The 57,671-nt window shown below is 48.3% G+C and carries 41 protein-coding genes; 26 read left to right on the top strand and 15 right to left on the bottom strand.

Annotated elements, in window-relative coordinates:
* Nucleotides 1–522 precede the first annotated feature (522 nt).
* Complete coding sequence (locus tag E7588_09510; protein MBE6689488.1) at nt 523–2,271, top strand: hypothetical protein; 1,749 nt, start codon at nt 523–525, stop codon at nt 2,269–2,271.
* A 74-nt stretch (nt 2,272–2,345) separates the two neighbouring features.
* On the opposite strand, the gene E7588_09505 is transcribed toward E7588_09510, so the two are convergent.
* The 8 genes from E7588_09505 to argC form a co-directional block, all read right to left on the bottom strand.
* Entirely contained in the window at nt 2,346–3,281 is a 936-nt protein-coding gene (locus E7588_09505; protein ID MBE6689487.1) for a DMT family transporter, read from the bottom strand.
* Nucleotides 3,282–3,344: 63 nt separating this feature from the next.
* Nucleotides 3,345–7,382, bottom strand: coding sequence for a carbamoyl-phosphate synthase large subunit (gene carB / locus E7588_09500; protein MBE6689486.1), 4,038 nt, complete (start codon nt 7,380–7,382; stop codon nt 3,345–3,347).
* Nucleotides 7,373–8,416 (bottom strand): glutamine-hydrolyzing carbamoyl-phosphate synthase small subunit, encoded by a 1,044-nt coding sequence (gene carA / locus E7588_09495; protein ID MBE6689485.1) that lies wholly within the window; start codon nt 8,414–8,416, stop codon nt 7,373–7,375. The genes carB and carA overlap by 10 nt, the downstream gene beginning before the upstream one ends.
* A 78-nt stretch (nt 8,417–8,494) precedes the next feature.
* Complete coding sequence (argF, locus tag E7588_09490) at nt 8,495–9,394, bottom strand: ornithine carbamoyltransferase (GenBank protein MBE6689484.1); 900 nt, start codon at nt 9,392–9,394, stop codon at nt 8,495–8,497.
* A 19-nt stretch (nt 9,395–9,413) separates the two neighbouring features.
* The gene (locus tag E7588_09485) at nt 9,414–10,577 is read right to left on the bottom strand and encodes an aspartate aminotransferase family protein (GenBank protein ID MBE6689483.1); all 1,164 of its coding nucleotides are present in this window, start codon (nt 10,575–10,577) and stop codon (nt 9,414–9,416) included.
* A gap of 24 nt (nt 10,578–10,601) precedes the next feature.
* Nucleotides 10,602–11,453, bottom strand: coding sequence for an acetylglutamate kinase (gene argB, locus E7588_09480; GenBank protein MBE6689482.1), 852 nt, complete (start codon nt 11,451–11,453; stop codon nt 10,602–10,604).
* Between the two features lie 287 nt (nt 11,454–11,740).
* The gene (gene argJ, locus E7588_09475; GenBank protein MBE6689481.1) at nt 11,741–12,955 is read right to left on the bottom strand and encodes a bifunctional glutamate N-acetyltransferase/amino-acid acetyltransferase ArgJ; all 1,215 of its coding nucleotides are present in this window, start codon (nt 12,953–12,955) and stop codon (nt 11,741–11,743) included.
* A 132-nt stretch (nt 12,956–13,087) separates the two neighbouring features.
* On the bottom strand, nt 13,088–14,029 hold the full coding sequence (gene argC, locus E7588_09470; protein ID MBE6689480.1) for an N-acetyl-gamma-glutamyl-phosphate reductase: 942 nt from the start codon (nt 14,027–14,029) through the stop codon (nt 13,088–13,090).
* Between the two features lie 311 nt (nt 14,030–14,340).
* Between argC and E7588_09465 the strand changes: the two genes are divergently transcribed.
* The 18 genes from E7588_09465 to E7588_09380 all read left to right on the top strand — a co-directional run bounded on the left by E7588_09465 (nt 14,341) and on the right by E7588_09380 (nt 35,051).
* Nucleotides 14,341–15,462: a cysteine desulfurase gene (locus tag E7588_09465; GenBank protein MBE6689479.1), complete on the top strand. Its 1,122-nt coding sequence runs from the start codon at nt 14,341–14,343 to the stop codon at nt 15,460–15,462.
* A gap of 38 nt (nt 15,463–15,500) precedes the next feature.
* Nucleotides 15,501–16,682, top strand: a complete 1,182-nt coding sequence (thiI, locus tag E7588_09460; protein MBE6689478.1) for a tRNA 4-thiouridine(8) synthase ThiI — start codon at nt 15,501–15,503, stop codon at nt 16,680–16,682.
* Between the two features lie 4 nt (nt 16,683–16,686).
* Nucleotides 16,687–17,655, top strand: coding sequence for a hypothetical protein (locus E7588_09455; protein MBE6689477.1), 969 nt, complete (start codon nt 16,687–16,689; stop codon nt 17,653–17,655).
* Nucleotides 17,656–17,843: 188 nt separating this feature from the next.
* Nucleotides 17,844–18,185 (top strand): 50S ribosomal protein L19, encoded by a 342-nt coding sequence (gene rplS, locus E7588_09450; GenBank protein ID MBE6689476.1) that lies wholly within the window; start codon nt 17,844–17,846, stop codon nt 18,183–18,185.
* Nucleotides 18,186–18,229: 44 nt separating this feature from the next.
* A complete protein-coding gene (gene lepB / locus E7588_09445) occupies nt 18,230–18,820 on the top strand; it encodes a signal peptidase I (protein MBE6689475.1) in 591 nt (196 codons plus the stop codon).
* A gap of 7 nt (nt 18,821–18,827) precedes the next feature.
* The gene (ylqF, locus tag E7588_09440; GenBank protein MBE6689474.1) at nt 18,828–19,679 is read left to right on the top strand and encodes a ribosome biogenesis GTPase YlqF; all 852 of its coding nucleotides are present in this window, start codon (nt 18,828–18,830) and stop codon (nt 19,677–19,679) included.
* 260 nt (nt 19,680–19,939) lie between these two features.
* Complete coding sequence (locus E7588_09435) at nt 19,940–20,545, top strand: ribonuclease HII (protein ID MBE6689473.1); 606 nt, start codon at nt 19,940–19,942, stop codon at nt 20,543–20,545.
* Nucleotides 20,538–20,921 carry a YraN family protein gene (locus E7588_09430; GenBank protein MBE6689472.1) on the top strand — a complete coding sequence of 128 codons (384 nt, stop codon included), beginning with the start codon at nt 20,538–20,540 and terminating at the stop codon, nt 20,919–20,921. Before E7588_09435 ends, E7588_09430 begins: the two co-directional genes overlap by 8 nt.
* A gap of 16 nt (nt 20,922–20,937) precedes the next feature.
* Complete coding sequence (locus E7588_09425) at nt 20,938–22,407, top strand: threonine synthase (GenBank protein MBE6689471.1); 1,470 nt, start codon at nt 20,938–20,940, stop codon at nt 22,405–22,407.
* 64 nt (nt 22,408–22,471) lie between these two features.
* Entirely contained in the window at nt 22,472–23,125 is a 654-nt protein-coding gene (locus tag E7588_09420) for a serine/threonine protein phosphatase (GenBank protein MBE6689470.1), read from the top strand.
* 98 nt (nt 23,126–23,223) lie between these two features.
* Complete coding sequence (locus E7588_09415) at nt 23,224–24,699, top strand: trigger factor (GenBank protein MBE6689469.1); 1,476 nt, start codon at nt 23,224–23,226, stop codon at nt 24,697–24,699.
* 88 nt (nt 24,700–24,787) lie between these two features.
* On the top strand, nt 24,788–25,372 hold the full coding sequence (clpP, locus tag E7588_09410; GenBank protein MBE6689468.1) for an ATP-dependent Clp endopeptidase proteolytic subunit ClpP: 585 nt from the start codon (nt 24,788–24,790) through the stop codon (nt 25,370–25,372).
* A gap of 23 nt (nt 25,373–25,395) precedes the next feature.
* A complete protein-coding gene (gene clpX / locus E7588_09405; protein ID MBE6689467.1) occupies nt 25,396–26,640 on the top strand; it encodes an ATP-dependent Clp protease ATP-binding subunit ClpX in 1,245 nt (414 codons plus the stop codon).
* 415 nt (nt 26,641–27,055) lie between these two features.
* The gene (gene uvrB, locus E7588_09400; protein MBE6689466.1) at nt 27,056–29,029 is read left to right on the top strand and encodes an excinuclease ABC subunit UvrB; all 1,974 of its coding nucleotides are present in this window, start codon (nt 27,056–27,058) and stop codon (nt 29,027–29,029) included.
* Nucleotides 29,030–29,180: 151 nt separating this feature from the next.
* Complete coding sequence (gene uvrA / locus E7588_09395; GenBank protein ID MBE6689465.1) at nt 29,181–31,997, top strand: excinuclease ABC subunit UvrA; 2,817 nt, start codon at nt 29,181–29,183, stop codon at nt 31,995–31,997.
* 252 nt (nt 31,998–32,249) lie between these two features.
* The gene (locus E7588_09390; protein ID MBE6689464.1) at nt 32,250–33,449 is read left to right on the top strand and encodes a 4Fe-4S dicluster domain-containing protein; all 1,200 of its coding nucleotides are present in this window, start codon (nt 32,250–32,252) and stop codon (nt 33,447–33,449) included.
* A gap of 10 nt (nt 33,450–33,459) precedes the next feature.
* The gene (locus E7588_09385; GenBank protein MBE6689463.1) at nt 33,460–34,428 is read left to right on the top strand and encodes an RnfABCDGE type electron transport complex subunit D; all 969 of its coding nucleotides are present in this window, start codon (nt 33,460–33,462) and stop codon (nt 34,426–34,428) included.
* A gap of 20 nt (nt 34,429–34,448) precedes the next feature.
* Nucleotides 34,449–35,051, top strand: coding sequence for a hypothetical protein (locus E7588_09380; GenBank protein MBE6689462.1), 603 nt, complete (start codon nt 34,449–34,451; stop codon nt 35,049–35,051).
* A gap of 98 nt (nt 35,052–35,149) precedes the next feature.
* Here E7588_09380 and E7588_09375 read toward each other — a convergent pair whose 3' ends face one another.
* Nucleotides 35,150–36,421: an amidohydrolase gene (locus E7588_09375; protein ID MBE6689461.1), complete on the bottom strand. Its 1,272-nt coding sequence runs from the start codon at nt 36,419–36,421 to the stop codon at nt 35,150–35,152.
* Between the two features lie 196 nt (nt 36,422–36,617).
* On the opposite strand from E7588_09375, the gene E7588_09370 reads away from it, so the two are divergent.
* Both E7588_09370 and E7588_09365 read left to right on the top strand, forming a co-directional pair.
* A complete protein-coding gene (locus E7588_09370; GenBank protein MBE6689460.1) occupies nt 36,618–37,970 on the top strand; it encodes an MATE family efflux transporter in 1,353 nt (450 codons plus the stop codon).
* 12 nt (nt 37,971–37,982) lie between these two features.
* Nucleotides 37,983–38,453 (top strand): hypothetical protein, encoded by a 471-nt coding sequence (locus E7588_09365; protein MBE6689459.1) that lies wholly within the window; start codon nt 37,983–37,985, stop codon nt 38,451–38,453.
* Between the two features lie 64 nt (nt 38,454–38,517).
* Here E7588_09365 and E7588_09360 read toward each other — a convergent pair whose 3' ends face one another.
* The 3 genes from E7588_09360 to E7588_09350 all read right to left on the bottom strand — a co-directional run bounded on the left by E7588_09360 (nt 38,518) and on the right by E7588_09350 (nt 42,166).
* The gene (locus E7588_09360) at nt 38,518–39,030 is read right to left on the bottom strand and encodes a ferritin (protein MBE6689458.1); all 513 of its coding nucleotides are present in this window, start codon (nt 39,028–39,030) and stop codon (nt 38,518–38,520) included.
* 75 nt (nt 39,031–39,105) lie between these two features.
* Entirely contained in the window at nt 39,106–41,517 is a 2,412-nt protein-coding gene (locus E7588_09355) for a homocysteine methyltransferase (protein MBE6689457.1), read from the bottom strand.
* Nucleotides 41,504–42,166, bottom strand: a complete 663-nt coding sequence (locus tag E7588_09350; GenBank protein MBE6689456.1) for a Vitamin B12 dependent methionine synthase activation subunit — start codon at nt 42,164–42,166, stop codon at nt 41,504–41,506. Before E7588_09350 ends, E7588_09355 begins: the two co-directional genes overlap by 14 nt.
* Nucleotides 42,167–42,291: 125 nt before the next feature.
* Here E7588_09350 and E7588_09345 point away from each other — a divergent pair, with 125 nt between their 5' ends.
* The 3 genes from E7588_09345 to E7588_09335 are packed head-to-tail and all read left to right on the top strand — an operon-like array spanning nt 42,292 to nt 46,295.
* On the top strand, nt 42,292–43,566 hold the full coding sequence (locus tag E7588_09345) for a hypothetical protein (protein ID MBE6689455.1): 1,275 nt from the start codon (nt 42,292–42,294) through the stop codon (nt 43,564–43,566).
* Nucleotides 43,563–44,273: a glycosyltransferase family 2 protein gene (locus E7588_09340; GenBank protein ID MBE6689454.1), complete on the top strand. Its 711-nt coding sequence runs from the start codon at nt 43,563–43,565 to the stop codon at nt 44,271–44,273. The genes E7588_09345 and E7588_09340 overlap by 4 nt, the downstream gene beginning before the upstream one ends.
* 33 nt (nt 44,274–44,306) lie before the next feature.
* Nucleotides 44,307–46,295, top strand: a complete 1,989-nt coding sequence (locus E7588_09335; GenBank protein MBE6689453.1) for a hypothetical protein — start codon at nt 44,307–44,309, stop codon at nt 46,293–46,295.
* Nucleotides 46,296–46,360: 65 nt separating this feature from the next.
* Here E7588_09335 and E7588_09330 read toward each other — a convergent pair whose 3' ends face one another.
* A complete protein-coding gene (locus E7588_09330) occupies nt 46,361–48,940 on the bottom strand; it encodes a GTP-binding protein (protein ID MBE6689452.1) in 2,580 nt (859 codons plus the stop codon).
* 430 nt (nt 48,941–49,370) lie between these two features.
* On the opposite strand from E7588_09330, the gene trpB reads away from it, so the two are divergent.
* Together trpB and E7588_09320 are read left to right on the top strand one after the other, a co-directional pair.
* A complete protein-coding gene (trpB, locus tag E7588_09325) occupies nt 49,371–50,606 on the top strand; it encodes a tryptophan synthase subunit beta (GenBank protein ID MBE6689451.1) in 1,236 nt (411 codons plus the stop codon).
* A gap of 202 nt (nt 50,607–50,808) precedes the next feature.
* Nucleotides 50,809–54,543 (top strand): S-layer homology domain-containing protein, encoded by a 3,735-nt coding sequence (locus E7588_09320; protein MBE6689450.1) that lies wholly within the window; start codon nt 50,809–50,811, stop codon nt 54,541–54,543.
* Between the two features lie 290 nt (nt 54,544–54,833).
* Here the strand turns inward: E7588_09320 and E7588_09315 are convergent, their stop codons facing one another.
* Both E7588_09315 and E7588_09310 read right to left on the bottom strand, forming a co-directional pair.
* Complete coding sequence (locus E7588_09315) at nt 54,834–56,456, bottom strand: hypothetical protein (protein ID MBE6689449.1); 1,623 nt, start codon at nt 56,454–56,456, stop codon at nt 54,834–54,836.
* A gap of 99 nt (nt 56,457–56,555) precedes the next feature.
* Nucleotides 56,556–57,518: a hypothetical protein gene (locus E7588_09310; GenBank protein ID MBE6689448.1), complete on the bottom strand. Its 963-nt coding sequence runs from the start codon at nt 57,516–57,518 to the stop codon at nt 56,556–56,558.
* Nucleotides 57,519–57,671 lie beyond the last annotated feature (153 nt).

The following is a 57,671-nucleotide window of genomic DNA, read 5'->3' as shown; positions in this document are numbered from 1 at the left end:
CCCGCTACATACAATAATTAAAACCTGAAACGATTTCGTTTCAGGTTTTTTCCATAATTGCACATTGCTGATTGCTTTTGCCCTGCCGTCGGGTTTCTCCGACGATTTTTACTTTTTCGTCGGAGTTTGGCACATTGTGATTACGGCGGACTTATAGTATAATATCACCATCGTCGGCGGCGTAAGCGCCGAGCCGATCCGCACACCGACAACGTGGGATATTAAAGTATAATTGTCCTGCGAGGAGAGTTCGCGGATTATGTGTCGCATGGTGGCGGCGTAAGCGCCGAGCCGATCCGCGCACTGACAACGCGGGTATTTAAACTATGGTTGACACGCGAAGAACAATCGCGGATTATGTGTCGCATAGTGACGGCGTAAGCGCCGAGCCGATCCGCGCATCGACAACGCGGGATATTAAAGTGTAATTGTCCTGCGAGGAACGTTCGCGGAGTATATGCCAAATAGTGACGGCGTAAGCGCCGAGCCGATCCGCGCACCGACAACGCGGGTATTTAAACTATGGTTGACACGCGAAGAACAATCGCGGAGTATATGCTAAATAGTGGCGGCGTAAGCGCTTCGCACTGCAATGTGCAATTGAGGAAAATTTTGCTTCTCAAAATTCCCGTTACGTCATTCAAGATACCCGGCGAGCAGACCATACACATTCACCATAAACCATTTATATATTACAGGAGTAATGATATGAAACATTCATTCACTAACCCCATCACCAGAATTCTTATTTGTACCGCTCTTGTTGCGCTGATGTGCACGGTGTTCGCATGTGCGTACACTGTTGTGCGTCCCAATGAGGGAAACTACTTCATATGCGCCTCGGATAACACGGGCTATTGCCTGGACGTAACCTCGGGAAGCACACAGACAGGCGCGTATATCCAGCTTTGGCAGAGAACAAGCGGTAACGCCGCACAGATATTCAAAATCCAGCGCTACTCGGGCAACTGGTACCGCATAGTCAATGCCAATACAGGACACGTCCTCAATGTCCCCGGCGCTAACTACGTCAACGGCCAACAGCTGTGGATGTGGGATAACAGCGACTACACCAATGCTTCGCTCTGGCGTTTTCTGGACGCAGGAAACGGAAAATACCTTATACAGAACAAGCTGGGTAAAACCATTGACCTGGATAACAACCTTATCTTCTCGGGAAGCCGGGTTCACCTCTGGGACCAGCACGGGGGCGCATCCTGCCGTTGGAAGCTGGTATCCGCTTCAAGCTCGAATAGCAGCTCTTCCCTGCGCGATTTTTCCTCCGTTCGTTCCAATATCTCAGAGGGCACATATAAAATTACCCTGCACGACAACACCTCTCTTTGCCTCAACGTAATCTACAAATCCACCGCTTCCCTTAAGGCTACTGTGGGAGTAGACCACTACAACGGAGAGTCAAACGAACGGTTTGTTGTAAAGAACCGCGGTAACGGCTATTACTCGATTCACCCCGTGCATGCAAGCTATATGTGCCTTAATGCCAAGAATGCCAACAAGAACCCCGGTGACGCACTTACTCTGTATGAGTATGAAAACGGCGACGCGGCAAGTCTTTGGAGCTTCCACAAGTACAACGGCGAAGGCTCTTATGCTATAATGAATAAAGCCACGGGCTTGGTTTGTGATATCACAAACGGCGACTACTCCATAGGCAACCTTGCAATCCACTGGACAGCCAACAACTATAAGCGTGCCCAGGCATACTACCTTACCAGACTTTCAAGTGATACGACCATTAAGCCAAAAGCTTCCTGGACAGCTCCCATGACCGGCTACACCACCACCCAGTCCTTCGGTAATAAGGGTCATCTGGGTATAGACATCAAGGCATCCAACCGCACTGTATACGCCGCTTACGACGGTGTTGTGTACAAGACAGGCTGTAACGGTACCTGGATGGATGCATATGACCTCAAGCCCGAAGACCGCTCGGGCAACGGCTACTACGTTGTTATCAAGCACAACGTAGACGGAAAGACGGTGTATACCATGTACGGTCACCTGAAAAGACACAGCACACTGGTCAGCGAGGGTCAGACCGTCAAGTCGGGTCAGCCTATTGCAACCATGGGTAACACAGGCAACAGCACCGCTCCTCACCTGCACTTTGCAATCGTGAATAACCCCAGCAACGGTGCATACTACGGCTACACCGCTTCGCGCAAGACCTTCTCCGCCAATATACAGAGTCGCGGCAACTACACCTACTACAACCCTGCTTATGTACTTAAGTACAATAAGCTTCCGTAACAATAATTAACCCCTCCAATTCTCTGAAACAGACCGCCCCGAAAGCTACGCCAAGGCTTTCGGGGCGGTCTGTATTATTTTGCACGCAGTGATTTTATTTTTTCTGTTATTATTTCGGAGCATTCGGAGACGATTATCGCAATAAACATTATTACGCATCCAATAAGCTCACGCGCCGTTGGGATGTCTGCCAGAATAAGTGCACTGCATAAAACGGCAAAAACCGACTCGGTGCACATAATTATGGATGCAACCGTTGCTTCGGTGTACTTCTGTCCGATAATCTGAAAGGTGTAGGCAATACCGCAGCTCATGACACCCGAGTAAAGTATTGGCAGAGCGGCAGATTTTATTGCGCTTATCTGTGGGTCTTCAAAAACGAACATCAGCACGGTTGTGATAACGCCCGACACGAAAAACTGAACAAAGCTCAGCTTTACGCCGTCCACCTCTTTTGCAAATTTTTCAACAGCAAGTATGTGTACGGCAAAGAATATACTGCATATAAAAGTCAGAATATCGCCCATGCTCACCGAAGAAATATCTCCCGGCATTACGCACAGAAGATACAGCCCGATAAAGCCCAGTGCCACACAAACCCAGGTGATAACCGACACTTTTTTTCTGAGGAAAATAAGCCCCAAAAGCGGAACCAGGAACATGTACACGGCGGTAATGAAAGCTATTTTTCCCGGGGATGCGTCGGGAAAGGTGAAAGCAAACTGCTGAAAGTTTGTGGCGAGGCAGAAAATCAGACCCAGTATAATGCCGTATTTCAGCGTTTTAATGTTGGTTGCTCTTTTAATTTCGGCACTTTCTTTTGGTGCAAAGCTGTCGCGCACGAGAATAAAGGGGATCAGCACCAAAGCACCAAGAAGTGTACGTATTCCGCCGAAGGTGAAGCTCTGCACGCTTTCCATACCCACACTTTGCGCCACAAAGGCGGAGCCCCATATTATGGCGGTCAGACACAGCATGAAAACGCCCTTGAATTGTGTTTTCTGTTTCATAAAAACCCTTTTAATCTTTAAATAATGGGTGGATTTCTCCACCCATTATTTTGTATTTCAGCATCAGTATTGGATTACACCCTCATAGATGAGTGCCGTGCTTCCCGTGAGAAGAACAGCTTCGTCGGTGTAGTTGACAATAAGGTCGCCGCCCTTTAATTTGACGGTGATGTCTTCGCCCTTACTGCACAGACCGTTTTCCACAGCCGCGATAACTGCCGCGCAAGCGCCTGTACCGCAAGCGGCGGTTTCGCCGTTGCCACGCTCCCATACGCGCATTTTAAGGGTGTTTTTGTTGACAATACGGACAAACTCGGTGTTCACGCCCTCGGGGAATATGCCCGCGCTTTCAAACATGGGACCTAATTTTGCAACGTCCACGTTATCCACTCTGTCGCAGAAGATTACGCAGTGAGGATTTCCTACCGAAACGCAGTTGATGTTGTAGTCACCGCCCATGATGTTGACGTGACGGCTGAGAACGCTGTCGCCCTCCAGCTTTACGGGTACATCTTTAGGGTTGAGGCTTGCTTTGCCCATGTTGACCTCAACCGAGCTTACGGCGGAGTTCATGATGTAAAGCTTTAATTCTCTTATTCCGCCGGGGGTTTCGATAGTCATGGTTTCCTTGGGAACAATGCCGTTGTCATACAGATACTTACCCACACAGCGGATTGCATTGCCTGCCATTTTGCCCTCACTGCCGTCGATGTTGAACATACGCATCTTAGCATCTGCAAGGTTGCTGCGCTCGATGAGGATGAGTCCGTCGGCGCCTATGCTGTAATGGCGGTTGGTGAAGGTAACCGCAAGGGATTCGGGGCAGGAAATATCGTCATCCATATTATTGAGCACGATATAGTCGTTTCCTGTACCCTGCATTTTGGAGAAATTGAGCTTCTTTCTCGCGGTACGTAGGTTGTTGATGTTGACAAGCTCGGTGTTGTTCTGGGTAAATCTGCCAAGCAGAATATCAGCCAGCGCGTTTGCCGTATCCAGAGAGGTGATGCAGGCAACCGACAGCTGTAAAGCACGGCGGTGCAGACGGATGTAGTCGTCGATAGAGGACTTTTTCTTTGCACCGGTGTAGATGGTGTAAATAATCTTTCCGCTTTCCAGAAGGTCAATCATGGCGTCGCTGTGGCTTAACTTATCCACAATTTCAACGTCGATATCCAGCGCGGAGATGGCTTGCGCCGTACCCTCGGTGGCATAAATCTTAAGACCTAAATCGTCAAGCTTCTTTGCAAGCTTTACGATTTCAAGCTGGTCCTGCTTGCTTACGCTTATAAGCACGCCGCGGCGGTTGGGGTCCTGAGTGTGGGAAACGGTGAAGCCTGCCGAAACAAGACCCTTGAACAGAGCCTCCTCCAGCGTTTTACCGATACCCAGAACTTCGCCTGTGGACTTCATTTCCGGACCGAGTGCGGAGTTTACGTCGTTGAGCTTTTCAAATGAGAATACAGGCACCTTAACCGAGAAGTAAGGCGGTGTTTTGTAAAGACCCGTGCCGTAGCCCAAAGATTTAAGCGACTGACCTACCATTATTTTGGTCGCCAGGTCTACCATGGGAACGCCCGTAACCTTACTGATGTAAGGAATGGTACGGGAGGCTCTGGGGTTAACCTCGATTACGTAAAGCTCGTTTTCGTATATAAGGTACTGGATGTTTACAAGACCCTTTGTACCCATGGCAAGCGCCAGCTTTTCGGAGGACTCGATAACCTGGCTGGTCAGCTTGTCGTTGATGCTGTAAGGGGGATAAACGGCGATGGAGTCGCCGCTGTGAACGCCGGCGCGTTCAACGTGCTGCATGATACCCGGGATAAGCACGTCCTTGCCGTCCGAGATAACGTCTACCTCTAATTCACAGCCCATCATGTACTTGTCGACAAGTACGGGGTTTTCTATTTTCTGGGACAGAATGATTTCCATGTACTGCTCAACGTCGCCGTCGTTGTAGGCGATAGTCATGTTCTGACCGCCGATAACGTAGGAGGGACGCAGAAGTACGGGGTAGCCCAGCTTGTTAGCTGCCTCTTTTGCCTGCCCCATGGTCATGACACCCAGACCCTTGGGACGCTTGATGTTGAACTGCTCAAGCAGTGCGTCAAAGCGCTCGCGGTCCTCGGCAATGTCAATGCCCTCGGCAGAGGTGCCCAGAATGGTGATGTTGTTTTCGTCTAAGAATTTGGTAAGCTTTATAGCTGTCTGTCCGCCGAATGCTACAACAACGCCGATAGGCTTTTCGATGCGTATGATGTTCATAACATCCTCGGGGGTAAGAGGCTCAAAGTACAGACGGTCGGCAGTGTCAAAGTCGGTGGAAACGGTTTCGGGGTTGTTGTTTATGATAATAACCTCGTAGCCCAGCTTTTTCAGCGCCCATACGCAGTGAACGGAGGAATAGTCGAACTCGATACCCTGACCGATACGTATGGGACCCGAGCCCAGAACGATAATGCGTTCCTTTGTGCCTGTAAGGTGGTCAAGCGCCTCGTTACGGCTGTCGTAGGAGGAGTAGAAATAGGGTGTCATCGCCTTGTACTCGCCCGCACAGGTGTCAACCGTTTTGTAAGAAGCGTAAAGGGGATTTTTGATGTCACAGCCCGACAGACGCTTTATAGCCGCGTCGGTGTAGCCCATTTTCTTGCCCTTCATGTAGAGGGCGTCGTCCAGCTTACCCTCTTTAAGAGCGTTTTCGTAGTCAACAAGGTTCTTTATCTTGCGGATAAACCACTTGTCGATGCAGGTGATGCTGTTTATGGTGTCCACCGAAACTCCGCGCTGAAGCGCTTTGTAAACAGTGAAGATTCTTACGTCGTCCACATCGTGAAGCTTCTTTTCGATGTCCTCAACCTCGTCCAGAGCCTTCATGTTGAGGGTGTCAAGAGAAATTTCCGCACCGCGTACGGCTTTCATGAGTGCCGCCTCGAAGCTCTGTCCGATGGACATTACCTCGCCCGTCGCTTTCATCTGAGTGCCCAGCTTTCTGGAGGCATTTACGAATTTGTCAAAGGGCCATTTGGGGAATTTTATAACGGTATAGTCCACGGTAGGCTCAAAGCAAGCCCAGGTGGTGCCGGTGATGTCGTTCTTTATTTCGTCCAGGGTGTAGCCCAGAGCGATTTTGGTGGTTACCTTTGCAATGGGGTAGCCCGTAGCCTTGGAAGCCAGTGCCGATGAACGGGAAACACGGGGGTTAACCTCAATAACGGCATATTCAAAGCTGTCGGGGTTGAGCGCAAACTGACAGTTACATCCGCCCTCAATGCCCAATTCGTTTATAATGTCGAGAGATGCGTTTCTCAGCATCTGATATTCCTTAAGCGCCAGTGTCATGGCGGGTGCAACAACTATACTGTCACCTGTGTGAACGCCGACGGGGTCAACGTTTTCCATGGAGCACACCGCGATGGAGTTGCCTGCCGCGTCGCGCATTACCTCAAACTCTATTTCTTTCCAGCCGTAGATGTATCTTTCAACCAGTACCTGGGTAATAGGAGAAAGCATCAGACCGTTGGAGGCAACGGTAATGAGCTCGTCCTTGGTGTAAGCCACACCGCCGCCCGCACCGCCCAGAGTGAAAGCGGGTCGGATGATTACGGGATAGCCGATTCTGTCGGCAATTTCAACTGCGGTTTCCACGTCGTTGGCGATGTCCGAGGGAATGCAGGGCTGATTGATTTTCTGCATGGTGTCGCGGAACATCTGACGGTCCTCAGCCTTGTCAATAGCCTCTGCGTTGGTACCCAGAAGCTTTACGCCCATGCGGTCCAGAAAACCGCATTTTGAAAGCTGCATGGCAAGCGTAAGACCTGTCTGACCGCCCAGAGAGGCAAGAAGACTGTCGGGGCGTTCCTTTATGATAATTCTCTTGATGGTTTCTTCGGTGAGGGGCTCCAGATAAATTTCATCTGCCAGCGCCTTGTCTGTCATAATGGTGGCAGGGTTGGAGTTTACCAGAACAACATTGAGTCCTGCCTGCTTGAGGACACGGCACGCCTGTGCGCCCGCGTAGTCAAATTCAGCCGCCTGACCGATGACAATAGGACCCGAACCGATTACAAGAACTTTTTTGATATTAGTATTCAGTGGCATGCTTTTTCCTCCATCATTTTGCAGAATTTATCCGATGCGTCCATGTTGAATTGCAGTGTGAACGCGCCAAGAGCGGGATATTTCACACCCTCGACAGTGGCATCGTTTACGTTGAAGTGGGTGACGACAGCGTCCTTGGGAAGCGTGTCGTTTACCACAGTGTAGCCGTGATTCTGGGAGGTTATGAGCACCTTGCCGCACTCAATACATTTTACGGGCTGACTTGCGCCGTGATGGCCGAAAAGCATTTTTTCGGTTTTTGCGCCCATGGCAAGGGCGAAAATCTGGTGACCCAGACCGATACCGAAAATGGGCTTTTTGCCTGCCAGTGCCTTGACGGTTTCTATACAAGCGGCGTTTTCGGCAGGGTCGCCTGCACCCTGGGAGAGAATTATACCGTCGGGATTAAGCGCCAGCACCTCGTCTGCCGACGCGGTGTAGGGCAGAGCCGTTATTTTGCAGCCCTTGGAGGTGAACTGCTTTATTGTGCTTTTAAGCGCGCCGTAATCTATCATTACAACGTTGAATTTTTCCTCGCCCTCAGCAGGGTACACCGTCTTTTTTGCGGCGGTGCTTTCAAGAGCCTTGACAATGGAAAAATCGTTGAGCGTCTGCATGGTTTGGTTTGTCACTTCATCTGTGATGCAGGCGTTCATAACACCGCTGTCACGTATGATTTCGGTAAGCTCGCGGGTATCTATACCGCTTATTCCGGGGATTTTGTTCTTTTTGAGGAATTCATCCACCGTCATTTCACTGCGGAAGTTGGATGGCTCATCGCAGTACTCGCGCACTACGTAACCGAAAAGTCGGGGTGATTCACTTTCAAAATCCTCGGTATTCATGCCCGAGTTGCCGATAAGGGGGAAGGTCTGAATGAGAATCTGTCCGTAATAAGAGGGGTCGGTGAGCGCCTCGGTGTAGCCCACTGCGGCGGTGTTAAATACTATCTCGCCGCAAGCCTCGCCGTCATATCCGAAGCTTACGCCCTCAAAAATTTTGCCGTTTGCCAAAACCAGATATTTTTTCTTCATATAATTTATACTCCGCACTTTCCGACAGAGTCGGAAATTAAATTTTTACTGTTTTTTGTTTATTGTCCTTTTTGCGGTTTATTTCATCAGCTTAACCAGCACGGCTTTCTGCGCATGCAGTCTGTTTTCCGCTTCGTCAAATATCTCGGGATGAGCCTCCAGCACCTCGGCGGTGATTTCCTCGCCTCTGTGCGCGGGCAGACAGTGAAGCACCATTGCGTCCGCCTTGGCATAGCTCATAACGGTGTCGTTAATCTGATAGCCTGCAAAGTCCTTTTTACGCTTTTCAGCCTCGCCCTCCTGACCCATGGATGCCCATACATCAGTGTACAGCACGTCGGCGTTTTCGCTCGCGGTCTTTATGCACTCGGTGCAGATGAATTTGCCGTTTTCGCTCGCCCATTTCATAATGTCGGCATCGGGCTTGTACTCTGCGGGGCAAGCGATGGCGACTTCCATACCTGCTTTTATACCGCCCACGATAAGGGAATTTGCCATGTTGTTGCCGTCGCCGATAAAGCACATTTTAAGACCCTTAAGCTCTTTTTTGTACTCACGTATGGTCATAAGGTCGGCAAGCACCTGACAGGGATGAGCGTAGTCGGTCAGACCGTTTATAATCGGGATAGAACCGTACTCGGCAAGCTCCTCAACGTCGCTCTGCTTGTAGGTTCGTATCATAATTCCGTCCAGATAACGTGAAAGCACACGGGCGGTGTCCTTTATAGGCTCGCCTCTGCCAATCTGCAGGTCGTTGGAGCTTAAGAACAGCGCCGAACCGCCCAGCTGATACATACCCGCTTCAAAGGAAACACGGGTACGGGTGGAGGATTTCTGGAATATCATGCCTAAGGTTTTGCCCTTGAGAATGGGGTGCTCAATTCCTGCCTTGCGTTCTGCCTTTAATTTATCGGCAAGGTCGAGAATTTCAAATATCTCTTCGGACGTAAGGTCCGAAAGCTTTAAAAGATGGTTCATTTATATCAAGTCCTTTCGGTTATTCTTCGATTACTTGTTTTAAAACGGTAATTGCTTCGGTGAGAAGCTCGTCGGGAATGTTGAGTGCAGGCAGAAGTCTGACCTTGTTTTTGGCGGTCAGCGGAACAACGCCTCTTTCAATGCATTTTACAACAACGTCCTTTGCGGGCTTTTCGGTTTCAACACCCAGCATAAAGCCCAGACCCGTGATGCTCTTTACACCCTTTGCGCCCGAGAGTGCGTTTATGATATATTCACTCTTGCGCTTGACGTCCGCCATCAGCTTATCGTCAATACGGCTGATGATACTGCACGCACCTGCCGCACAAACGGGGTTTCCGCCGAATGTGGAGCCGTGAGAGCCTGCGGTAATGGTGTCCTTTGTTTTTTCGCCCATCATGGTTGCGCCCATGGGGAGCCCGCCCGCAAGTCCCTTTGCGGTGGAAACAATGTCGGGGGAGATGCCGTAGTTCATGTAGCAGTACAGCGCACCTGTACGACCGTTGCCCGTCTGTACCTCGTCGATTATCAGCATAATGTCCTTTTCACGGCACAGCGCTTCAAGCTGTTTGACGTAGTCGGGCTTTAACACATTCACTCCGCCTTCGCCCTGGATAAGCTCTATCATGATTCCGCACACCTTGTCGTCGACAAGAGCTTTCATGTCCTCTATGTCATTCGGCTCGGCATAACGGAAGCCATCGGTGAAAGGACCAAACGTAGTGTGGAAGGTGTCCTGACCGGTGGCGGAGAGAGTGGTTATAGTTCTTCCGTGGAAGCTTTGTTTTAAGGTAATAATAACATTTCTTCCCTCGCCGTATTTGTCGAAGGAATACTTTCTTGCACATTTAATGGCGCACTCGTTTGCCTCTGCGCCGGAATTGGAGAAAAATACCTTTTTCATACCTGTCTTTTCACACAGCATTTGTGCAAGCTGAGCCATGGGAGAGGTATAGTAAAGGTTAGATACGTGCTGAAGCTTTGAGGCTTGTTCGCTTACCGCGGATTGCCACACCTTGTCGCACAGACCGAAGGTATTAACGGCAATACCGCTTCCAAGGTCGATGTACCGCTTGCCGTTTTCGTCAAACAGCAATGAGCCCTCGCCCTTTTCAAAAAGCACGTCAAACCGTCCGTAGGAGGCGGCGATATATTCTTTGTCCAGATTTTTTGTAGTGTTCATAGTGACCTCTTGATTATGTCTTAATTATATAAACATTGTTCCGATACCCTCGTTTGTAAGGGTTTCGATAAGTATTGCGTGGGGAATGCGTCCGTCGATAATAAATACCTTTTTTACACCGCCCTCTATGGCACTGACACAGCACTGTGCCTTGGGTATCATACCGCCCGAGATAACTCCGCTTTCGATAAGAGCGGGTACTTCTTCCGCTTTAATCTGTGAAATGAGAGTGGAGGGGTCGTCCTTGTCGCGCATTATACCGCTTATGTCGGTCATGGAGATAAGGCTTTCCGCGTCCAGCGCCGCCGCTATACGCGCCGCCGCAGTGTCGGCGTTTATGTTGTAGATATTGCCCTCTTTGTCAAAGCCCACGGTGGAGATTATCGGAATGTAACCCTTTTGCAAAAGGTCATTTATGGGCTCGGGGTTGATGTTCTTTATTTCGCCCACATAGCCCAGCTCGGGATTGAGCATTTCGGCTTCGATCATCTGTCCGTCCATACCGCACAGACCGATTGCCTTTCCGCCGATATTGCCCATCAGCGTTACAAGACTCTTGTTGATTTTACCCGCCAGAACCATCTGCACAATCTGAGCGGTTTCGGCATCGGTAACGCGCAGTCCGTTCTTAAACTCGCTCTTTTTGCCCACCTTTTCCATCATTTCGGTGATTTCGGGTCCGCCGCCGTGTACCAGTACAACCTTGACACCTATCAGTGACAGCAGTACCAGATCGCCCATAACGGCATTCTTGAGTTCCTCGTTTATCATAGCGTTTCCGCCGTATTTTACCACCACTACCTTATCGGTGTAGGACTGTATGTAGGGCAGTGCGTGTATGAGCACCTGGGCTCTTTGTGCATTGGTTAATTCCATGTTGATTCCTCTTTGATGTATTATTGATGTTGATATAAAATAATAACTTACAAACCTTCTTAAAATCGAAAAATGCTGCGTTACGCACATCCTCGAACTTGGTCGAGTACGTTTAGTACACTCCCTCGTTCTCGTCAGTGCAAGCCTTGCCTTTTCCGATTTTACTCGGTTTGGCTTGTTTTGTAGTTTGTAGTTGGTTTGACCGCGTGACACTGTGTTAACGCAATGTCGTTGCGCGGATTAATAATTAGTTTTGCACAGCAAAATTTTCCTTAATTAATTGCGAATCAGGTACGATAATCTCCGTTTATCTTAACGTAATCATACGTCAGGTCGCAACCGCGCGCAACGGCAAATGCGTCACCGCTGTTGAGAGAGATGTTTATGTAAATTTCGTTTTCGCTCAGAACCTTTTTGGCAACCTCTTCCGAAAACTCGATGCCTGCTCCGTTTCTGCAAACCTCAACCTTGCCTGCCGATGAAACAAAGTCTACGTCCACCTTGTGAATATCGATGTCCGCACCGCTGTAACCTACCGCGCACAGCACACGTCCCCAGTTGGCGTCCGCACCGAACATCGCCGCCTTGAGAAGGCTGGAGCATACAACCGATTTCGCAACCGTTCTTGCGGTGGCTTTATCCTTTGCACCGCTGACCTTGCATTCCAGCATTTTTGTTGCACCCTCGCCGTCCTTTGCAATCATTTTGCAAAGATACTGGGTGACCTCGCTCAAAGCTTGCCTGAATGCATTAAAGCTTGCGCCCTCGGCTGTTATTTCATTGTTGCCCGCCATGCCGTTTGCCATGATGGAAACCATGTCATTGGTGGAGGTGTCGCCGTCGATGGATACCATGTTGAAGCTGTCGGTAATGTCCTCGGACAACGCTTTCTGAAGCATATCGGGAGCTATCGCCGCGTCGGTGGTGATGAACACCAGCATGGTGGCAAGATTGGGATGAATCATACCGCTTCCCTTTGCTATACCGCCCATACGGCATACCTTGCCGTCAATTTCAAACTCCACTGCAATTTCCTTAAGCAGTGTGTCGGTAGTCATAATACCCTCAGCTGCGTCACGGCTGTTATCACCCAGTGAAGCACAAAGCGCGTCCATACCCTCGGCGATGGGAACTATATCAAGAGGCTGACCGATAACACCGGTGGAAGCGACAATAACGTCACTTGCCTTTATTCCCGTGTGCTTTTCAACCAGCTCGCACATAGCCTTTGCTATTTCAATGCCGTTGGCATTGCAGGTGTTGGCGTTGCCGCTGTTGCATATGACCGCCTGCGCCTTGCCGTCGGCAATGTTTTCTTTTGTCACATATATCGGCGCGCCCTTTACAAGATTTTTTGTATAAACGCTTGCCGCATTTGCCTTGACCTCGCTCACAATAAGAGCAATGTCCTTTTTAGTCTTATTCTTACGGATACCGCAATGGATACCGCCTGCTTTAAATCCTTTTGCGGCACAGACACCGCCTTGAATTACTTTTACCATGATTTATCGCCTTTCTTTACAAACCTTCTCAAAATCGAAAAATGCTGCGTTAGGCCTTTCGCCTTTTCCGATTTTACTCGGCTTGGCACGTTTTTTATTAAGCTTACGGAAAACAGCATTGCTAATTTTGATTTATTCTCCCACTGTCAGCGTGAAGCCTTCGTCCAGCCCCAGCATTATATTCATGCACTGCATTGCCGCGCCCGAAGCGCCCTTGCCTAAGTTATCAAACTGGCTTATCACTACCACTCTGTCGTCATTGCCCGTGATGATGATTTCCATATCATCTCTGCCTGTCATGTTGTTGGAGGGAATAAGTCCTTCACTGACGATGGGTCGGACCTTGACCATTTTCTGACCGTCGTATTTTTGTGCGAACATTTCGTAAATGTTCTGCAGAGTGGGCTTTCCCTTGAGCATTGAGGTGAACAGAGGAATGCTTACCTGCATACCGCTGTAAAAATCGCATACGGTGGGCAGAAATATGGGTGCATTGTCAAGAGAGGGTATGTATTTCATTTCGGGAATGTGCTTGTGGGTCTGGCTTACACCGTACTGACGGGGACTGTCAAACTCACCCGAGCGGTTTTCATCCTCGTACTGAGCTATCATCTTTTTTCCGCCGCCGCTGTATCCCGTAAGAGAAAAACAGGTGACCGGATAATCCTTGGGCATCATACCGCTTTCGACCAGGGGATATACCAGCGAATTGAAGCCGCTTGCGTGACAGCCCGGCACCGCAATGCGCTTGCCGTTTGCTATCTTGTCTCTGAAAGCTTTGCCCAGCTCCGCAAAGCCGTATGCCCAGTCGGGATTGGTGCGGTGTGCGGTGGAGGCATCGATTATTCTGGTGGCGGGATTGGTGCACAGCGACACCGACTCAACGGACGCCGCGTCGGGCAGACAGAGAAAAGTAATGTCGGAAGCGTTTATGAATTTTGCTCTTTCCTGAGGGTCCTTTCTCTTTTCCTCGCTTATTTCCAATATTTCAATGTCGTTACGCAGGGAGAACCGTTCGAAAATTTTAAGCCCCGTGGTTCCTTCCTTGCCGTCGATGAATACCTTGTACATAATAAACTCCAAAATCTAAGGCTCATGCGGTTTATTCAATGCCGAAATTTGCCTATTTTTCACATTGTACAATATTATAATACAAAACGGCAAAAATGTCAATAGTCAATTTGAATAATTATTCAGTATGTTTACGAAATTTATGCATAAAAACACACAATGTGCATAACTGCAAAAAAGTTGTACAGTATTTACGAAAAACCGCGCTCTTCTCCCGCAGTTTTCTTCATCAGTTGCGAATTGTGCATGGGTCTTGATTTTTTTGCGGATTTATTATATAATATAAAAATCACAGTAAAAGAAAGTAAAATGACATGGAAATATATTTTGATAACAGCGCCACCACACCGCTGTGCGAGGCGGCAAAGCAGGACATAATAAATAATCTTGATGTTTACGGCAACCCCTCATCACTTCACGCGCGGGGCTTTGAAGCGGAACAGCTTGTCACTTCGGCACGCAAAAAGATTGCCGCCACACTTAAATGTACCAAGGAGGAGATAATTTTCACCTCCTGCGGTACCGAAGCCAATAATCTTGCAATTATCGGCGGGGCGATGGCGAAAATACGCCGCGGCAACCGCATTATAACCACAAATTCCGAGCATCCCTCGGTGTCCGAGCCCATGAAAAAGCTGAGCGAACAGGGCTTTGAGGTGATTTATCTTTCCACTGTCGGCGGAAAAATATACACCGATGAGCTTCGTGAAGCTCTCAACGACAAAACCGTTCTGGTGTCAATCATGCATACAAATAACGAAACGGGTGCGGTTTACGGAGTAAATAACCTTTATCCCATCATCAGAAAGCTGGCTCCCGAGGCACTTATTCACTGTGATTTTGTGCAGGGCTATCTGAAAAGCCGTGAAATACCCGACGCCGACCTTATCTCGGTTTCGGCTCATAAGGTGCATGCCCCCAAGGGTGTGGGTGCGCTTTATAAGAAAAAGGGTGTTCGCATACTGCCTCAGCTGATGGGCGGCGGTCAGGAAAACGGCTTGAGAAGCGGAACAGAAAATCTTATTTCCCTGTCGGCATTCGGTGCGGCGGCGGAGCATTTTAATAAAACGCTGTCCGCGGATACAGAGAAAATGGCGGATTTACGTAAATATATCATTGAAAAGCTGTCGGAGATTGAGGGTGTAAGCTTTAATTTGCCCGAAAATCCCGCGCCCAATATAATCAGTGCGGCATTTGAGGGGGTAAGAAGCGAGGTCATGCTTCACCACCTGTCGGAGTTCGGAATTTACGTCTCCAGCGGGTCGGCATGCTCCTCCAAAAAGGGAAAAAGCGGAGTTCTCACCGCCTTCGGTGCGGATAAAAATGCCGATTTTACATTGCGCATCAGCCTTTCGACCTACAACACGCGCGACCAGGCGGATGAATTTGTATCGGCTGTGAAAAACGGCATGAAAAGGCTTCAGAAGGTACGCTGAAATTTATAAAAATACTATCGGAAGGAATATAAATACTTATGAGATGTATTCTGCTCAAATACGGAGAGCTGATTTTAAAGGGACTTAACCGCAATTATTTTGAAAAGCTTCTGCTTAATCAGATAAGGGGACGTCTTAAGGATTTAGGTAAGTTCGAGGTGGTTTCCATGCAGTCCACCGTGTACGTCACCCCCATCGGCAACGAGGACGACGACAGTCTTATCGAGCCCGCTTTTGAAAGAGTGAGCACCATTTTCGGCATAGTTTCGTTGTGTATCGCCTACTGCGCCGAGAAAAATCTGGAGGATATCATCCGCGTGGCAAAGCAATATATGCCCGCCGAGATAAATAAATACAAAAGCTTCAAGGCAGACGCCAAGCGCTGTGACAAAAAATTCCCCTACACCTCTGTTGACCTTATGAAGACGGTGGGCGGAGAGCTCAGCGAAATGTGTCCCGACGTAAGAGTGGATGTGGTCAATCCCGAAATCACCGTTATGATAGAAATCCGCGACCGCTGTGCGTATATTCATGCAGGCTCGGTCGAGGGTGTGGGCGGTATGCCCAAAAGCTCCTCGGGACGCGGAATGTTACTTCTTTCGGGCGGTATAGACAGCCCGGTTGCGGGTTACATGATGGCAAAGCGCGGTGTGGATGTTCAGGCACTTCACTTTGAAAGCTATCCCTACACCTCCGAGCGTGCACGCAATAAGGTAATCGAGCTTGCGAAAAAACTGTGCGTTTACACCGACAGCATGAAGTTCAACATAATTTCACTTACCGAGATACAGGAAGCCATCCGCGACAACTGCGATGAGGAATATTTCACTCTCCTTCTGCGACGTTTCATGATGGAGCTTGCCGAAAGGGTTGCCCGCCGGAACAAGTGCGCATCGCTTATTACCGGTGAAAGTCTCGGTCAGGTTGCCAGCCAGACCATGTATGCACTGGGCGTTACCCAACAGCCCATAAAGCTTCCCGTACTGCGCCCCCTTATAGCATTTGATAAGGAAGATATAGTCCGCATAGCACGTAAAATAGACACCTTTGAGACCTCGGTACTGCCGTATGAGGACTGCTGTACCGTGTTTACTCCCCGTCACCCCAAGACCCGCCCCGAGCTTGAAAAAATACTGGAGCAGGAAAGCCGTCTTGACAGACAGGGACTTATGGAAAGGGCATTTGAAAGCCTTGACACCATGATATTGGAAAGGGAGTGATTTTTTGGCATATGAGCGCGAAGCCTTCCGCAGAATAATGGAGTCCTACAACAAAAAAGCAGAGGACGCCTACAACCGTGCGGAAGAAAAAAAGCAGGAGCTTTATAAAAAAATACCGCTTCTGGCAAAGCTGGACGGCGAAATATCCCTTTTGCCTCTCAACATTCTCAAGGAGGCGGGCATGGGCAGGGACGGACTTGAACAGCGTCTTGCCGTTTTGAAAAAGAACTACGACGACCTTCTCAGCGCACGCGGTACACTTCTTAAGGAAAACGGCTACCCCGAAAATTACACCGACGTGGTGTACGAGTGCGACAAATGCCGTGACACAGGCTATGACGGCATAAATCTGTGTACCTGCGCAAAACGTCAGCTGGCTCTGGAAAGCTACAAAACGTCGGGCATGTACAAGCTTATCACCACCCAGTCCTTTGACAATTTCTCGCTGAATGTGTACACCTCCCCCGAGGTGAGAAGCACCATGAGCACTATATATAATGATGCAAAAAAGTATGCCGAAAATTTTGACCCCGAAAAAAGTCCGTCGTTGTTTTTTGCGGGCGATACGGGGCTTGGCAAGACCCACATTTCCTCCGCTATCGCCAAAACCGTTATAGATAAAGGCTATTCGGTGGTATACGACACGGCGCCCAACATGATGATGAAGCTTGAAAGGGAGCATTTTGACCGCAACAGCGAGGACGATGACCTTGACAAATACCTGACAAGTGACCTTCTCATAATTGACGATCTGGGTGCGGAGTACGTCAACAGAGTGAACCTCAGCTTCCTTTATAATATAGTCAACACCCGTATTCTCAACTGCCTGCCCATGATAATCAGCACCAACCTTTCCCCCTCGGAGCTGGAAAAGCGCTACGAGCGCCGTATGACCAGCCGTTTTCTGGGTGAATTCACCGTTTATCAGTTCAAGGGCACCGATATGAGAATGCAGTGCATGCTCAAAAATTAAATTATTGTAAATTTTTTGGTTTTCTCTTGAATATCGCAGGTCTGCGTGGTATAATATTCCCGTTATGTATACAGGGCACAGTGTGCCCATTCATAAACAATATTTTTATTTATGAAAAAAGGAGCGGTCCGCTGCCGTTGCCGGGCATGAACGCTTCCGGCTTTCCTAAAAAAGGAAGGAGGAGCTTTATGGATCTTATTAAAGCTTTTACAAACGAGCAACTCAAACAGGAGGTACCCGTAATCAACGTTGGTGACACCGTTAAGGTTCACAACAGAATCAAGGAGGGTACAAGAGAAAGAATTCAGATTTTCGAAGGCACCGTTATCGCTAAGAAAAACGGCGGCATCTCCGAAACCTTCACCGTAAGACGTATTTCCTACGGCGTAGGCGTTGAAAAAACTTTCCCTGTTCATTCGCCCAATGTCGATAAGGTTGAGATCGTAAGACAGGGTAAAATCCGCAGGGCGAAGCTTTACTATCTGCGCGGACTTTCCGGTAAAGCCGCAAAAGTTAAGGAACGCATATAATTTGTGTTCGGATATCGGTATTTCTGCGCAGCGGAAATACCGATATGTGTTTTTCTGGAGGTAATATGACAAAAGCCAAAAAAGAAAAAAAGAAAAACAGCTTCACCGAAGAACTGTACGACTGGGTTGAGACCTTTGTTACGGCGCTTGTTGCAGTAGTGCTTCTGTTTACCTTTGTTTTGCGCATTGTTGCAGTGGACGGCGAGAGCATGATGAAAACACTGGAGCACCGTGATTCGCTGGTGATTTCGGGCTTACTTCCCGCAAAAAGGGGCGACATTGTCGTTTTTCAGGCTATTGAGGACGATTACAACGCACCTCTCATAAAGAGAGTTATCGCCACCGAGGGTCAGACGGTGGATATAGATTTTAATACGTGGACGGTCACGGTGGACGGCGAGCCTCTTGACGAGCCGTACGTTAACTACATCGAGGGCAAGCAGATGCGCTCGGGTATAATCCAGTTCCCCTACACCGTTGAAAAAGGCAGAGTTTTTGTTATGGGTGACAACCGCAACAACTCCCGTGACAGCCGTTCCTTCGGCGCCATTGACACAAGAAATCTCATGGGCAAGGTGCTTTTCAGAGTAACGCCCGTAAATAAATTCGGCAAAGTACTGCCGGTAGAACGATAGGTGTAAAATGCCGGGTCAGAATATACAGTGGTTTCCCGGTCATATGGCGAAAACCCGCCGTATGATAAGTGAAAACCTTTCAAATGTTGATATAGTTATCGAGCTTCTGGATGCGCGCATCCCCAAAAGCAGTAAAAACCCCGAGATTAAAAGGCTTGTGGGCACAAAGCCCATGGTGTCGCTTCTCAATAAATCCTCGCTTGCCGACCCCGATATGACGGCGCGCTTCAAAAGGCGCATGGAGGAAGAGGGGCAGGGCGTTATAGTCACCGACTGCATCAGCGGTCACGGACTGGGTGACATCGAGCCGAAAATACGCGAGGTACTGCACGAAAAGCTGGAAAGATACGATTCGAAGGGCATGAGCGGAAGAGCCGTCAAGGCTATGATTCTGGGCATACCCAATGTTGGAAAAAGCTCCCTTATAAACCGCCTTTGCGGTTTTAAAAAGGCGGCGGTTGAGGACCGCCCCGGTGTCACTCTGCAAAAGCAGTGGGTCAAGACCAATATCGGCATCGAGCTGCTTGACATGCCGGGTGTACTGTGGCCCAAATTCGACGACCGCACCGTTGCGGAAAACCTTGCAATAACAGGTGCAATCAAGGACGACGTACTGTACCTTGACGATATAACCATCGCACTTCTTGAGCGCCTGCGCGAAAGATATCCCGCAAAGCTGGCGGAAAGATATAAGCTGAGCGATGTTGACATGACCCCCGTGGAGCTTCTTGAAGCCATCGGCAGAAAAAGAGGCTTTCTGGTGTCGGGCGGTGAGGTGGACTACGACCGTTGCTGTATCACCATTCTGGACGAGCTCAGAGGCGGAAAGATAGGCAGAATAACGCTGGATATCTTATAATTCGCAATTCGTAATGCGCTTCGCTCTGCAATTCGCAATGCCCAATTCGCAATGCGCAATTAAGGAAATTTTTCGCAAAAGCGAAAAATAATATTAAATAAAAATGCTTTTTACTTGAAATAACAGACGGAACAAATATAAAACTTAATATTTATATTTATTTTGGAGATTTTGCGAAGCAAAATCAACCGAAATTGCGAATTGCGCATTGCGAATTGCTGATTTTCAAATGCGTAATCCGCATTTGAAAAGGACAAACCATGGATTTTCAGCTTCAAAACGAACTGACTCCGCAGGGCGTGACCCTTGTTGCAGGTCTTGACGAGGCGGGCAGAGGCCCTCTTTTCGGAAGTGTTTATGCCGCGGCGGTGATACTGCCCGAGGGATATGTGCCCGAGGGATTGGACGATTCCAAAAAGCTTACCGAAAAAAAGCGCGAAAAGCTTTACGACATAATAATACGCGATGCCGTGTCCTACGGTATCGGTATGTGCACCCCCGAAGAAATAGACAGTATAAACATTCTTAATGCCGCTATGCTTGCCATGAAGCGCGCGGTGGAAAACATGAGTGTAAAGCCGGAGTATCTTTTTGTGGACGGTAACACTCTGCGAGGCTTTGAACAGCCTGCAAAGGCGGTTGTGGGGGGCGACAGAAAGCTTCCCTGTATTGCGGCGGCATCCGTGCTTGCCAAGGTAACACGCGACCGATACTGTATGGAAATGGATAAAATATATCCCGAGTACGGTCTTGCAGGTCATAAGGGCTATCCCACCAAAGCACACTATGATGCCATTATAAAATACGGCGCCACCCCACTGCACCGCAAAAGCTTTCTCAAAAAGCTTCACGGCTCAGATGAGTAGGCGCGCCGACGGCAACCGTGCCGAAGGATTTGTGAGAATTTATCTTATACTGCACGGCTACCGCATACACGACACCAACTTTTATACTGGCTTCGGCGAAATCGATATTGTGGCTTCAAAGGGCGATACACTGGTCTTTGTTGAGGTACGCTCCAAAACCCAAAAAAGCGCACGTCTGTACGGCACTCCCGCCGAAAGCGTGACTCCGAAAAAACAGAGCTTTATCATAAAATCCGCGCGTCAGTACATGCGCGAAAGCTTTCTGCCTTACAGAAAGTACCGCTTTGATGTTGTCGAGGTCATAAAAAAACCGTTTTTCCCTGAAATCAACCACATTAAGGACGCATTTTACGTAAACGAAAACAACAACCATTGACAGGAGTAAAATAAAAATGTTTTATCAAAGTACACGCGGCGAAAACGACAATCTTACCGCCGCACAGGTCATCAAGAAGGGTATAGCCTCCGACGGCGGTCTGTATATGCCCTGCGAAATACCGAAAATCGACATCGATTTTATTTCTTCTCTTTGTCCGCTGGACTATACTCAGCGCGCCGAAAAGGTGCTGGGTCTGTTCCTGGACGATTACAATAATCTGGGTGATATATGCAAAAAGGCGTACAGCCGTGAGTCCTTCGGCGAGCATCCTGCTCCCGTAGTGTCCGCGGGCGAGCTCAATTTCCTTGAATTATGGCATGGTCCTACCTGTGCATTTAAGGATATGGCACTGCAGTTTATGCCTCTTGCACTGTCCGAGGCACTGAAAATGACCGAAAGCCGTGAGGATGCCTGCATACTGGTTGCCACCTCAGGCGACACGGGCAAGGCGGCACTTGAGGGCTATAAAAATCTTGATAAAATCAAGATAATGGTGTTCTATCCCTGCGACGGTGTCAGCAAAATCCAAAAGCTTCAGATGGCTTCCCAGGAGGGCGATAACGTAAACGTATGCGCCATCCGCGGAAACTTTGACGATGCCCAGAGCGGTGTAAAGAAAATATTTGCCGATAAGGATTTTGCACAAAAGGCTCATGAGGCAGGCTACTTCCTCTCCAGCGCCAACAGCATCAACTGGGGACGTCTTGCACCCCAGATAGTTTACTATATCTCGGCTTACTGCGATATGGTGAACAGCGGTAAAATCAAGCTTGGCGATGCCATAAACGTGTGCGTTCCCACGGGTAACTTCGGTAATATCTTCGCGGGCTACATAGCATATATGATGGGACTTAATATAAATAAGTTCGTATGCGCTTCCAATAAAAACAATATACTCACCGACTTTATGAACACAGGCGTATATGACCGCAACCGTCCCTTCTATCAGACCTCTTCGCCCTCTATGGACATACTTATTTCCAGCAATCTGGAAAGACTTCTGTACCTTGTGAGCGGTTGCGAGGAGACCTCCTCCGACATGAAACAGCTTAACGAAAAGGGCGTTTACAAGGTAACTGACGAGACCCGCGCAAAGATAGAAAAAATGTTCTGCGGCTACTACTGCGACGAGGATAACACCAAGGCGGCCATCAAAAAGTACTTTGACCAAAACGGCTACCTTATGGATACTCACACCGCCGTTGCGGCATACTGCGCCGAAAAGTACCGCGAAAACTTCTGTGATAATACCCCCATGCTGGTGGTTTCCACCGCAAGCCCCTATAAGTTCGCCGCCGATGTTCTCGCTTCCTTCGGTAAGACGGCAGAGGGCGATGAGTTTTCCGCCATAAGTGCTCTCGAGGCATATACGGGCGCTCAGGTCCCCGCTCCCATTGCGGCGCTTATGGGTAAAAAGCCCCGCTTCACAACCATCGTTGATAAACAAGAGATGTCTGACGAGGTTATAAAATTCCTTAAATAAAGGGCTGAAAAACTTGTTATACACACTTTCCGACACCCATCTGTCCCTCAGCTGTGACAAGCCCATGGACGTGTTCGGCGCAAGATGGCAAAACCACGCCGAACGGCTTGAGAAAAACTGGAAAAGCACCGTGACCCCGGACGATACGGTGGTTATCCCCGGGGATATTTCCTGGGGCATGACGCTGGATGAGGCGAGGGACGATCTGGCATTTATCAATTCTCTGCCGGGACGTAAAATAATCGGCAAGGGTAACCACGATTACTGGTGGGACACCGCCGCAAAGCTGGAGCGCTTCAAAGCGGAAAACGGATTTGATACCATCGATTTTATGCACAACAATGCGTACTTCCGCGAGGGCTTTATAATCTGCGGGACAAGAGGCTGGACCTGTGAGGAAAGCCTCAGCGCAGACGACAAAAAGCTGGTTGAGCGTGAAAACCTGCGGCTTCGCATTTCGCTGGATGCGGCATTAAAGCTTAAAGCCGGGCATCCCGATGCCGAGATAATCCCGTTTATGCATTTTCCCGCCGCAACCCCGTTTGCAGTGCATGAAAGCATGATGGACACCTTGCTTGAATACGGTGTGGAGAGGCTTTATTACGGTCATCTGCACGGCATTTCGGGTGAAAACAAGATATGCCGTACCAAGTACGGAATACTTCTGTATCTTGTGTCGGGTGATTACCTGGAGTTTAAGCCTTTGAAAATAGATTGAAAATAATGTAAGAAATTTGTTAAAATCTATTGACAAGAGCACAAATATGATTAAAATATTAATGTTATATATATCATCAAGAGAAAGGATTTCCCAAAATGAGTCTGAAAAAAGTTAATAATCCCGAAAAAAACGTAGCTGAGCTTGAACTTTTCATTGCCAAGGACGTGTTCGAGGCTGAGGTTCTCAAGGTATACAAGAAGAACGCTCCCAAGATTAATGTTCCCGGTTTCCGTAAAGGCAAGGCTCCCAAGAGCATTATCGAAAAGATGTACGGCAAGGGCGTTTTCTATGAGGAAGCCCTCAACAATCTTATTCCCGGTGAGTACGATGCGGCTGTTAAGGAAAGCGGTATTGAGCCTGTTGCTCAGCCTGAAATTTCCGCAGTTGACATGACCGACGAGGGTGTAGAGCTTACCGCTAAGGTTTTTGTAAAGCCCGAAATCAATGTTACCGCATATAAGGGTCTGGAAGCAGAAAAGGTTGTACGTACCGTAACCGATGCTGATGTTGACCGTGAGGTTGATATGGCAAGAGAGAGAAACTCCCGTCTTATCGAGGTTACCGACCGTGCAGCTGCAATGGATGATACCGCAAACATCGACTACCTCGGTAAGGTGGACGGCGTTGCATTTGAGGGCGGCGAGGCTAAGGGTCATGACCTGAAGCTTGGCTCCGGCCAGTTCATTCCCGGCTTTGAAGAGCAGATTGTAGGTCACAACATAGGCGAGACCTTTGATATCAACGTTAAGTTCCCCGAGGAATACCACGCAGAGGAGCTCAAGGGCAAGGATGCTGTATTTACCGTAACCCTCAACGCACTCAAGGTTAAGGAGCTTCCCGCACTTGACGACGAATTTGCAAAGGACGTTTCCGAATTTGACACTCTGGCTGAATATAAGGCAGATGTCAAGGCAAAAATAGAAAAGAGATACAACGATGCCGCTGAGGGCGCTGTTGCTGAACAGCTTTACGATGCGCTCATCGCTAACATAGAGGGTGAAATTCCCCAGGTTATGTTCGACCAGGAAGTAGATTCCATGGTTAATGACTATGCATACCGCATGCAGAGCCAGGGCATCGACCTTGATATGTACTTCAAGTACACCGGCACCACCATCGACGACCTCAAGACCCAGATGAAGCCCGGCGCAGAGCGTCAGGTTAAGGTTCGCCTGGCACTTGAAAAGCTTGTTGCTCTTGAAAACATCACTCCCTCCGATGAGGATGTTGAGGCAGAGTACAAGACCGTAGCAGAAGCTTATAAAATGGAAATCGAAAAGGTTAAGGAAGCTCTTGACGTTGAAACCGTTAAGAAGGACCTGGCAATGCGCAAGGCGTCTGACTTCCTGAAGGAAAACGCAAAGATTACCGAGGTTTCTGCCGAGGAAAAGGAAAAGGCGGCTAAGGAAGCGGCTGAAAAGGCAAAGGCTGAAAAGCCCGCTCCCAAAAAGAGAACCACCACCAAGAAGACAGCCGAAAAGACCGAGGCAAAGGCTGAGGGCGAAGCTGAAAAGGCTGAAAAGCCCAAGACCACCCGCAAGAAAAAGACCGAAACCGAAGACAATCAATAATATTTAAGTTGCGGAGGCTTCGGCTTCCGCAATTTTGCACATTTATCCGACAAAAAACAACATCACAATCAGAAAAGGAGAAAAAATTATGGCACTTGTACCAATGGTAGTTGAACAAACCAGCCGCGGAGAACGTTCATTTGACATCTACTCCCGACTTCTTAACGACCGTATCGTGTTCCTTGCTGACGAGGTTAACGACGTTACCGCTTCACTTGTTGTTGCACAGCTTCTGTTCCTTGAAGCGCAGGACCCCGATAAGGATATTTCGCTGTATATCAACAGCCCCGGCGGCTCTGTTACCGCAGGTATGGCAATATATGACACCATGAACTTCATAAAGTGCGATGTTTCCACCATCTGCATAGGTATGGCGGCATCCATGGGCGCGTTCCTGCTGTCCGCAGGTGCAAAGGGCAAGCGTCTTGCACTGCCTCACAGCGAAATTATGATACACCAGCCCCTTGGCGGCTATCAGGGCCAGGCGAGCGATATTAAAATCCATGCCGACCACATTATCCGCACCAAGGCTACCCTCAATAAGATTCTTTCCGAGCGCACAGGTCAGCCTCTTGAAATAATCGAGCGCGACACTGACCGCGACAACTTCATGTCCGCACAGCAGGCTATGGAATACGGCCTTATTGACAATGTTATCGAAAAACGTATATAACTGCTTGAACGAAAGGTCAATTTATGGCTAATAACGATAATACAAAAAATCCCAAGCTCGTTTGCTCCTTCTGCGGAAGAACCGAGGACGAGGTTGAGGTTATGGTTCCCGGCCCCAAAGGGTCAAATATATGCGAGAACTGTGTTTCCGTGTGCAATATGGTCATTGAGGATGCACGCGACAATGCCGCTGTCAAGACCGACGGTCTGTCGCTGAAAAATCTTCCCAAGCCCGCACAGCTCAAGGAGGCATTGGATGAATACGTAATCGGTCAGGACAAGGCTAAAACCGCCCTTGCCGTTGCGGTGTACAACCACTACAAGCGTATTCTGCAGGACAAAAAGGACGATGTGGAGATACAAAAGAGCAACGTTCTTTTGCTGGGACCCACGGGTGTGGGTAAAACACTGCTGGCTCAGACACTTGCCAAAACGCTTAAAGTGCCTTTTGCCATAGCGGATGCCACCACTCTCACCGAAGCGGGATATGTGGGCGAGGATGTGGAAAACATACTTCTGCGCCTTATCCAGGCGGCGGATTTCGATGTGGCACGCGCCGAACAGGGCATTATATATATCGACGAGATAGACAAAATATCCCGCCGAAGCGAAAACCGTTCCATCACCCGCGATGTTTCGGGTGAGGGCGTACAGCAGGCGCTTCTCAAAATTCTGGAGGGCACTGTTTCCAACGTTCCCCCTCAGGGTGGAAGAAAGCATCCCAACCAGGAATTTATCCCAATAAATACGGCAAATATCCTCTTTATATGCGGCGGTGCCTTTGACGGTATCGAGCAGGTAATTGAAAACCGCACTGCCAGCCAGTCCATCGGCTACGGTGCCACGGTTCAAACCAAAAAGGAAAGGGAAGAAAGCAAGATACTTTCCAAAATCGTGTCTCACGACCTTGTTAAGTACGGCATTATTCCCGAGCTGGTGGGACGTATTCCCGTCATCACAGCCCTTGACCCGCTTAACGAAGAGGCATACATCCGTATACTTAAAGAGCCCAAGAACTCCCTTTACAAGCAGTATAAAAAGCTGTTTGATATGGACGGTGTAGAGCTTGAAATCACCGATGAGGCATATGCCGAAATCGCACGTCTTGCCGCTCAGCGCAACACCGGTGCCCGCGGTCTGCGTGCAATAATGGAGGAATTCATGCAGAAATACATGTATGACATTCCCTCTATGGACAATGTAAAACGTCTGGTTATCACCGAGGACGCCGTAAAAGGCACCGGCGAAGCCAAAATCGAGAAGAAATAAAATTAAAACCGCTGTCTTAGCGCAGTGTCCGGGGGGACACTGCGCAGCGATATAAATTCCTGCGGAATTTGATATATGTGCTTCGCACTCGATATGCCGTAAGCGGCGCGATATGTCACTTCGTGACGAGAATTTATATTATACCGCATTTGCGTAAGCAAATATATCGCGTTGTCGCAAGACAACATATCACCGGATAAATAAAACCTCTGAATTCGGCTTTTCATGCCGTTTTCAGAGTTTTTTTCTTATTTAACTATCCTTTAGAACACAATACCTTCCGACAGCGGGTTTTATTTCTCAATGCACATTGTACGGCAAAGCATATTCTGTTTTCAATATCTTCTTTACATATTAAAAAAATTGTGTTATAATATAATATGTATAGCTGTTTTTGCGTGAAAGGAGTGACGGTATGGATAAATTTGTTCTGCACAGCTCATATAAGCCCACGGGCGATCAGCCTCAGGCAATAGAAAAGCTTGCCGAGGGTGTTCTCAGGGGTGATAAGGAGCAGGTGCTTCTGGGCGTTACCGGCTCGGGTAAAACCTTTACCATGGCTAACGTGATTGAAAAGGTCAACCGTCCCACTCTTGTTCTGGCACACAATAAAACCCTTGCCGCACAGCTTTGCACTGAGTTCCGTGAGTTCTTTCCCGAAAATGCGGTGGAGTTTTTCGTATCATATTATGACTACTATCAGCCCGAGGCGTATATTCCCGGCAAGGATATTTATATTGAAAAGGATTCCGCCGTCAATGACGAAATAGATAAGCTTCGCCACAGCGCCACCTCGGCTCTGTTTGAACGGCGCGACGTTATTGTGGTTGCCAGCGTTTCCTGCATATATACCCTGGGTGACCCGAATGAGTATAAAAGCATGGTGCTTTCTTTGCGTCCGGGTATGGAAATATCCCGAGATGAGGTTATTGCAAAGCTTATATCCATGCAGTACGAGCGCAACGATATTGAGTTTACACGTAATAAATTCCGCGTCCGAGGGGACGTTATTGAGCTTTTCCCCTCCAACGCTACCGAAATCGTTCTGAGAATAGAGTTTTTCGGGGACGAGATAGACAGAATTTGTGAGATACATCACCTTACGGGTGAGGTGAAGGACAGTATTATTCATGCCGCCATTTACCCCGCCTCCCACTATGTTACGGGCGAGGAAAACCGCGAGCGCGCCATTGCCGAAATATGGCGCGAAATGACCGACCGCGTGGCATTTTTCAAATCGGAGGGCAAAATGGTGGAGGCTCAGCGCCTCGAGGAGCGCGTCAAATATGACATGGAAATGCTGCGCGAGATAGGCTACTGCTCGGGCATTGAAAACTATTCCCGTGTGTTTGCCGGCAATCCCCCGGGGGCAACGCCTTACACACTTCTGGATTATTTTCCCGAGGATTTTCTTTTGTTTATCGACGAAAGCCATGTTTCCGTACCTCAGGTGCGGGGCATGAGCGGAGGGGACTATTCCCGAAAAAAGAACCTTATTGACTACGGCTTCAGGCTTCCCAGTGCCTTTGACAACCGTCCCTTGCGGTTTGAGGAATTTAATTCCAAATTAAATCAGATAGTTTACGTCAGCGCCACTCCCAACGAGTACGAAAAAAGCCGTTCCACACAGATTGCCGAGCAGATAATCCGCCCGACGGGCCTGTGCGATCCCGAGGTTGAGGTGCGCCCCACCGACGGGCAGATAGAGGACCTTATAGGCGAAATAAATATGCGTACCCAAAAGGGTCAGCGCACACTGGTGGTTACTCTTACCAAGAAAATGGCGGAGGACCTGACCGACTTTCTGGAGCAGAGGGAAATAAAGGTGCGTTATATGCACCATTCCATCGATACCATGGAGCGTATGGAGATAATACGTGATTTGCGTCTGGGTGAATTTGACGTACTGGTGGGTATAAACCTTCTGCGTGAGGGACTTGACCTGCCCGAGGTTTCGCTGATAGTTATACTGGATGCGGACAAGGAGGGCTTTCTGCGAAGTGAAACATCCCTTATTCAGACTATCGGACGAGCCGCCCGTAATGCCGAGGGTAAGGTAATAATGTACGCGGACAAGATTACCGACTCCATGGAAAAAGCCATTTCCGAGACCAACCGACGCAGAAAAATTCAGATGAAATATAACGAGGACAACGGCATAACACCCGTTACCGTCACCAAGAGTGTAAAGGATATTATCGAGATTTCCGCAGGAAATATGCTCAAAGCCCGCGATGCCCAGACAGGCAAGGCGAAGCTCAGTGCCAAGGATAAGCGTGAGCTTATCGACCGCCTGACCGAGGACATGAAAAAAGCGGCGGCGCTTCTGGAATTCGAGCAGGCGGCAAAAATCCGCGACCAGATAATGAAGCTGAAAAAGCAGAGCTGATACGCAATGCACAAATTTGGAAGATTCTTCGACTGCGTGCTACGCACTCCGCTCAGAATGACAAAACACGTGTCATGCTGAGCGTTAGCCGAAGCATCTTTAAAGCCATAGCCATCATTTTTGCAATAATTATAATTCAAAGGAACACACAATGACCAAGAATATTTATATAAAAGGCGCAAGGGAAAATAACCTTAAAAATATCGATGTGGAGCTTCCGCGTGACAAGCTGGTGGTGTTTACGGGGCTGAGCGGAAGCGGAAAAAGCTCACTGGCGTTTGATACTCTGTTTGCGGAGGGCAACCGCCGTTTTGTGGAGAGCCTTTCGAGCTATGCCAGAATGTTTCTGGGACAGATAGATAAGCCTGATGTGGACTATATCGAGGGTCTTTCGCCTGCCATATCCATCGACCAGAAAACCACCTCAAAAAACCCCCGTTCCACCGTGGGAACGGTAACCGAAATATATGACTATCTGCGTCTTTTGTATGCACGTTGCGGTGTTCCTCACTGCCCCGTGTGCGGTAAGGAAATAAAACAGCAGACCATCGACCAGATAATAGACAGAGTTATGGAGCTTCCCGAGCGCACTAAGTTTCAGGTGCTCAGTCCCATTGCCAAGGGCAAAAAGGGACGGTTTGAAAAGGAGCTTGATTCCGCCTCCAAAAACGGCTTTGTGCGCGTGAGGATTGACGGCTATGTGTACGACCTTTCGGAGCGTCCCGAGCTGGACAAGAACCTGCGCCACAACATCGAAATTGTGGTAGACAGACTTGTTATGAAGCCCGACATCTCAAAAAGACTTTCCGATTCGCTGGAGACCGCTGCCAAGCTTTCGGAGGGCTATATTGTCATAAATCTTGTGGACAGCGGCGAGGATATAAGCTTTTCCATGAACTATGCCTGCGAGGAGCACGGCATCAGCATCGGGGAATTAATGCCCAGAATGTTTTCCTTCAACAATCCCTTCGGTGCCTGCCCCGAGTGCGACGGTATCGGCGTTAAAAATTCCGTCGCCTTTGAAAAGGTCATCCCCGACCTCAGCCTTTCCCTTTCTCAGGGTGCGGTACAGTGCAACGGCTTCAAGTCTGCCGACGAGGGCGGATGGTGGGAGGCAATGGCGAGCGCGGTGGGCGAAAAACACGGCTTTACAATGGATATGCCCATAAGCGAGTTCTCTCCCGAGGCGCTGGATGCGCTGCTGTACGGCACAGGGGCCGAGCCCTATACCATCACCCATTTTTCCTACTTTGCAGGCGCTATGAAGGACAGAGTTGTCACCTTTGACGGTGTTCTGAACATTATTGCAAAGCGCTACGAGGAAAGCCATAACGAATATTACGAGCAGTTTATGAACGAGACGCCCTGCCATGTATGTAAGGGTATGAGGCTTAAAAAGGAATCTCTTGCCGTAACGGTGGGAGAGCTGAACATAAGCGAGCTGTGCAATAAATCCGTCAAGGAGCTTGTGAAATTCTTTGACGAATTGGTGCTGGGCGAAAAGGAAAAGATAATCGCCAAGGAAATAATCAAGGAAATAAAGGCACGTCTGAGCTTTTTGAAAAGCGTGGGTCTTGAATATCTGACACTGTCCCGCCGTTCGGGCACACTGTCGGGCGGTGAGAGCCAGCGAATCCGCCTTGCCACACAGATAGGCTCCTCACTCATGGGTGTGCTTTATATACTGGATGAGCCCAGCATCGGTCTGCATCAGCGCGATAATTCCAAGCTTATTGAAACGCTGAAAAAGCTGCGTGATGTGGGAAACACGGTGATTGTGGTGGAGCACGACGAGGAAACCATTGCAAATGCCGACTACGTGGTGGATATAGGACCCGGAGCGGGTGTTCACGGCGGAAATGTGGTGTTCAGCGGAACACCCGAACAGCTTAAAAAATGCGATGAGTCCGTTACGGGACGTTATCTTTCGGGCAAGGAGACTATTCCCGTGCCGTCGGTGCGCAGAAGCGGCAACGGTAAATTCCTGGAAATTATAGGTGCAAGCGAAAACAATCTCAAAAACGTGAATGTAAAAATACCGCTGGGTTGTTTCGTGGCGGTGACAGGTGTGTCGGGAAGCGGAAAAAGCTCGCTGATAAACGCAATTCTGCATAAGGAGCTTGCCCGTCAGCTCAACCGTGCCAACACCTTCCCCGGACGGCACAAGGAGATACGCGGTATCGAAAATCTCGACAAGGTCATTGACATTGACCAGTCGCCCATCGGACGCACTCCCCGCTCAAACCCCGCCACTTATACGGGGCTTTTCGGTGAGATACGGACTCTTTTCGCCAAAACTCCCGAAGCTAAGGCAAGGGGATACGGCGCAAACCGCTTTTCCTTTAACCTCAAGGGCGGACGGTGTGAGGCATGCGAGGGTGACGGAACTCTCAAAATCGAGATGCATTTTCTGCCTGATGTGTATGTAAACTGTGATGTGTGCAAGGGCAAGAGATATAACCGTGAAACACTGGAAATCAAGTACAAGGGCAAAAATATTTTTGATGTATTGGATATGACGGTGGAGGAGGGGCTTGGCTTTTTCGACAGCCTGCCCGCCATAAAACGCAAGCTTCAGACTCTTTATGATGTTGGTCTGGGATATATAAAAATCGGTCAGTCGTCGGTCACTCTTTCGGGCGGTGAGGCACAGCGCGTTAAGCTTGCCACCGAGCTTTCAAAAAGAAGCACGGGACGGACGGTGTATATACTGGACGAGCCTACCACGGGTCTGCATACCGACGACGTGAAAAAGCTGAGTGAGGTACTGCAGAAGCTGGTGGACGGCGGAAATACCGTTATAGTTATTGAGCACAATCTGGATATTATAAAGACAGCCGATTATGTTGTGGACCTGGGCCCCGAGGGGGGCGACGGCGGAGGAACGGTGGTTGCCTGCGGTACACCCGAACAGATTTCCGCCTGCGAAAAGTCCTACACGGGACAGTATCTCAAGAAGATGTTATGAAAATGGGCGAAGCGCATTTTCAATGTGCAATGCGCAATGTTCAATTTGCAATTATGGAAATTTTTCGCCATGGCGAAAAATAATTTTAAATAAAAATGCTTTTTACTTGATATAAAAGGCAAAACGTCTGTAAAACTTATTGTTCATATTTAGTCTGTTTTGAAGATTTTGCATAGCAAAATCACAGAAAGCTCGCTTGCGAGATTTCGTAATTAGCGAATTGCGAATTATTTCATTATTACGGAGGTTTATATGCCGTATTCCATACGCGCAGGTGTGCGCATTGAACAGCTTAAAAACACCAAAGGTATGAAAATCGAAACCATACCCGAACCGCAAAAACTGATTTTTGATATCGACACAGCCCTTGTGAAAGAGGGCGAAAAAATTAAAAAATGGCAGAAAATCGGTGAAAAAGACGGCATCGGTGTGTTCAGCGGTGTGTCGGGAAGCGTTACGGGTTTGACGGATGAAAGTATTACCGTTGAAAATGATTTTATGTCGCTGTGTGAAAACGTTATGCCCGTTCAGACTCCCATAAAGGAGCTTGAAAGCGGTCAGATTGCCGAAATACTGCGCAACACGGGTGTAATGAATGGCGGCGAGCCTGCGGTAAACGGCATCGGAAAAGTCAACAGACTGATTGTAAATCTGATGGAAACAGAGCCGTATCTGTGCGCAAGCCATCGTCTTGCACTGGAAAATACCGCCGAAATACTGGGCGGTGCAAAAATACTTATGAAGGCATGCGGTGTACGTCACGCGGTAATCGCCGTAGAATACACCAAAAGAGACGCCATACGTGCCTTGAGGGATGCACTGGGGTTGAAAAAGCTGTTTGAAATCAAGGCTTTTGAGCCGAAATACCCCCAGGATGACCCCCGTCAGCTTATATATGCCCTGTACGGTAAGGAGTTGAGTGGGGATAAAAGCCTTTTACAGCAGGGCTACGGTGTGTTTGACACGATGTGCTGTGTGGATACCTACCGAGCACTGGTATATGGCATATCTGCCGTCAGCAGATATATAACTGTTGACGGTGACTGCATCGCAAAGCCGAAAAACCTGTGCGTTCCTGTCGGAACACCTCTTTCCCATATTATAGGGTACTGCGGAGGTTTTGTTAAAGAGCCGCACAAAATACTTGACGGAAGCGTCATGCGCGGAAAAGCGGTTTACAGCACCGACTATTCCGTCAAAAGGGATACAAACGGGTTTATTGTTCTTTCGCAGAGCTTTGAAAAAAAGCGTGAGACCGACTGTATAAATTGCGGACGCTGTGTGAAGCACTGTCCCATGTACCTTATGCCGTACCGCATTGTAAAAGGCGAAATGAAGGGGGCGTCAAGCTGTACCTCCTGCGGAATATGTTCTTACGTCTGCCCCGCAAACATTTCGCTGACGCAGAAAATTTCGTCCCTGCGTGAAGCAGAAAACAGCAGTAAAGCCTAGGGAGATATATATGGAAAAAAAGCTTTTAACCGTTTCCCCCTCGCCCCATGTGCGCAGGGAGGATAACGTTTCGACAATAATGTGCGATGTGATTATCGCACTTGTGCCCTCGCTCATATGGGGTGCATACATTTTCGGTCTGCGTGCCCTTGCCGTTACGCTGATAAGTGTTTTTTCATGTGTTGTCAGCGAAACTGCAATACAGCTTATACTCAAAAAAAGAGTTACACTTTCGGACCTTTCCGCCGTGGTGACGGGAATTCTTGTGGCGTTTACGCTTCCTGCCGCCTGCCCTTTGTGGATGCCTGCCGCGGGCGGTATTATTGCCATGGCAGTAAAGCAGGCGTTTGGCGGTACAGGAAAAAATCTTCTCAATCCCGCCGTGACAGCGCGTGTGATACTGGGCTTTTTTCCGCAGGCGAACCGATTTACAGCTCCTTTTGAAAAGCTTCCGCTTTGGGGTAATGTTACGGATATCACCTACACCCCCACTGCGCTGGATTCGCTGGTTACGGGTGTGATTCCCCCCATTCCCCAGTTTGATATGCTTATCGGTAACCGCGTGGGTGCATTGGGAGAGGTTTCGGCACTTGTGCTTCTGGCGGGCGGTCTTTATCTTTTGGCGCGCCGCATAATTTCACTGCATATACCCCTCAGCTTTATGGGCGCGGTGGCGGCAGTGGCATATCTTTTCCCCATGAATACCTTTAAAGAGGATTTTATGCTGTTCCACCTTTTGTGCGGAAGTGTCATACTCGGTGCGGTTTTTATGGCAACCGACTGCGTTACCTCTCCCGTAAGCAGTACGGGTAAGATAATTTTCGGTGCGGGTTGCGGACTTATAACCATGGCTTCGCGTTACTGGGGCGGATTTGACGGAGTATTTTACGGCATACTCATTATGAATGTTCTTACTCCCCACATAGATAAGCTTTTTGTCCCCCGTCCTTTCGGAAGTGAAATAAAAAAGAAATCATGATGCTTTGACGGAGGAACGATATGCAGTATATTTTTCTTGCTCTTATTGTTGCGGGCACCTTGTTGCATGTGATTTTGAAGCTTAAAAAGCCCGAAATAAAAAAAGCACCGCCTGTGGGCAGTACAGACAGTGTGGCTCAGGTGATGTGCGGCGGTATTGATAAAATATCCCCTAAAAAATATAATTACGACGGTATCAGTGACTGTCAGGCCGCATCACAGCTGTTCGGCGGACCGAAAAACTGCAGTTACGGCTGTTTCGGTCTTGCAAGCTGTGCAGATGCGTGCCCCGAGGGAGCAATACATATCATCGGCGGTATAGCGGCGGTGGACAGGGCGAAGTGCAACGGCTGCGGTAAATGCATTTCTGCCTGCCCGAAAGGGATAATTGAGCTTATTCCCCGCAGTGCAAGGTATTGGGTGGGGTGCAGCTATTGCGGGCAGACTCCCAACACCGAGGGTTGCTGTGAAATCGGCTGTAACGGCTGTGCAGACTGTGTTACGGTGTGCACTCAGAACGCGATTGCAATAAAAAACGGCAGGGCGCATATCGATTATGAGCTTTGTGTCTCCTGCGGTGCCTGTGCGGATATATGCAAAAGAAAAAGCATATGGAAGCTGTGATATTTGCCGTGAGGCAATTAAGAAAAAACCTGAAACGGATTTTCCGTTTCAGGTTTTATTGCGTATTATTCTATCCGTCCCAAAGCCTTCATCATTTATCAAAGAAATTCTTCCACTGCCTTGTGAAGCTCATGTATGACGTATTCCTTGTCAACCGTGACAAATTCGCGGTTTTTCATAACGAATTTGCCGTCTATCATAACGCTTTCAACCTCCGAGCCGTTGGCAGAGTAGCACAGCGAGGAAAGTATATTGTTGTTGGGGAAAAGAGAGGGAGAATTAAGGTCCAGGAATATAAGGTCGGCGCAAGCGCCCTCTTTTATAACGCCCAGCATATTTTCCATACCCAATGCCCTTGCGCCGTTTCGGGTAGCGCAGTTAATCACGAATTCCGCAGGCGCCGCCACGGAATCACAGGCAAGACCCTTGTGAATAAGCGTCATAACTCCCATTTCTCTTATCATGTTCTGGGTGTTGTTGGAGGCGTTGCTGTCGGTGCCCAGACATATATTTACACCGCCCTTTTTCATATCGTTTATGCGTGCAAAGCCGTTACCCAATTTGCAGTTGCTGGCGGGGTTGGTAACCACGTTTGCACCTCTTTTTGCCACCAGCTCAATGTCGCTGTCGCTGAACTTCACGCAGTGGGCAAGAGTTGCCTTGGGGCTGAGAAATCCCGTTTTGTCAAGCAGCTCTACGGGTGAGATGCCGTGGGCTTTGAAGCAGTTTTGGATTTCGTTGTCGCTTTCCGAAAGATGGGTCATGCGAAGCATACCGCGTTTTTCGGATTCCTCGGTCACCTGTGTGAACATTTTTACCGAAGCGGAATAAATGGCATGCGGGGACAGCACAAATTTCACCGTGTCGCTTTCGTACATATCCTTTTCTCTCAGACATTCCTCAAAACGGCTTTTTCCGTCGGTGTAAAGGTCTTCGCCTACCACCGCACGTCCGATGTAGCCGCGCATGCCCATGTCACGCGCCGCTTTTGCGGACTGACCCTCGAACATGTGCATATCCATAAAGCAGGTTGTACCCGTCATGACCATTTCCATCATGTTGAACAGCGAGGAAATATATGCAGCGTGTGGGGAGAGGGTTTCCTCAACCGGCATAATTCTTTTGAACAGCCATTCATCAAAGTTCACGTCGTCGGCATAATTGCGGAAAAGCGACATGTAGGCATGGGTGTGCATGTTGATAAGCCCCGGCATCATCAGCTTTCCCGAGGCGTTTACCGTTTCGTATTTATCTTTCACCACGTCGGCAGAGACTATTTTTCCGCCCGAAATATAAATATCCTTATCCTGTATTGTAAGCTTTTCATTGTCGGCGCACAAAACCTTTGCACCCGTTATTTTGTAGTTCATATTTATAACCTTTCGTTATTGATGGTAACAGTATACAATAATTTCTGATTTCTGTCAACATAAATTGTATCCGTGTACTTGGATTTTTACATTATGTACATTGATTTTTGATGTCGTTTGTGCTAAAATATGGCTCGGAATTTTTGATTTTGTTAAGGAGAAAACCGTGTTAAAAAAATTATTCGCACCCACAGATATGACGCTGGGTGCACCCTGGAAATGTATAGTAATGTTCACACTGCCAATGCTGATAGGAAATATCGCACAGCAGCTTTACAGTACAGTTGACAGCATTGTTGTCGGAAAGTACATCGGTGACGGAGCTCTGGCGGCGGTAGGAAGCGCAATGCCTATCGTAAATCTTCTGCTTGTTTTGTTTATCGGCATTTCGGTAGGTTCAAATATAATGGTATCCCAGTATTACGGTGCACGTAACCGCGAGGCGCTTTCCTATGCCATAGGCAACAGCCTTACCGTAACGGCGGTATGCAGTATTGCGCTTATGGTTGCGGCAACACCCTTTATACGTCCCGTGCTGGTGATGCTGAATACTCCCGACACCATTATTGACGGCTGTGCGGATTATCTCACCATTTCGGTTATCGGTATTGCGGGCATGGCATATTATAATATTCTCAGCAGTATTATACGCGGTCTGGGCGATTCCATTTCGGCACTGGTATACCTTTTGGTTGCAACTGTTATAAACATTGTGCTGGATATTTACTTTGTTGCTTCCCTGCAAATGGGTATTGCGGGTGTTGCGTTGGCAACCATCATTGCACAGCTTGTATCCTCTGTGCTGTGTCTTGTGAAGCTTTCCAAAATGAGAGAATATTTCGATTTCGGCTGGAAGTATATGCTTCCCAAGTCGGATTCCGTAAAAACAATTATCCGCCTGGGTCTGCCCTCGGGACTCACTCAGGCAATATTCGCCTCCGCCATGATAGTTGTGCAATCGCTCACCAACCGCTTCGGCGACCAGTTTATTGCCGCAAACGTTGTTGTAATGCGTGTGGATGGCTTCGCAATGATGCCCAACTTCTCCTTCGGCACCGCCCTTACCACCTACGCAGGTCAGAACGTGGGCGCAGGTCAGTACGACCGTGTTACCAAGGGTGCAAGACAGGGAACGCTTATGGCGGTGGGTTGTTCTGCCGTTATAACGGCTGTCATACTGCTGTTCGGAAAGCCGCTTATGGGTCTTTTCACCGATACCGCCGAGCTTGTCGGTTTGAGCTATAACCTTATGAAGATACTTGCGGTGGGATATATTGCCATGGCAGTGACACAAAGCCTTTCGGGTATTATGCGCGGTGCGGGCGATGCCATGACACCTATGTGGATTTCGCTTATTACCACCGTTGCGTTGCGTGTTCCCGTGGCATACGGAATTTCCTGGCTGACACGCACTCCTGAGCTTCCCTACGGTATAAAGGAATGTATTCAGATATCCTTGCTCGTTTCCTGGGTGATGGGTGCAGTGCTTACCGCAATGTTCTACGCAGGCGGCAAGTGGAAAACCAAGGCAATAAATACAGGTAAATAAAGGAGAATTACCATGGCAGACGAAATTGATATGACAAGTGCAATGTCGGTATACAATACTATATGCACAACTCTCGACAATATGGGCCTTACCTATAAAAAGCATGAAGAAAAGCTGGTTATTACCCTGGGGCATCAGGGCGAGGACATGGTGCATGATATTCTGATAATTGTAAACGCAAAACAGCAGGCAATAACCATGCTGGAGCATCTGCCGTTCAGGATAGACGATGAAAAGGTAGTTGATATGTGCATTGCAATTTGCTGTATCAACAAGGGGCTTATCAGCGGCGGCTTTACCTACGGGTTGGGCAATGAAGTGGATTATGAAATAACTCAGTTCTGCAACGACGTGGAGATAAGCGAGGGCTTTGTGGAGCGTATGATTATGACGCTGGTTATGACAGTGGAGGAATACGACGATAAATTAATGGCGCTCAATAAGGGCTATATCAAGGCAACCGATTTTCTGGATGAAGAATAATGTAAAAAGCACTTCGTGAGAAGTGCTTTTTTTACGGTGATATTCAGCCTTGACAAGTGTTACCTTACAGCACCAGACTGGGCGCGGCATATACTCTTGCGCTTAATTCCTGGTTGAGCATATAAAGGCTTTTGGGGTCAGATCCAAACAGCTCCATTTTGGAAATAAGGTTGTTGGCATTGGTTTCTTCCTCACCCTGTTCCTTTACAAACCAATCAAGGAACTGCATGGTTCTGAAATCCTTTGCCTCATAAGCCGCCGCGTAAATGTCGTTGATGAGAGAGGTTACATAAAGCTCGTGAGTAAGACTTGCCTGCAAGGCATCCATGTCCTTTTCGATTTTGATGTCCGGCTTTGCAATGGTTTCAAGAGTAATTTTCTGGTTGTTGTTCTGAAGATACTGATAGAACAGCATTGCGTGATCTTTTTCCTCCTGTGCCTGCACCATGTACCAGTTTGCAAAGCCGTCAAGATTTCTGTCGGAAAAGTAGTTGGATATTTCAAGATAGAGATATGCGGAATAGAATTCTTTGTTTATCTGTTGGTTTAAAAGCTCATGAACTTTGGGATTAAGCATGGTTTATTCCTCCTGCGGATTTTTTATTTGTTATATATATTATAATAGATTTTTATGAAAAAAACTGTGATTTAGTCACATTTGATTTAATGAAACGTTTATTTCTTCGGCATACCGCACGGTTTCCATGGCATCTTTGGCATATTTGTCCGCTCCGATGGCATGGGCGTACTCTTTTGTCAAAACCGCACCGCCTACGACTATCTTGCACCACGGCGCTTTTTGACGGAGAAGCTTTATGGTTTCCTCCATGGCGGGAACAGTGGTAGTCATAAGTGCACTCAGACCCGCAATGGGCGCGTTAAGACGTATGACCTCCTGAACTATCGCTTCGGGGTCTACGTCTTTTCCCAGGTCCGTTACCTCAAAGCCGTAGTTTTCGAGAAGAAGCTTGACAATGTTTTTTCCGATGTCATGAATATCGCCCTTGACGGTGGCAATTACGAAACGGCATTTTGGGGATGCGTTACTGCCCGACATGGCATTTTTCACTACCTCAAATGCGGATTTTGCCGCTTCTGCACTCATGAGAAGCTGAGGGAGATATACCGTTTTGTTTTCAAACCCCACACCCACACGGTTCAGGGCGGGGATAATTTCGTTTTGTACTATGTCGGTGGGGTTTACCTCGGTTATAAGCTGTTTTGTGAGATTTGCGGCTCTTTCGCCAAGCCCGTTTATGACCGCATCCTGAAGCTGTGAGGAGCCAGAAACGCTTTCGGAGACAGTTGTATTCTTTTCGGAGACGGCTGTCATTTTGGGAAGAAGCGAGGCAAAGGCAATATAATCACTGCAGTTTTCGTCCATGCCCGACAAAGCGCGGTAGGAATAATACACCTTCATCATTTCATCGGAGTAGGGATTCATTATGGCGGCGTTAAGCCCCTTTTGCAGTGCCAACGCAAAAAATGTGCTTGTTACGGCTTCTCTCACGGGCAGACCGAAGGACACATTGGAAACACCCAGAGAGGTGTTACAGCCCAGCTCGTTGTGTATCAGCTCTACTGCACGCAGTGTTTCAAGCGCCGCAGTGCTGTCCGCACTGACGGTAAGCGCCAATGGATCAAAAACTATATCCTTTTTGTCAATTCCGTACTCACGCGCGGCATCAAGTATCTTTTTTGCAATTTCAAGACGACCTTCGGCTGTTGGGGGTATCCCGTTTTCGTCCAGCGTAAGAGCAACCACAACACCGCCGTATTTTCTGGCAAGCGGGAACACGGCATTTATACTTTCCTTTTTGCCGTTGACGGAATTTATCATGGCTTTTCCGTTGTACCGGCGCAGTGCACATTGCATGGCAAGGGTGTCGGAGGTGTCAATCTGCAACGGCAGGTCGGTTACTGCCTGAAGTCCGCTCACCGCCTTAGTCAGCATTCTAACCTCGTCCGTTTCGGGCAATCCCACATTGACGTCCAGTATATGAACTCCCTTTTTGTGCTGATTTACGCCCTCGCCCAGAATGTAGTCCATATCCCCGCGTTTAAGAGCCTCTTTTAACAGCTTTTTGCCGGTAGGGTTGATTCTTTCGCCTATGAGAACAGGCCGGTTTCCGAATCTTACCGCGTGGGTGTACGAGCTGACACGGGTGAATTCTTTCGGTACGATTTTTACAGGGGTAATTCCGCGGCAGGCATCTACGGTTTTTCTGATATATTCGGGTGTTGTTCCGCAACAGCCGCCCACAATCCGTATACCCTTTTTTACAAGAGCGCTGACGCTTTTTGCAAAATCATCTGCCGTTACATCATACACCGTTTTTCCGCAGCAGGTGCAGGGAAGCCCCGCGTTGGGCTTCAAAAGTACGGGAATACTTGCGTTTAAAAGGTATTCCTCAGCTACTCCTGCCAGCGCATCGGGTCCCAGAGAGCAATTTGCACCTATGGCATCAGCTCCCATGCCCTCCAGCATTGCTGTCATTGCTTCGGCGCAGGCGCCCGTCATCAATTTGCCGTTTTCGCTGTAAGCGTTGGATACAAAAACGGGCAGAGTGCTGTTTTCCTTAGCCGCCAGAAGCGCCGCCTTGGTTTCATAGCTGTCATTCATGGTTTCAATAAAGATAAGGTCTGCGCCGTATTTTACACCCAGCCTTACGGTTTGCGCAAAAACGTTTACCGCTTCCTCAAAGTCAAGGTCGCCGTAGGGCGCCAGCATACGTCCTGTCGGACCTATGTCCAGTGCTGCCCACTTTTGCTGTGCCGATGCGCTCAGAGAAGCGGCATCACGTGCGTTCTGCAGTGCGGAGCTGATAATTTCTTCAAGCTCGTCGGCTGAAAATTTCAAAATATTTGCGCCAAAGGTATTGGCGTTGACAACATTGCTTCCCGCATCAAAGTATTCGCGGTGAATGTCTCTTATGATTTCGGGACGGGTGATGTTCCACCGCTCGGGAAGCTCACCCGGCATAAGTCCCTTCTGTTGCAGAAGCGTACCCATACCGCCGTCCAGAAACAGTATATTATCTTTTATAAAATCAGTTATTTTCATTCTGTTCTCCTGCAATCCCCACGATTGCCGTAACCGACTTTGATGGGGACATCGACATGCTTTGGTTGAGTGTCAGCCCGATTTTTCTTGAACAATCCAGCGCACTGAAAATATCCTTTTGAGCCGTCAGCTCAAAATCGCCGTAGCCGGGGCTGAATCTCGTTTTTAACCTTAACCCCGCGGAAGCTTTTTCTTTATTTATTTGCTCACACAGTGCGTCGCACAGGCTCTCAATGCGTTCGGCGCCTACTGCCTGCATAATAAGCGCGCGGGAGGGTGAGACGGCAGAATAACGCGAAATCAATCTGTCCGCTTCAATGCCTATTGTTGCTCCGAAAACCAGTACACTGACGCAGTTTTCAAGATACCTTGCCACCGACACGGACCTTGTTTTTGCAAAGCCCAAATCCACCGTATCCCCGTCATATCTGATTGGAAATTCCCGTCGGCAGGTGCGGTAGGTCACAAGCGGAAGCATTTCGGCAATACATTCATCCACCGACCTTTGTATGTCCGCGTTGTCTGACGTTATACCCGCGTAGCGCAGTATTTCTTTTTTATTTATCGGCGGTTGTTCAAAAACCTGTGTGATAACCGTATCTGCCATGCCTGCCTCCTTATGATTTTTGCATGTTAAATTATACAACATTATGAAAAATATTTCAAGAGTGTTTTTATTTTGAAAAAAATTTATACGATATAACAAAAATATTGACACAGAGGTAAAATATGTGATATAATTGTCCTACCAAAATGTACTTGGGATTTAGTGATATGTACAAAAAATTATTGTATGCTGTTCTTAAATGTACAGCGGTACTTGTTGTTTTGTGGACAGTGTTCTTCGGGATTATGTCACTTACGGCATTACTGCCGTATGAGTGGATAAAGCCCAATATGCAGAAATCGGCATTGATGTATAAGGATGCTGACATGTTTTACAGCCTTGACGGCACGGGAGGCGGTGTTATACATAACTATGCCGACGCGGTACTGCTGGGAGTAATTGAGGGCTTTGACGGTTCAAAACCTTTTTATTCGGCGACAGACTGTGCGTATTACCGTGGTGAACAGATAACGCCCGGACAGGCGCTTTACGAATCGTTTGAAAATGACCCGGATGCATCTTACGCAAGGTATTGGCACGGTATGGCATCGGTTGTCAAGCCTCTTATGATTTTTACCGATGTTCTCGGTATTAAAGCACTTTTCGGCATAGCGCTGGGGGCTGTGTGTATTGTGTATTTTGCACTTTTGCTGAGAAAGAGGTATTACGCACTTGCCGTAATGAGCGCAATTTCATTTGCTTTGTGCCGTGTGTGGATGGCGGCTTTGTGCATTGAGTATTTTTCCTGTTTTATGCTGATGTTTGTTTTTTCATCGGTTGTTATACATGGAAAAAATATGCCAAGCACAGCGATGCTGTTTACTGTTTTCGGCGCATTGACCTGCTTTTTTGATTTTCTGACTTGTGAAACGGTGACACTTTGTCTGCCGCTTATCTGTCTTTTGCACAGCGAAAATAAAAATTTGAAAAAATCCTTTTACACCCTTTTGAAGTGCTGTGTCGGTTGGCTTTCGGGCTATTCCCTCACATTTTTTGCAAAGTGGGTTATTGCGGGTATGGTTACGGGTCGGAGCATTTCGGATATTGCGCTTAATCAGGGCGTTTACCGCATGGCAGGGGATTTTTCGGGAGAAGTGTTTCAGCCCGCGGCGGCTCTGGCGGTTAATCTTAATATGATGTTCCCCTTCAGCCTTTTCAAAACACCTGCGGGAATATGGCTTACACTGGCGCTTACGGTTTTTGTGCTTTTCTGTGTGTGGTACGTTTTCAGAAACGAAAAGGCAGAGTCGGGGCTTATGTACGTGATGCTTGCTGTTGCTCTTATACCCGTTGTGAGAATTCTGGTTGTCAACAACCATTCGGCACTGCATCCTTTTATGACCTATCGTGCACTTTTTAACTCTATTGTGGCGGTCGGTACGGGAATGTGGAGCTGTACACGCGGCAACTTTGTGAAAATATTCAAAAAAAGGAAAATATGATGGAACTTACCGTTCTGATGCCATGTCTTAATGAGCATGAAACGTTGGCATTTTGTATCGGGGAGGCAAAGAGCTTTCTCGAAAAAAGCGGTACGGCGGGCGAAATACTTGTGGCGGACAACGGCAGTACCGACGGCTCGGATAAAATCGCCCTTGAACACGGTGCCCGGGTGGTCTGCATTGAAAAACGAGGCTACGGTGAGGCGCTCAGGGGCGGAATCAAAGAGGCAAGGGGCAAATATGTTATTATGGCGGACTGCGACGGAAGCTATGACTTTTCGGCTCTTTTGCCCTATCTTGAGGCATTGAGAAGCGGTGCCGTGCTGGCAGTGGGCGACAGATATGCCTACGGCTTTGAAAGAAGCGCATCCCCGTTTGCCCACCGCGCTTTGGGTGTTCCCTTTCTGTCTTTTATGGGACGGCTGGCTCAAAGAAAATATAAACCTCCCAAAGAGAGCCTTGTGCACGATTTTCACTGCGGGCTCAGAGGTGTTGAAAGGCAAAGCTTTTCAGAGCTTGAAACCTCGGCAAGCGGTATGGAATTTGCCAGCGAAATGATACTTGCGGTGACACGGGCAAGGCTCAAAATCGTTCAGCTTCCCGCGGGACTTCGCAGAGACCGGCGCATAACGGCAAAGCCCCATCTTAAAGCCGTTCCGGACGGCATAAGACACATAAAGCTGATACTCAAATATATTTTTGACTAACAGTAAATCAAAAATCCGAAAGGAGAAAAAATAATGAAAAAAAGAATTACATCCTTGGTTTGTCTCATCCTTTGCGTAATAATGGTGCTGGGAACGCTTCCCGTAAGCGCCGCCACCCTTACCTATCAGGCTAGTCCGGTGCAGGGAGGCAGTGTGTCCAATGAAGAGGAAGAGATTGATGACTATGCTATATATGAGCCTGTGCAGGGCTCCAAGGCAACCGCAAAGGACGGATATACATTTGACGGCTGGTACAGGGACGATGATTTTTTGACCGATACCGCTGAATTTAAACCCGAACCTGAGCAGTATCAGCCGGACCCCTATTCCAGCGGACATTATTTGTGGGTGACTGCGCTTTATGAAGCCAGATTTTCCCCCATCAGCTACACTGTTAAGTTTGACGCCAACGGCGGAGAGGGCACAATGGCAGATATGTCATTCACCTACGATGAAGAGCAGAATCTGACCGACAACAGCTTCACCCGAGATGGCTACACCTTTGCAGGCTGGGCAACTGAGACTGACGGACAGACTGTATATACCGACGGACAAGAGGTCGTAAACCTTACCTCCGACGACGACGGTACCGTTACGCTTTACGCGGTATGGAATGAAAAAACCGCAGTTACCGTAACCTACACCGCAGGTGAAAACGGAGCTGTTGACACGGCGAGCGAGGCACTTAATCCCGACACGGGGGTTGCAAACGGTTCAACCGCATCAGCCAATGAGGGCTACAAGTTTGTAAACTGGACTGCCGACGGACAGGAGGTAAGTACGGATAAAGCTTTTGTTCCCCAAAAGCCTGCGGACGGCTGGGCGGAAATCACCTATACCGCAAACTTCGCTCCCATCAGCTACACTGTTAAGTTTGATGCCAACGGCGGAGAGGGCACAATGGCAGATATGTCATTCACCTACGATGTGAAGCAGAATCTGACCGACAACAGCTTCACCCGAGATGGCTACACCTTTGCAGGCTGGGCTACCGAGGTTGACGGACAGACTGTATATACCGACGGACAAGAGGTCGTAAACCTTACCTCCGACGACGACGGTACCGTTACACTGTATGCGGTATGGAGCGAAGTGCAGACCGCAACCGTTACATTCAGAATAATACACGGTAAGTGGGCGGACGGCACACGCGAGGATAAGACGGTTACGGTTTATCTTACCCAAGGCAAGGGCACACTTGGCATTGACAATGTTCCCGTTGATATGAGAGCGGATAACGGTTATACCGTAGCAGAGGGCTGGGACAAGGCGCCCGAATATGAAGAAAACCTCATAACGGACGATGTTACTTATACCTATACCTTCCGCAAGCCCATAAAGATTGTGCTTACCGATGGCGGAGAGCCTGTAAATGACAGAAACCTTCTCAAGAAAACCGAACACGTAAAATATATCAACGGTTATCATGACTCAACGCTGCGTCCCGACAGCGATATGACCCGCGCCGAAGCGTCTCAGATGTTCTACAATCTTTTGAAGGAATCCGAAAAGGTTGAGATTTCCAAAAGCTTCGAGGACGTTACCGAGGATATGTGGCACTATACCGCAGTTGGAGTACTCAGCTCACTGGGCATCATAAACGGATATGACGATAACAAATTTATGCCCGACCGGGCTATAACACGCGGTGAATTCATCGCGGCGGCAGTTCGTTTTATGGATGGCTCGCCGTCAGGTAAGAACACCTTTGACGATATAAGCGAGGACGACTGGTACTACGAATATATTGTAGGCGCGGCAAATCTGGGATGGATTGACGGTTACCCCGACGGCACATTCCGTCCGGAGGACACCATTACACGTGCCGAGGCGGTTGTGGTTATCAACCGCATGCTGGAAAGAAGCCCCGATAAGCATTTTATCGACCGCTATGAATCCAAGCTTGTTACTTTTGATGACGTTACACGTGACCACTGGGCATATTATCAGATAATGGAAGCCATCAATTACCACAAATACAGCATGATTAAAGGCGAAGAAAAGTGGACCGCATTTAATTAAGAATTTCGGTAAATACGGCATGTGAACAAAAAGCTGTAAAACTCATTTGAGTTTTACAGCTTTTTTCATGTCTGTGACAGCCGTCGCACAAATTCTGTGATTTCATTGCCTACCGAGGCGACTTCCGCCTCAAATTCCTTGGCGCTCATACGTAAAACACCCGAATGTATGGCGGAGAATTGAACCTGCTTGTCTCCCGTGATAACGCGGATGGTGTAATCGGGTCCCAGCTTGTGCATCATTTTTTCTATGAAGGTGTCTGCCGTTTCGTCGGGTTTTGTGTATACAACGCGGTAGTTGTCCTTTATAAAATCCGAACCCGCACCCTCTTTTACAAGGTAGGCATCAAATACCAGTGTCAGTTCTACCTTGGTGTAAGCCACATAATTTGAAAGAATGTCCATCAGAGCATCACGCGCGTCCTCAAGACTGTAATCGGCAATTTCCTTCAGTCTTTCCCAGGAATAGATAAGATTGTAGCCGTCCACTATCAGAGAACGCTTGTACATATCGGTGTTTTTGGGACTCGGACGGCGTTTGGTGTTTCCTGCCGAAACTGTTCGGGGCGGGCTGTAACGCTTTCTTTGCATAGGACCGAAGGTGCGCAGCATTATGGCTTCCACTTCTTCCACGCTTAACTCGTATTTTTTGGCAAGCTTTGAAACCTTGGGGATGATGTCGTCTGCGGTGTCCTCGCCCTTTTCCTTGACCTCAAGATGCTTGTAGTTATCCACCTCGTTCCAGGGAACGATAAAGCCTGCACCGTGAGCGCAGAACACCGAATGAGGTGTGTTTTCCAAATCAGCCTCGGGATCGTAGCCGCAGGCGGAGATTATTTCGTCGGCATTGTGGCAGGGAGCATATCCGTCGGGCGTACAGCTCAGTGTGCCTGTACCGCGTGTGTAGGAAATGACCTCACGGGTGTAATCGTGAAGTGCCAAAACGGGCGCTCTGCCGCATATAATGCTTGCCTCATTGGTGGAGGAGGTTATTTCAAATTCCGCGTTACGCGCCTGTAAATCCGCCATTGCGCGTCCCACGCAGGCAGACGGAACCTCCAGTCTGAATTTGTAATACGGCTCCAACAGCACACAGCCTGCTTTCATAAGCCCGTGACGCACGGCACGCAGTGTCGCCTGCCGAAAATCACCGCCCTCGGTGTGCTTCTGGTGGGCTTTGCCCGCAACCAGAGTTATTTTAGTATCGGTAAGCGTTGCGCCTGTAAGAGTGCCGATATGATTTTTTTCGTAAAGATGGGAAAGAATCAGTCTTTGCCAGTTGGTGTCAAGTGAGTTTTCCGGTATATCGATGTCGAAAATAAGCCCCGAGCCCTCGGGAAGCGGCTCCATGGCAAGCTGTACCTCGGCATAATGCCTGAGAGGCTCGAAATGCCCTACCCCTACGGTTTTTGAAGCAATTTTTTCCTTATACAGTATCTTGCCTGTGTCCAACTCGCATTGTATGCCGAGACGTTCAAAAATCATGCGCCTGATAAGGTCTATCTGCACCTCGCCCATAAGGCGGGCCTCAATCTGCCCCAGAGCATCGTTGCGGTAAAGGTGCAAAGACGGCTCTTCTTCCTCAAGCTCCTTTAATTTCGGGAAGTACGCCACAGGGTCACAGCCCTCGGGGAGCTTTATTCTGAAAGACAAAACAGGCTCCAAAACGGGCTTTGCGGTATCGGTTTCTTCACCCAGACCCTGACCTGTGTAGGTCTGGGAAAGCCCCGTGACTGCACATATTTCGCCTGCAAAAACGCTGTCTGTCTGAGTGAATTTTTCACCAGAATAAAGGCGTATCTGACCTATTTTTTCGCTTATTTTTTCGCCGTTTTTGCTGATGTAATGTATTTCGTCGCGCGCCGACAGACTTCCGCTTGTAATTTTCATCCAGGTGAAGCGCAATGTGCCGTCGCGGGAGATTTTGTATATTTTAGCGCCCATTGAGCCGTCATTGTATACGGGGGAAAGAGTGTATTTTTCAAGCGCCGATATCAAAAACTCCACACCCTCGGTTTTAAGCGCCGAGCCGTAAAGGCAGGGGAACAGCTTTCTTGCGCTGATGAGAGAGGCGATGTCCCCGTCCTCAATGGGAATGTCACTTGAAAAGCTCTCCAGAAAATCCTCGTTTGTCATGGCGAGCTTTTCGTCCAGCTGATTTTTTGTGTCCTCACTGTAAAAGGCGGTGCATAAGGGTGAGAGATTTTTTGAAAGCTCGCTTTGAAGCTCGTCTCTGAATTTTGTGGCTATGTCGGTCTTGTTGACAAAAATAAAAACGGGTACCTGATAGAACTCCAATAACTGCCACAGCGTACGGGTATGGTTCTGCACACCGTCAGATGCGCTGATAACCAGTATGGCATAATCCAGAAGCGCAAGAGTGCGCTCCGTTTCGGCGCTGAAATCCACATGTCCCGGTGTGTCCAGCAATATAAAGTCACAATTATCCGTACCGAAGCGCGCCTGCTTTGAAAAAATGGTTATTCCCCGCTCGCGCTCAACGGGATTTATATCAAGATAGGTATTTTTGTGGTCAACACGCCCGAGAGTTCGTATTTTGCCCGAAAGGTACAACAGCGCTTCCGAAAGCGTGGTTTTTCCCGCATCCACGTGAGCAAGTATGCCGATGGTTATTTTCTTTTTCATGCGCTGTCTCCTTTCATAGTCATAGTATAACAGAACTTTATTAATTGTTCAAATTAAAAATGTAAAGATTTGTTTTGGGGATTATTTTAATAAAATGTAAATATGTTGATTCAGCTATTGACTTTTTTCAGGAATGGAATATAATTATTGTGTAAATATGAAACCGTTGATTGAGAGTAGTAAGCTTTTTTCAGTGTTTCACAGAGAGCCGCAGATGGTGGGATTGCGGTAATGCGGGAAAGCCCAATGGACTCATGAGGGTCGACCGAGCCGTTTGGTTAGGAAGAACGCGGGCTGCGCGTTACAGCGGACAGTGTATGTTTGTACATGAAAAAGTCAATTTAGGTGGCACAGCAGAGTTATCTGTCCTATTTTACGGGACAGGTTTTTTTATTTTATCTGAATATTTATCACGAAAGGAATATATACCATGAATAAGACTTATAAGGATTTTGAGAATTATCTTAAGGAATTTCCCGACAAAAACGGTCGCTTCGGCGAGTACGGCGGACAGTATCTGCCCCCCGAATTAATGCCTGCCTTCAAGGAAATCGACGAAGCGTATGAAACTATCTGCCGTTCGGCACAGTTTATCAGCGAGCTTCGCCGTATCAGAAAGGAATTTCAGGGACGTCCCACTCCCGTTTACCATTGCGAAAGACTTTCAAGAAAGCTGGGCAAGTGCCAGATATACTTAAAGCGCGAGGACCTCAACCACACAGGTGCTCATAAGCTCAATCACTGCATGGGTGAAGGTCTGCTTGCCAAATTTATGGGCAAGAAAAAGCTTATTGCCGAAACAGGTGCAGGTCAGCACGGCGTAGCCCTTGCTACTGCGGCGGCATATTTCGGTCTTGAATGTGATATTTACATGGGTGAGGTTGACATTGCAAAGCAGGCTCCCAACGTAACCCGTATGAAAATGCTGGGCGCACGCGTTGTGCCCGTAACTCACGGTCTTAAGACCCTCAAGGAAGCTGTTGACGCGGCATTTGACGCATATCTTAACGAATATAAGGATGCTATCTACTGCATCGGCTCGGTTCTCGGCCCTCATCCTTTCCCCAAAATGGTGCGCGATTTCCAAATGGTAGTGGGCGACGAGGCAAGAGCACAGTTCTTGGAAATGACCGGTATACTTCCCGACGCAGTGTGTGCGGCGGTAGGCGGCGGCTCCAACTCCATGGGTATGTTCCCCGCATTCCTTGCAGACCCTGTTGATATTTACGGCGTTGAGCCTCTGGGACGCGGACCGTCTGTTGGCGACCATGCCGCTTCCATCACCTACGGCAAAAAGGGTATTCTCCACGGCTTTGAAAGCTATCTCCTGCAGGACGAAAACGGCGAGCCTCTGCCTGTTTATTCCATCGCCAGCGGTCTTGACTACCCCTCTGTCGGACCGGAGCATGCATATCTGCACGACACAGGCCGTGTAAAATACGTCACCGTGTCGGACGACGAGGCTATGGAGGCATTCTTCCTGCTGTGCCGTAATGAGGGTATTATCCCCGCTATCGAAAGCTCTCACGCTCTGGCATTTGCACTTCGCTATGCGCGCGAGAATAACACGGGCTCTATCCTTGTAAACCTTTCGGGACGCGGAGATAAGGACATTGACTATGTTATGGAGACCTACGGCTTCGGCGAAAAATTCAAACTTGACTGATAAATTCAATCTTGCTTTTGCGTAAGCGGAAGCGTTGGTATATGGTGAAAACAGCATGAAAAAGCAAAAGCTTTTTCATGCTGTTTTTGTTTGGCAGAGGTTTTATGATTTGCTGATTTTTATATATTTTTTTCAAAAATATGTTGACACAGAAGCCTTGATTTGTTATAATTAACATACAATAAAATTAAAGGAGAACGCTATGAAGAGAATCACCGTAATATTGGCACTTATCATGCTTTTTGTTGTCAGCGCTTGTGCGGCGGATTACATTGTTTGGGATTTTTCCAATCCCGATGATGTTGCAAAATGGGCACCGTCCAAGACAACAAATGTTGAAGTCACCGAAAAAGGCGCTGTAATTACAGGCTCCGGCGATGACATCAACCTTACTTTTGTCCCCGCTGAGGGCGAAACCATCAATCTTGAGGACTACGCAATTCTTGCAGTAGGCTACCGCGATTTTACCACCGGCGGCAGAATGCAGTTCTACCACTGGACAGAGGGTTGTACCGGCAATCCCCGTGCAGAGGATACTGTTCGCTCCTCCTATATCGGAACCTTCAAATTCGATATGAAAAATGCCGCACCCGGCACCGCAAAGTGGAACGGTAAGGTTACCAAGTTACGTCTTGACCCCTGCCGTGCATCTGACGAAAGAAGCCACACCATCGAGTACGTGGGCCTTTTCAAGGATGCGGTAACTTACGCCGCTTATTCCTCCGGTGCAATGGAAGAGGTACCATCCGAGATTCTTCCCGGCCAGCCTGCCAAGATATTTAATCTGAGCAAAAAGAATGCCGCATTTGGCATGAGCGGAACAAACTGCGTTATTGAATACACGGACGATTATGGCATTGTGACCTCTTTCGGCGGACCCGAAGAGGGCGGAAAGAATGTGGGCGACCCCTACGTTACGCTTGTTAACCAGCATCTTGATGCACAGAAGTACCCCTGGATAAAGTTCCGTGTACGCAACCTTTCGGACGCTACACAGTTTGAAATGCACTTTGCATCCACCGCTACCGGTGACAAGATAACAGGCTCATCCTGCACACATTTCCCTATCAGCTCAAAGGATGAGGACTTTGTTGAGTATATTTTCAATATCAAGGATGCAAACCTTGCTTCACAGGGCATAAATCCCGACGAATCGCAGAGCACTTCCGTTTGGAGTGGCACTATAAGTCAGCTTCGCTTTGACTGTATGTGGAAGGCTGAACCCTCGGGTCAGATGGCTACCGGAAGCCAGATGTACGTTGACTATATCGCGTTCTTTGCTTCCGAAGAGGATGCAAAAAACTACGTTCCCACCGAGGATACCAAGGTGGAAAAGCCCCGCATCAACTCCGGTAAGGCTAACCCCGTGTGGATATTTGACAGCGAAGAAGCCATAGAAAGCTTTGAAAGCGGCGGTATGAATGTATCGCTTGAAGCGGGTGTTATGGTTGTTAACCCCACCTCTCACGACCCCATGATGACCTTCACTCTCACCGAAGATGAGTATTTCAACTGTCTTGAATTTCCGTACTTTGCTTACCGTCACAAGACGACCTCCACCGTTACACGAGGCGGTTTGTTCTTTACAACCTCCGATCTTCCCACTCTCAGCGATGCTTCTTACAGCCCCTTTGATTTCCCTGCAAAGGGTCAGTGGGAAAATACCATCACCGATCTGAGCGACACCTCCAAGTACAAGGGCAACTGGGTAGGCACCTGTAATCTGTTCCGCCTTGACCCCATTAACGGAACGGACACCAATGCCTCCATATATATAAGCCGTATGGGCTTTTTCCGTACATTGAGCGAGGCTTACGAATTCCTCAGCTCCGACACCTCTGATTTCGACTACACCAAGGGCGCAGAATTCTCTGCAAAAATGCAGACCTCCATCGCTCCCCCAGGTGCTCTCAGCGCAAACTACAACAGAAACGACTATCTCCTCACCTCCACCACTCCCGTAGGCGAGGGTACCGACCCCGTTGTTATACGCACAAATTCGGACGGCACTCAGGAAATAGTTGCCATGTCCTACACCAACGGCTACGGCTACACCACCTTTGTGGCAAATAAGCCTGCAACCTATACTCTGGGCTACAACACCAAGCAGTATTCCGACATCGCAGGTCACTGGGGCGAACAGTATATTAACTTCGTTTCCAACAGAACTCTGTTCGGCGGAACCTCTCCCACCGAGTTCAGCCCCGAGGACACCATGACCAGAGGTATGTTCATTACCGTTCTGGGACGTATGCACGGCGTTGACACCGCAAAATACGACGGCAACACAGGCTACGGCGATATTCCCGCAACCGAATATTATGCACCCTATATTCAGTGGGCTAAGGAATTCGGACTTATGGCTCCTCTTTCCGAGGTGACCTTCGGTGCGGAAGATCCCATTGACCGTGCTACCATGTCTGTGGTTATAGCAAACTACTGTAACACCTTTGACTTCAATATGCAGGGCTACGAAGACGAAATGACCTTCACCGACCTTGCAGATTGCGATAGCGTAACGATTGAGGCTATCAAGTCCATGCAAATGCTGGGCATTCTCAACGGTAAGGGCGAGGGCAGATTTGACCCCAAGGGTCTTTCCACCCGTGCAGAGGTTGCCACTGTTATGCAGAGAGTTATTAAAACTGCTCTGGGCGTTAATATGGCTTCCACTACCTATGCCCCCGAGTATTTCCAGAGAGAAAGAATACGCATAGGCGCATGGGGCTTCATGTCTCCCTTCGGTACTCCCGAGGGTATGAAGCTTCTGCGCGATCTGGGCGTTGACACCATTATTTCGGGTAACGCTTCCTCCGGCTCCAAGAGCAGAGATTATGTTTTCAATTACGCCGATAAGTACGGTATAGAGGTATTTGCCCAGGACGTTCCGTTTACATCTCAGGTACTGGAAAATAACTACAACTACCGCGATCATGTATCTTCTTACGGCGACCATCCCTCCTTCAGCGGTCATAACCTGGTGGACGAGCCCGGTACAGACAGCTTCGGCTGGATGGGTGATGTTGCGGATATCTACATGAAACAGCTGCCCGGTAAGATTCCCTTTGTAAATCTGCTTCCTATGTATGCTAATGCAGCTCAGCTCAAGCTGGGAGCAAATGCCGCGGCAATTGAGTACTACGATGCTGACCCCGAGCTGTACAGAAAGTACTGCCAGGCATGGTTTGAAAACTTCAATGTAGATTATATCTGTACAGATATTTACCCCCTCAACGGTCATAACGGTAAAGAAAATATCGCATCCTGGAGCACCTATAACGACTACTGCGAATCCATTAACCAGATTGCTACCGTTGCCCGTGAAAATGATGCCGAGTTCTGGTGCTGTATCCAGACATGGGGCTGGACACGCGGTAAGCGTAATCCCACCGAGGCAGAATACCGCTGGCAGAGCTATGCAATGCTGTCCTACGGCTGTACAGGTATCCTGCTGTGGTCTCTTAAGAGCTCCAATGAAACCGATTTCCCCTCCGTTCTGAATACTACAACCCTTAAGCCTACTCAGCCCTTGTACGACGACTGTGCAACCGTAATGTGGGAGCTGAGAAAGCTTTCCGACACCTACATTCAGTATAAGAACCTGGGCGCATTCACTCTCAACTGCACCTCCGCTACTCCATGGCTGAAGATGAGCGGTGAATATGAAAACTTCGGCATTCTTTCCGAAACCGTTTCCGACGAGCCTCTGCTTATCGGATGCTTTGAAAAGAAAGAGGGCACCGGCTACGCATTCACCGTTGTGAATATGACCGATATCAAGGAGCAAAAGCCCGCAACCCTTAAGTTCAAGACCGCTCAGCCTCTCACCGTAACCCTTTACGATGAAGCTGTTCCCACCGTTCTCACTGCGGACGCGAACGGATATTACACAATAAGTCTTGAAACCACCGACGGTGTATTCGTTACAGTGGGTTAAAATAACCGCAAATACTTTGTTGCCTGCGGGATGTCGCCCCCATTGGCGCCGCGTCTTGCGGCATTTTAACCTTATTGATTTAAGACACAACCTCACAACATAACAAATTGAGTTTATAAAAAAGGGACTGTCTCATTAAACATACTATCGTATAAATGTGCAAAAATGCAGGGGTCGATGCCTGCATCGACCCCAAATCGGGCTGATGCTTGCATCAGCCCCTACATTTTTCAATTTCTATACATTAATTTGTTTAATGAGACAGTCCTATTGCGTTTTATATCATTTTATTACAGCTCGTCGCCTGTAAAATAATACTCGTCATCGCCGTAGTAAACATCATCGTAGTAGTATTCATCATCGTAGTAGTATTCATCATCGTAGTAGTATTCATCCTCATAAACGTAGTCGGGTTGGGGCTGAGGCTGAATGTTCATTGCGAAAGTGCCTATTCTGCCGATAAGAGCATATGCTTCATCGGCTGTGAGGGCGAGAAGCTCCTTGTATTCGGTGGGGGATTCAACGGTAATACCGCTTTCATAGCCCACGGTTATGCCCACCTCTGCTGTTTCTCCGTCAGCCAGGATGGAATCAACGGTGAAAGCAAAGGACTTGTCGGTGACGTCATATGTACCGTTTATGATTACGTTTTCATCTGCTTCATATCCGTCAGGCACCGCAATACTCAATTTGTATGTGCCTTTTGCATCGTCGAGAACAAGAGACATGCTTGTATCGACCTTTTCGCCCGACGATTCGGTTGCAATATTATAATTCCAGGTCTTGATGCCGTTTTGTTCAACATAGGTTATTTTTCCGCTTAAGGGGATTGTTTCGCCGTCGGCAGTGATGGTGCCGTTAAACTCGAAGCCGTCTGTCATAATAACAGCAAGGTCGTATGCCATTTGCTGACCCTGTATAGCGGCTTGATACTGCATGTCCATCTTTACAAGCTTGGAGGTATCTTTGCTGATATAGTATTTTATGTTGGCATCTGCGGTCATATCGCCCATGGATTGCTGTATGGCAGTTTGTATTTCCTGCATAACCAGGTCATAGCTTTCGGCTATGTTCACACCGCTCTGCTCACTGAGAGCTTTGGGGACAGCCGCGTTTATAAGCTCGAAATACGCACCTGCATTGTTCATAATCCAGTCGGTGTAAATCTCCATGATTTCGCTGTATGTATCGGAGGTAAGCGCCGTGGTGGAGGTTATAACGGGAACGGTTGCGCCGTTTATTTCAACGGTCTCTTCAACGGCAGGGGTGTAGACGGGCTTTACTTTTTCCTGCATTGCAAAAGTCATATCGCCAAAAGAGGAAACTGCTTCGGAGGTGTTCTTCCAGGCGGTCTGCAGACCTGAGATGTATTCATCGTTTATGCCGTACTGCTCACATAAAGCATTAAGAGTGTCGGCGGGCATGCCCAGGGATTTCAAAAGCTCGGAATTTTCCAGCTTTTCAATAAATGTACTAAACTCCTCAAATTTAACGGCATAAGCACCGCCAAGGATACTGTCGGAAGAAAGTACCAGCATATCGCCGTCTATGTAAAGGCGGGCATCGGCATTCAGCGCTTCCGAACTGAGGGCAAAATCCAAATCAAATCTGCCGTTTTTGGAGTCGCCGGCTGTGGAAAGGTTAAAGGTTGGCATTGTTGTGTCGCCTGTGAGTGCGGCGGCATCAACACCTATTATCAGCTTGCCCGACTCGGGAGTTTTTGTAAGCGATTTGTTAAGGTTGCTTATGGAAGTGTTGCTGAGACCGATAACCGAATAATCGATGGAGTTTTCAAGTATTTTATCGGGCTGTTTGTCGAATGCTTCTGTGGTAAGCCCACCGTTTGCGGTACAGCCGAAAAGCATGGCGGTGCAAAGAATGAAAGTCAGAACTAAAAATAATGTTTTTTTCATAATATCCTCCTGAAAAATAATACACTTTCGTGTAACAACAGTTTATCATATAAAGCGAAAAAAGTCAATATTAATTGCGCATTGCGAATTGGTTGAGCATTATCTGAACCTTGCCCCGCCGGTAAATTCAGAAATTACAAGGTATGCCGCCAGAATTATGAGCCATACAAAGACGATGGTAATTATGCGTTTTTTGCGTGTTTCCGCCGTTTTTTGCTGAAGCTCGGCGCGCTCTATTGCCTCGCGGTCGCGACGTTCCTTTTCCTCGCGCTCTTTCTCGTTGTAGCTGTAATGTGAGATTGCCTGCGCCCGTATTTCGCCCGCCCGCTGTTTTTTTGCAGTGTCGGAGTTTTCATATTCGTCGGCAACCTTTTCCAGATTTTCGACCGTCAGATTGGAGAACTGCCAGTCGCGCTCGCGCTTGCACACCGCACAATTCCCCTCATCGATGGGGTTCTTGGCTCCGCAGCAGCACACCCAGGTCAGCTCGTCCTTTGTGGGTATGACGCGGGCGGGATAGCGCTCCTCCAGCGATGCGTATATGTTTATGTCGTTATATGCCGATACCTTCTGCTTGTTGAGAGTGGAGAATGAATCGTAGTTGCTTTTAGAAACAGCATTAAAGCTTTGACGTGTGCCGTCTGTAAATACGACCTCCGTGATGCCTACCTCCATGCGCTTGAAGTAGCTGTCGGTAAGCTCAATGAAGTAATCATTACCGAAAAGTACGTTTTTTTCTGCGGTTTTCAGATGCTTTTCAGGCTTCACGTCCGCTACAAACGCCTCGGGCGGAACTACCCCCAGATCCAAGAAGAGTGTGGGCTTTGAAACGGGTACGTTGCCGCGCTCGTTGTAAAAGAAAAGCTGTATTCCTACGCCGGATACGGGTTTATCTCCTACGTTGAGAAGCTCCAGTGAAAGATAAATTTTGTGATTTTCAATATCGCTGACCGTCTTTCCCCGCAACACCTGAACCGGACAGCCCTCTATAACAAAGTTGTAATCCAACTCATCGATTATTTTGAAATATACCTTTTTCTTGCCTGATAGAATTGTTGGCATTAAAATAAAACCTCCTTGTGTTTTCTGTTATAGCCGAAAAGAGCCGAACTCATGTCGGTTTCGAGGACGATTTTCGCCCCTTTCGGCGTTATTTTTTCTTGTAATATGTACATATAACTGCGCAAAAATGCCTTGAAAGAAACAAAAATCGTT

This window comes from Oscillospiraceae bacterium (assembly GCA_015065085.1).
Taxonomy (GTDB): Bacteria; Bacillota; Clostridia; order Oscillospirales; family SIG627; genus SIG627.
The sequence above is the reverse complement of the archived record's forward strand: the minus strand, read 5'-3'. Positions and strand labels throughout refer to the sequence as shown.

Coding starts and splice junctions, on each gene's coding strand:
- E7588_09510 (MBE6689488.1), top strand. CDS start 523: ATGGTTGACACGCGAAGAACAATCGCGGAGTATATGCTAAATAGTGGC.
- E7588_09505 (MBE6689487.1), bottom strand. CDS start 3,281: ATGAAACAGAAAACACAATTCAAGGGCGTTTTCATGCTGTGTCTGACC.
- carB (MBE6689486.1), bottom strand. CDS start 7,382: ATGCCACTGAATACTAATATCAAAAAAGTTCTTGTAATCGGTTCGGGT.
- carA (MBE6689485.1), bottom strand. CDS start 8,416: ATGAAGAAAAAATATCTGGTTTTGGCAAACGGCAAAATTTTTGAGGGC.
- argF (MBE6689484.1), bottom strand. CDS start 9,394: ATGAACCATCTTTTAAAGCTTTCGGACCTTACGTCCGAAGAGATATTT.
- E7588_09485 (MBE6689483.1), bottom strand. CDS start 10,577: ATGAACACTACAAAAAATCTGGACAAAGAATATATCGCCGCCTCCTAC.
- argB (MBE6689482.1), bottom strand. CDS start 11,453: ATGGAATTAACCAATGCACAAAGAGCCCAGGTGCTCATACACGCACTG.
- argJ (MBE6689481.1), bottom strand. CDS start 12,955: ATGGTAAAAGTAATTCAAGGCGGTGTCTGTGCCGCAAAAGGATTTAAA.
- E7588_09465 (MBE6689479.1), top strand. CDS start 14,341: ATGGAAATATATTTTGATAACAGCGCCACCACACCGCTGTGCGAGGCG.
- thiI (MBE6689478.1), top strand. CDS start 15,501: ATGAGATGTATTCTGCTCAAATACGGAGAGCTGATTTTAAAGGGACTT.
- rplS (MBE6689476.1), top strand. CDS start 17,844: ATGGATCTTATTAAAGCTTTTACAAACGAGCAACTCAAACAGGAGGTA.
- lepB (MBE6689475.1), top strand. CDS start 18,230: ATGTGTTTTTCTGGAGGTAATATGACAAAAGCCAAAAAAGAAAAAAAG.
- ylqF (MBE6689474.1), top strand. CDS start 18,828: ATGCCGGGTCAGAATATACAGTGGTTTCCCGGTCATATGGCGAAAACC.
- E7588_09435 (MBE6689473.1), top strand. CDS start 19,940: ATGGATTTTCAGCTTCAAAACGAACTGACTCCGCAGGGCGTGACCCTT.
- E7588_09430 (MBE6689472.1), top strand. CDS start 20,538: ATGAGTAGGCGCGCCGACGGCAACCGTGCCGAAGGATTTGTGAGAATT.
- E7588_09425 (MBE6689471.1), top strand. CDS start 20,938: ATGTTTTATCAAAGTACACGCGGCGAAAACGACAATCTTACCGCCGCA.
- E7588_09420 (MBE6689470.1), top strand. CDS start 22,472: ATGGACGTGTTCGGCGCAAGATGGCAAAACCACGCCGAACGGCTTGAG.
- E7588_09415 (MBE6689469.1), top strand. CDS start 23,224: ATGAGTCTGAAAAAAGTTAATAATCCCGAAAAAAACGTAGCTGAGCTT.
- clpP (MBE6689468.1), top strand. CDS start 24,788: ATGGCACTTGTACCAATGGTAGTTGAACAAACCAGCCGCGGAGAACGT.
- clpX (MBE6689467.1), top strand. CDS start 25,396: ATGGCTAATAACGATAATACAAAAAATCCCAAGCTCGTTTGCTCCTTC.
- uvrB (MBE6689466.1), top strand. CDS start 27,056: ATGGATAAATTTGTTCTGCACAGCTCATATAAGCCCACGGGCGATCAG.
- uvrA (MBE6689465.1), top strand. CDS start 29,181: ATGACCAAGAATATTTATATAAAAGGCGCAAGGGAAAATAACCTTAAA.
- E7588_09390 (MBE6689464.1), top strand. CDS start 32,250: ATGCCGTATTCCATACGCGCAGGTGTGCGCATTGAACAGCTTAAAAAC.
- E7588_09385 (MBE6689463.1), top strand. CDS start 33,460: ATGGAAAAAAAGCTTTTAACCGTTTCCCCCTCGCCCCATGTGCGCAGG.
- E7588_09380 (MBE6689462.1), top strand. CDS start 34,449: ATGCAGTATATTTTTCTTGCTCTTATTGTTGCGGGCACCTTGTTGCAT.
- E7588_09375 (MBE6689461.1), bottom strand. CDS start 36,421: ATGAACTACAAAATAACGGGTGCAAAGGTTTTGTGCGCCGACAATGAA.
- E7588_09370 (MBE6689460.1), top strand. CDS start 36,618: ATGACGCTGGGTGCACCCTGGAAATGTATAGTAATGTTCACACTGCCA.
- E7588_09365 (MBE6689459.1), top strand. CDS start 37,983: ATGGCAGACGAAATTGATATGACAAGTGCAATGTCGGTATACAATACT.
- E7588_09360 (MBE6689458.1), bottom strand. CDS start 39,030: ATGCTTAATCCCAAAGTTCATGAGCTTTTAAACCAACAGATAAACAAA.
- E7588_09355 (MBE6689457.1), bottom strand. CDS start 41,517: ATGAAAATAACTGATTTTATAAAAGATAATATACTGTTTCTGGACGGC.
- E7588_09350 (MBE6689456.1), bottom strand. CDS start 42,166: ATGTTGTATAATTTAACATGCAAAAATCATAAGGAGGCAGGCATGGCA.
- E7588_09345 (MBE6689455.1), top strand. CDS start 42,292: ATGTACAAAAAATTATTGTATGCTGTTCTTAAATGTACAGCGGTACTT.
- E7588_09340 (MBE6689454.1), top strand. CDS start 43,563: ATGATGGAACTTACCGTTCTGATGCCATGTCTTAATGAGCATGAAACG.
- E7588_09335 (MBE6689453.1), top strand. CDS start 44,307: ATGAAAAAAAGAATTACATCCTTGGTTTGTCTCATCCTTTGCGTAATA.
- E7588_09330 (MBE6689452.1), bottom strand. CDS start 48,940: ATGAAAAAGAAAATAACCATCGGCATACTTGCTCACGTGGATGCGGGA.
- trpB (MBE6689451.1), top strand. CDS start 49,371: ATGAATAAGACTTATAAGGATTTTGAGAATTATCTTAAGGAATTTCCC.
- E7588_09320 (MBE6689450.1), top strand. CDS start 50,809: ATGAAGAGAATCACCGTAATATTGGCACTTATCATGCTTTTTGTTGTC.
- E7588_09315 (MBE6689449.1), bottom strand. CDS start 56,456: ATGAAAAAAACATTATTTTTAGTTCTGACTTTCATTCTTTGCACCGCC.
- E7588_09310 (MBE6689448.1), bottom strand. CDS start 57,518: ATGCCAACAATTCTATCAGGCAAGAAAAAGGTATATTTCAAAATAATC.